We start from the raw sequence: 42,855 nt of genomic DNA, 5'->3' as shown, positions 1-42,855 counted from the left end.
TGTTTGCTGTTCACAACATCGAAAGCCTCAGTGAAACGCTCTAATTCCAGTGCCGTATGGCGTTTTCAATAGAGCAGTCCGCCCAGGAACTGGGATGTGGTACGGGGTGACAGAGGCCCAGCGTGATACGTTGATGCGCGCTGTTCAGGGTGGGTACTATTCGATTCCCCGCCGAATGTCAACGCAGGATCTGGCTAATGACCTTGATATCTCCGATCAGGCCGTCACAGAGCGACTACGGCGGGCGATTGTAACACTCACTGAGAACACGCTCATTGCGATGACAGAAGAACTCGATGAGGAGTTCAAGCAGGTTCAGGACTCCTGAACGCCTTCATTCCCAGCCAGAGGACTACGGTGGCGGGTGCTACTATTTAACAACCTTGTGCACCATGCACTGGAAGGACACGTGTGGCACGCCTGTATAGGAACGTGAGAGTACGCATGGGGTTCGACAACATTGCCGAGGCCCTCGGAGATCAAACGCGCCGGCAGATACTGTTGGAACTGCTTGATCACAATCCAGTGGAGCAACCAGAGGTTGTGACGAAGAAGGATGCGCGAGAGAACGAGAAACGAGAGTTGGAGCTGGTTCACCATCACCTCCCGAAACTCGACGACATGGATTACATCGTGTGGAACAGGGATAAACAGAATATCGTAAAGGGGCCAAACTGGGAAGAGATCGAACCGATAGTTCGATTGCTCAGCGACAATAGGGAACGTCTCCCTGACGATACGTTCTGACGCTCTCAAAGATGACTGCGTGGTTTTATGCTGAACATTTGCTCTGGATGTTGCAGGCTCTTTCTGCCAACTACTGGATAGATTGAGCGAAACATGCTGAACTCAAGGCGCGAATGTTGCCAGAGATTCGGCTGGAATTGCGACAGTGAAAATCGGTCAATGCAGGGTGAGCAGTTATTGCTGGGGACTATCCAATCAGCGACCAAACTCCAGCAATAACGCCAACTACGGCCATAGCTACTGTAAACCACACTAATCGATCATCGGGACCAGTGTCGGTAGAGGGAGATGAGATGAATACTTCGTAGACCACTCCCGCGATCATTCCGATGCCGCCAATTGAGAGAAGCACTGGGACAAGAGCTATACTCCCAGATACGACACTAGAGAGCCCCATTCCTCCAAGAATGGCACCACAGACGGCTAACGATGCATAATACAGACGTGCTTTTGTCATATCCATGACATTCTTCCCGTCGATATATCTTTTTCCCCGGTACAGCGTCGATCCTACAGACGGCGATACATTCGCAAAGCCTCTTTCGGGTATATATGCGTTGGAAGGGTGGAATAAAGCCAACCATCGTGCTGCACTCATGCTCTATATTCAGCAGGCGATTTTTGGCATGCTTCGGACGAATCAATAGCTGCCTCGGTGACTGCTGGTCCTGTGCGTCCCGTTTCTCGAGTAGACGAAGAGTGGTATACGAACTGTTCGAGGGCATCACTGCAAAATCAATGCACACTCGATCGTACCCGGCGGTCTGACGTACCGACACCGCCACATTTCGGATCACCAGTCCAGGAACATCGCGTCCCAAACTGCTTATCGCGATGGGAACTTCGCGTCTCGGAATCGTTCTTTCCCCTTCTCGAACAACCCGGACGGTTTGACCACGTTGTCGTTGAAAAAGTACTCCTCCGCGGATCGGCCGATGGCCCAGGTCGTCCCGGCGGCGACGGCCCCGGAGATCGCCTGTCCGCCGACGGGTGCAAGCTGGACGAGCGACCGCGCGACCTCTCGAGCCCCCAGCCCGCCGACGGCCGAGACGCCGACTGCGCTCGTGTAGTCTTGGACGGTCGCCCACTCGAGTTCCCGACAGGAGAAGGATCCGATGAGTGCAACGAGCCCCGCTTGCAGGGAGCTCAGAACGACGATGTCGGCGACGGGCATCGGCGTCGCGCCGATCCCGGCGGCGATCGAGCTAAACCGATTCGTCGTGCTCCGGGCCATCTTCCGCATCAGCCGTTCCCGGCGCTGGGCCTGATTGAACTGCAATCGCGCGCTGATCGGCAAAAAATCGCCGATCAACCACGACAGGGTCTCGACGTTCCAGTAGGGCTCGTCTTTGACGTACGTCGGGACCACGCCGACGTTCTCCTCGGAATCGAACTCGTAGCCACGCAGTGGCTGGTTCTCCTCGAAGGCCGTCGGCTCCGGTTCCTCGAGCACGCGGGAGACGAAATCCAGGTTCGCCTTGATATCCCCGGCGAGCGAGGGGTTCGTCTCCGGCGGCCAGTCGCCGCCCGGAGAGAGGTGCGTATCGACCTTGTTCAGACAGTAGACGACCGGCGGAAACAGGGCGCCGAGCTCGTCGCGGAGCCGTGCAACGGTCTCGAAGTCCTCCTCGCCGGCCCGGACGTGATCCGGGGTCATCACGTGGATCGCGATATCGGGACGGTGCTCCTCGAGATCCCGCTTCATGAGCGAGACGGTGTCGGCGGGGACGTCCCCGTCCGGCGGGACGCTCTCGAACAGTCCTCGCGAGTCGACGACGTCCCAACTCGCGTACCGATCGGGAAAGGAGATGTGATAGAGTTCGGACTCGACGGTCGTCGGCTCGACGCTTCCCACTTCCGCGGCATCTTTGTTCGCGAGGGCGTTGATCAGCGACGACTTTCCTGCACCCGAGCGCCCGAACAGATAGAGCCGCGGCGGCCTCGAGTCGTCGATCAAATCGTCCATCTCGCTGAACGCCGGACCCAGAACGTTGTTCACGACGAACTCTCGGTTCTCCTCGCGTATCGGAGCCGATTCGACGAGTCGATCTAACTTCTTCCGGAGGGCTTTGAACTTTGCTGGGTCGACTGCCATCGACTGTCCTATCGAGGCCGACGTTTGAAAATCCATCTGCCGACGACGATTCACCGTCCGTCGGCACACAGTCGTCCTCGAGAAACACGGTCGTTAAGCCCCTTGCCACGCAATCGATCCGTATGAGTCTCGAGACGATGAACCCGAACCCGACGTGGGACGCAGCCTCCTACGAGGACGCCGTCGACACGCTCGACGCACACAACGACGAACTCGTCTACCGGGTCTGGGGTGGCGACTGGTGTAAGGACTGTCGCAAACTGCTCCCGGATTTTGGCGCGGCACTCGAGGCGGCCGACGTTCCCGGTGAGCGCATCGAGGAGATTGCGGTCGACCAGGACAAACAGGGTCCCGGCGTCGAAGAGTACGACATCGAGTACATTCCGACTATCGTCGTCGAACGCGCACCCGCCGGCGCAGACGGTGACGGCGAGGAGATCACCCGATTCGTCGAAGAAGAGGAGCTTCCGCCCGCAATCTGGTTGGCTCGAGAGATCGAAGCAGCCCTCGGGGCCTAATGGGGACGGTTACGCCCGACTCGCTCGAACCAGTTCGACGCCGCTGACGTCGAAGCGGGCACCGCCAGTGTCGCTCTCGCCGACCGAAAGCTCCCAGCCGTGGGCGTCGACGACGGAGGTCACGATGTCCAGTCCGAGACCGGTCCCCTCGGCGGACGAGTACCCCCGTTCTAAGACGTCGTCGCGTTTCTCGGGCGGGATTCCGGGCCCGTCGTCGGCGACGTAAAAGCCGTCGGCAGTGGTCCCAACTTCTATCGTCACGTCGCTTCGACCGTGTTCGACGGCGTTTCGAAACAGGTTCTCGAAGACACTCGAGAGTCGGTCGGTGTCGGCGACGACCATCGCGCCCTCGTCGACGGCGACGAGGTCGGCGTCCTGGCTCGCGACGACCGACCAGGCGTTTGCGACGACGGTCGAAAGCTGGACCTCGGTTGGGTTCTCGAGTTCGTTTCCCTCTCGAGCGAGCGCCAGGACGTCGGAGATGAGCGAATCCATCCGGTCGAGGGACTCCTGGGCGTGCTCGACGTGCTCTCGCTCAGAGTCGGCTACCGACGACTCGAGCAGGTCGAGACGGCCCTGTGCGACCTGGAGTGGGTTTCTGAGGTCGTGGCTCACCACGCTCGCGAACCGCTCGAGTTGTTCGTTCTGTTCCTCGAGTCGTTCGAACTGTCGGCGCCGAACGAGGAGGTTCCTGAGCCGGCGGTGGAGGATCGCTTCGCGAACCGGTGCCGTAACGACCTCGTCGACCAGCCGATGGTCGCTGTTCGAATCGAGATCGAGGCGGGTCCCCTCTCGTCGGACGAGAACCACTGGCGAAAACGACGAGGCTGCCTCGAGTGATTGGACCTGATCACGGTAGGTCGGGAGCGAGCGGTCGTCGACCAGGACGACGTCGCCGGTCAACTCGGTGTCGTCCGTACGGACCTCGTAGCGCTCCTCGAGAAGCTCTGCGAGCGCCGTTCGGTTCGCGTCGTCCTCGATCAGAAGCTGGATCGTCCCGTCGTCTTCACTCATGATCGATTCCTCCGTACGTCTGCTGGTCTGTCTCGGAGAAGCCGAAAAACGTCACAGTACGACTCCGGGCGGTTGCTACTTTGCGTTGTCGGCCATCGACCTGCTCGTCGGCGTCCCCTCGAGGATCCCCCGGACGTCGGTCAGCGGTTCCCCGACGACGATCCCGTCCGGAGTGATCTCGAACTCCCGGATCGTCCGCTCGAAGTTCCCGGCTCGCTTTTTCAGGACGCCGATCCCCTTCCGAAGCTCGCCGTCGGTCTCGACGTAGTTGAGAAAGACGACGTTGTCGGCGATGTAGTTGATGTTCGCGCTCGTCGCGCTCGGCATACCTGCCGCCTGGTCGGTTTCGTCGAGCAAGAGCACGGCGACGTCCTCGCTTTTGAGGTAGCGAATCAGCGCGTGGAGTTTTCGTCCGAGTTTGCTCTCCTCGCCCTGGAGGGCGACCTTGTATCCCTCGACGCCGTCGATCATGACGATTTCCGTCTCCGTCGTTTCGACGCGTTCTCTGACGTTCTGGGCGAACTCCTCGGCCGAGAGCGTGAGGGGTTCGACGGCCTCGATCGCGAGCGTCCCTGCAGCCTCCATCTCGTCGATGGGGATGCCGATCGACTCCGAGCGATGGACGAACGTCTTCGGTGACTCCTCGAAGAGGTACGCGACGGGATCGTCGCCGCGACTGGCGGCTTCGCTGAGAAACTGCGTTCCGACCGTGGATTTTCCTACTCCGGTCGGACCGGCGACGAACGTCGCCGTTCCCCGCTCGAGGCCGCCGTCGAGCAACGCGTCGAGTTCGTCGATTCCGAACGGGAGCCGTTCCGGGCCGAACTCCCTCGCGGGGCCCGACGGGATCAGGCTCGGGTAGACTTCGAGTCCGTTCCCCCTGATCTCGAGTCCGTGCGTGCCATCCTGCTGGCCGATCCCGCGGTGTTTCGGCACTGAGATCCGTCGCCCGTCGTCACCGCGCTCGAGTTCGACGATGCCGTCGCTCAGCGAGCGAACCTCGTTGTCGTTTCGCGACGCGGCGGGGGTCATCGTCGCGACCACCGTCGTTCCGCGCCCCTTCAAAAAGCGCATGAACGAGATCAGCCGCTTGCGAAACTGGTACTCCGAGGGCTCGAGGTACTGCAGTTGTGAGATCGGATCCACCAACACCCGGTCAGGGTTGATCTCCTCGATCGCCTCCCGGATCTCCTCGATGAACTGCTCGGATTCGAGATCTCGAGAATCGACCAGATCGTAGGCGTTGTCGGCGTCGAAAAAGTCGGAGTCAGGTCCGAGGTCGAGAAATTTCGCCGGGTCGAGGTCGATGCCGAAACTCGATGCGTTCGCGACGATCTCCGATCGCGACTCCTCGCCGTGGACGAAGAGAACGGTCTCGTCGGCCTGTATCCCGGTCTGAAGGAACTCCATCCCCAGAAGCGTCTTCCCGGTTCCAGGTCTCCCGACGACGAGATAGAGTCTGCCCGTCACCAGTCCGCCGTAGAGAATCTCGTCTAGCCCGGAAACTCCCGTTTCGATCGTCGGTAAATCCGCGTTCATCCGCCGATCGTCCTCGTGTCGATACTCATATCGTGACCGTTCTAGAGGAACGAGTGTCGAATAAACCTACGGGTAGTGGCCCTTCTGATCCGGGTTCCGACGGCGGATCGGTTGTGGAACACCGCCGGTCGGTCGGGTTATATCGGTGCGTCGGATCCCGACTCGGGTTCGCTCTCGAGCCACTCGAGTGCGTCCTCGACGTCGTGGGTTGGCGGCGAACACGTCCGGTCGCGACAGACGTACAGCGTCGGTTCGCCGTCACGAGCCTCACGGCCGGCCCAGATCGGCGGTACGTCCTCGAGACCGAGTTCGTCGAGCCACGCCTCGAGTTCGTCGTCGGTCGAGGGTCGGCGTGCGAACAGCCGGTCGGGCAGATGTCGCGAGGCGAACCGGTCTCGCCACTCCGCGGGGAGTTCGTCCGCGGCGACGGTCACCTCGAGCGCGCCGGACTCGAGGCGGTCGGCTGCGAGACAGAGCGTCGCGTGCTGGAGTGCGTTCGTCTCGAGGCGGTTGGCGTGGGTCTGGAGGGTCTCTGCGGCGATCCTTTCGAAGTCCTCGTCTGCGAATCCGTCGAGTGCGAGCAGGGTCTCGACGGCGACCCCCGCGGCGGAGGGTGTCGACTGGTCGCCCAGTTCCTGCGGTCGCGTGACCAGCGACTGGCCGCTCTCGGGCGTGAAGTACAGCGTCCCGCGGGTTTCGTCCCAGAACTCTTCTTCGATCACGCGGGCGAGGTCGAGTGCGAACGCGAGATGAGAGACGTTGCCGGTGGCCTCGTAACAGCCAAGCGCGCCGCGTGCGAGGAAGGCGTAGTCCTCGAGATAGCCCTGGACTTTGACGTCTCCGTCCTTGAAGCGTCGGGAGAGTCGTTCCGAATCGGCGTCCCAGAGTCGATCGCGGACGAACTCGAGGGCGTCGACCGCTATCTCGGCGTAGTCGTCCTCGCCGAGGACGAGCGCGGCGTCGGCACACGTCGAAATCATCATCCCGTTCCAGCCGGCGAGTACCTTCTCGTCGCGACGGGGTCGCGGTCGCTTCTCGCGGGCCTCGAATAGCCGCGCTCGAGCGGCGTCGAGACGGTCCCGGACCTCGTCCGTGTCGAGGTCGTGACGGTCGGCGAGTTCCGAAACTGACGTTACCCGGTTGGGCTGGTTCGTCCCCTCGAAGTTCCCCGATTCGGTGATATCGTACCGGTCACAGAACAGGTCGGCGTCGGTCTCGTCTTCGAGGACCTCCCGAACCTCCGCGGGCGTCCAGACGTAGAACGCGCCCTCCTCGCGCTCGCCGGTTTCGGGATCCTCACTCTGGGCGTCGAGGGTGCTGAAGAAGCCACCCTCCTCGTTGGTGAGTTCGCGCTCGAGGAAGGTCATCGTCTCCGCGACGACGTCGGCGTACCGGTCTTCGCCCGTCAACTGGTAGCCGGCGAGCAGTGCCCGCGGAATCTCGGCGTTGTCGTAGAGCATCTTCTCGAAGTGGGGAACTGTCCAGTCGCGATCGACGCAGTAGCGGTGGAAGCCGCCGCCGACGTGGTCGTACAGCCCGCCGTCGATCATCGCGTCGAGTGACTCCTCGAGAACGTCGCGGTAGCGCTCCTCGCCGGTTCGATCGGACGCGCGGGCGAGCACCCGGAGCCGAGAGGGCTGGGGGAACTTCGGGCCGCCGTCGCCGAAGCCGCCGTGCTGGCGGTCGGCGCTTCGAACCGCCGCCTCGGCGGCCCGAATCAGGACGTCGCTCGTCGGCGGTTCGTCCGCGCCGATCGAGGCGGGCGTCTCCTCGAGTTGATCCCGGGCCGCTTCGGTCCACTGGTCAGCGCGGTTTTCGACCTCCTCGCGGTCGGTCTCCCAGGAGTCGACGAGGTTCTCGAGGACGTCGAGGAATCCCGGCTGGCCGCGTTTTTCGTCTTTCGGGAAGTACGTCCCGACGTAGAACGGCCGTCCGTCGGGGGTGAGCCAGGCCGACAGCGGCCAGCCACCCCGGCCGGTGACCAGATTACAGACCGTCATGTAGATGCTGTCGACGTCGGGGCGCTCCTCGCGGTCGACTTTGATCGGGACGAACTCCTCGTTGAGGATTTCGGCGACCTCGTCGTCGGCGAAGCTCTCCTCTTCCATCACGTGACACCAGTGGCAGGCGGAGTAGCCGATCGAGAGGAAGATGGGAACGTCTCGCTCGCGGGCGGCCTCGAGTGCGTCGTCGTCCCAGGGTTGCCAGTTGACGGGGTTGTCGGCGTGCTGGCGCAGATACGGACTCTCCTCTTCGTCGAGCCGATTGCGCCGCGTCGGGTCGGTCATAGCCGGGGCTAGGAGCGGGTCATGTAAAAGGACGTGGTAATGGTGGTTGGTAACGATAGTCGTGGTCGTGATCCGTCTCAGGCGACGGTTGACAGACGAACTTCAGGGCCGGTGGTGACCTCGAATTGCTCCGCCGAACCTGGCTGACTGGCTGATTGGCGTTCGGTCACATGCCCGTCCGATTTCGACAGGCTGGACAGTACATCGAGTCGGTTCGCTGAATCATGTAGGCCTCCTCGCAGTGCGGACAGGAACCCCCGATCGAGACGTTCGACTCCCGTGCGAGTCCGGACACCGTCCGCTCGAGTCGTGTCTGTTCGCGCTCGAGGGAGTCGAGGCGGTCCTCGAGGTCGGCTTCGCCCTCGTCATCGTCTTCGTCGCGGCGGATCGTCGGTTCCGCAGTCAGTGGGATCATTGTCCGTGGAAGTGGACGACCGGTCAAAAGGTCGCTTCCAACGTGTGATGGTACGCCGTCGGCCGAGCGCCGACTGCTACTCTCGAATCCCGAGTCGCTGTGTGAGGTCACTGAGACCGTCAGTCGAGTCGGCGAACCTCGCCCAGAGGATGAGCGTGGGTGGTAACGCGACGATCGACGCCACGAACGAGTAGAACACGCTGAGTGCCATCAACAGACCGAAATCGCCCAGGACCGGCGTGATCGCGAACGCGAGGGAACCGGTTCCGATCGATGTCGTGAGCATGCTCCCGGCGAGCGCGCCGCCGGTGCCCGAGAGCGTCGTCGTGAGCGCGGGCACCGGCTCGGCGAGCTGGTTGTACTCGTCGATGAATCGCGCCGTCGTGTGGACGGAGTAGGCGATTCCGATTCCGATCGATATCGAGAGGATCGTCGCCGTGAGCGCGTTCAGCGGCATACCGAGCAGCCGCATCGTCGCGATCAGACACGCGACCGCGATGACGATCGGGAACACGTTGGCCACGCCGAGCCACGGTCGTCCCTCGAGCACTGCGTACGCGATCACGAGAAACACCGCCGTCAGTCCGACCGCGAGCATCATCCCTTGAATCGCCGACGCGAAGATGATGTCGCTGACGGCGTCGAAGACGACGATCTCGCCGGTCGCAGTCGATCCGTACCGGAAGTCCTCGGCGAGCGTGCCGGCGTCGGCTGCGACCTCGCTCTGGCCGGCGTCGGCATCGACCGCGTACTCGAGTTTCGCGCCGCGGCGATCGTCCGTGAGGTATCGTTCGGCCTCCGTGCCGGCTGGTGAGGCGAACAGTTCGTCGTACACCCGATCGAGGTTCCGATCGGGAACCCCGTTTCCGCTTCGGTCGTTTCGATCGACCAGTGCGGCGAACTCGGGATCCTGTTCGGCGTGGGAGTGGATCACCGTGACGATGCTCTGGGCCTCCGCCTGTCCGCCGTCACCGACTGCCAGGCTACTCGGTGGATCGTCGTTCGGCGCCTCGAGCGCTTCCAGCGCGTGATCTTCCTCGAGTGACCCCTCGACGTATATCGTCACTGACTCGTCTTGGTTCGTCGCGAACCGATCCTCGAGCAGATTGATCGTTCCGGTGATCGTGTACTCACCGGGGGCGAACGGTTCCGGCACGTGGTCGACGTAGCCCGGCTGTTCTTCCGGCGGCAGGAAGTCGTCCTCGTCGAACGTGGTGTCGACACCGGCGCCGTACCCCGCCGCGCCGACGCCCACCAGCAGGAGGACGACGACGAAAAAGACCGGCGCGCGCTGGCTGGCGATCGCCGGGACCGACAGCAGTCGGCCGAACGAGGAATCCTCGGAGGCGATCGGCGTCGAGCCGAACTCGGGGACGCCGAAGTGATCGCGGAGCTGGTCGACCTCGAGTTTCGCCGCGGGCAAGAAGAGTCCGAAGATGAGAAACGTAAAGACGATCCCAACGCTCGAGGCGATCCCCATGTCGCGAATCGGGGCGAGATCGGAGACGACGTTCGCTCCGAAGCCAAAGACCGTCGTCGTCGTCACGATGACGAACGCGATCATGAGCTGGTTGTTCGCGGTCCGCATCGCTGCAACCGGTTCGAACCCCTGGACGGTCTCTTCGCGATAGCGGTTGACGATGTGGATGCCGAAGTCGACGCCGACCGCCAGCAACAGGACGGGGACGGCGATCATCATCTGTCCGAACGGAATCCCGGCGTAGCCGAGGAATCCGAACGTCCAGACGACGGTCATCACGAGCGCGAGCAGCCCCAAAACGAGGTCGATCGGATCGCGGTAGGCGACCGCCAGAAACGCGAGCAACAGCAAGACCACGATCGGCATCACGATCGCCATCGAGTCCTCGATGATGTTCTCGAACTCCTCGTCGACGATCCCGGAGCCGAACGCACGCAGATCCGTCGGTTCGTCGTCGGCGATCGATTCGACGGCTCGCTGGGTGTCGGTCAGGTCGTCGTCGCTGAACTCGCCCGGGACGTCGTGGTCGATCACGATGATCGCCGCCGACGCCGAGGCCTCGTTCGGGTTGAAGTCCTCGGAGACGATACTCGCAAACGCCGGATCGTCGGCGAGCGCTCTGATCGTCCGGTCGACCTCGGCGTTCGTTGCCCCCTCGAGAACGCGGCGTTGTTCGGCCGCGGTCTCCGCCTCTGGGTCGATCGCCTGTGCGACGACCGTCGCCGGCCCGTCGGCCGACTCCATTCGGAGGTCGTCGCGCTGTTCGACTCGCTCGAGGACGACGAGGGATCGAACCAGTTCCTCGCGAGTCAGGACGTCGGTGCCGGTGTGGACCAGTTGCGTCGATTCCTCGCCGACGTCGAACGCGCCTTCGAACTCCTCGTCGACCGCGTCGAGGGCATCCTGTTCGGGAATGCCCTCGGTGAACGCATCCATCTCTCCCTCCTCGGATTCGATGGCGGCCATTCCGCCGGCGAAGACGGCGGTGAGAACGAGGAAGACGACGATGATCGTCTTCGATCGGGAGACGATCGTCTCGTTGAGTCGGGCCGTCGCCTCCTCGATCCGCGCTCCGATATCTATCATCGTGTCCTTCTATCTCCGCTGGTAGACGTACGCGCCGGCACCCAGTCCGAGGCCGGTCAGGACGATCGTTCCGATCAGGAATCCGGGTAACCCGCCGCCGCTTTCCGTGACGTCGATCGCGACCCGAATCGTATTCGACAGCTGACTGTTCCCTCGTTCGTCGTCGTACCGGAAGTCGACGGAGACCGGATACGTCTTCGCGGCTGCCGACGAGTCGGCGCTCAGGTGGAAGGTCATCGTCACCGACTCCCCTGGCTCGAGTTCCTCGACGAACCCTTCGTCGTCGTCGCTGTCGAGTGGGTCGTCCGCGAACAGCCGCGCCTCGACGTCGGTCACCGTCTGATCGAGGTTGTTCGTTACCTCGACGGTGACGTGGTGCTCGTCGCCGGCGGCGATCTCCCGCTCGAGGACGTCTACCTCGAACTGGTCGCGTTTCGGTTCGACGTCCGCGACGACCTCGACGTCCTCGTAGAAGCGCTGTTCGAACGCTGTGTTCCGGTACTGGACGCCGAGATCGATCGTCCGGGCGACGGGTTCGGCCTCACCGCTCACTTCGATCGGGAGCCGAAACGAGGTCGATTCGCCGGCCTCGAGCGAGCCGACGCTGACGCCCTGCTCGATCGGGATCACGTTCGGCGACTCGTCGGTGAACTGGACGACGACGTTCTGTGCGTCTGCCGGGCCGTCGTTGGTGACAACGCCGTGGAGATCGCCGTCCTCGCCGACGTGGAGATCGGATTCGACGTCAGTGACCGAGAACTGCTGTTCGGCGTTCGGAGTGACGCCGACCGATGGGCTCTCGTCGACGCGTTGGAGACCGTCGTCGGTCTTGAACTGAACGGTGCCGTCGAGCGTGTAGCCGCGGACGGGCGCGTTCGGCGCGACGGCGACGTCGTACTCGACGGTCGTCGACTCGCCGGGCGACAGTTCGCCGATCCACGCCGAATCCTGTGCGCTCTCGCCGAACGCGAAGCCCGCACTCGAGGACTCGAGGACGACGGTGACGTCGCGTGCGGTCTCGTCACCGACGTTTTCGACGGTCGCTTCCATCGTCCCGGAGTCGCCGACCTGTGCATCGGTCTTCGCGTCAGTGATTGTAAACCGGGCGTCGTCGTCGACTTCGACGTCGATTGACGTCGACCAGGTTCGGGACCGATCGTCGGTGACACCGTTTCCGGAGCGCTGGTAGGTATGCGAGTAGGAGACGTCGAGGTCGATCGTGTACGTCCCCGCGTCGACGTCGTCTGGGACGCTGACCGCGATCGGGGCCTCGTTGGGCTGGTTCTCGGTGACGCTTCCGACCGACACCTCGCCGCTCTCGACGGTGAGCGGGGTCCCGCTCGCGTCGGCGTCGACGCGAACGTTCCGGGCGGTCGTCACGAGTTCGCGCTGATCCGCCGGTCCGAGCCTGAGATGGCCACTGTTCGAGACCTGCAGCGGAACCTCGTTCGTCTGTCCCGACTGGACCTTCGGCTCCGGGGCGTGGACCTCGAGGTCGGGTTCCCCGCGGATGAGCGTCAGCTCACCCGACGGCGGTTGCTGTTGTTGCAACGTCGGTTGACTCTCCGTTCGAACCGATTTCGTCACGGTCTCCCCGGATCCGCCGTCGTCGACACCCTCGTCCGCGACCGACTCGACCGTGCCGTTCTCGCCGAGATCGGCTGCGGTCGATCCGCCCGCCAGAGCGAGACCGGCCGCGCCGCCGATCACCGCGAGCGCGGCGACGACGACGATTCCGGCCGTTCGCCCGTTCATCCACCGACCCTCCACCGACCGTGCCGCCGATCGGGCTGACAATCGTCCGAGAGTCCGTTGGTGTACTCGCCGTACGGACGCTGTCGGCCACGATTACGTTCGATTCCTAACGTGTCCATACTGGATAGAGAAACACAGAAATAAAAAATGTTTTGATTCATGAGTTCGTATACCAACGTATTCCATGGCCGAGACACACCAAAACACGTCCACGACACCGGACGAGGGGTCTCAGAACACGGTAGAACCGAAACACACACGCCGTCGACCGATAATCCGACGACTAGCGCGATGAAGGGGTTCAGCGACGAGGAACGCGACCGCATCAGGGGACATCTCCTTGAGGAGGGGCGAGCGCTGTTCGCGCGGTTCGGACTCGAGCGAACGCGGATCAAAGACATAACCGAGGCGGTCGGTATCGGGACGAGCACGTTCTACCAATTTTTCGACTCGAAAGAACAGCTCTACGCCGAGGTACTGATCCGGGAACGCGACTGCCTCGACGAGACGATCGCCGAATCGATCGCCGACGTCGATTCGCCACGTGAGCAGGTTCGGCTCACCCTCCGAACGTTGCTCGAGGAGGTCGAAACGAACCCGCTCGTTCACCGGTTCGTCGTCGATGGCGAACTCCACTCACTTCAGGATCGGCTTTCGGACGACGAAAAGCGAGCGCTCAGCGAGAACATCCGCGAGCGGGATTTCAAATATGCCGAGGAGTGGACCGACCATCCCACGTTCAGATACGACGATCCGACGGCGATCAGTTCGTTGTTCCGAATGCTGATCTTCGTCAGCCAGTGTAAGGACGCGTTCCCGGTCGACGACTGCTCACCGCAGTACGAAGAGACCCGCGATCTCCTGATCGACGTCGTCGTCGACGGACTTTTCGCCGACTAATCCCGCGTTCACGTCACACAATCGAAATCGATTCGCCGACTCGGTGACCTCATCGCGACGGAGCCGCGTCCGGTGCAAAGTCGTCGACGAGGTGCTCGAGCGTGCGATCCATTCGTTCGATATGTTCGGTCTGGGACTCGACTTCGGTGGCGATCGCGCCGGTGTCCTCGGCGATGCTCTCGGCGCTTTCGACCGTCTGATCGACCATGCTCGCGACCTCCTCGGTGCTCGAGGCCTGCTGGTCGGTTGCGGTGGCGACCTCCGAGATGCCGTCGGAGACGTCCTCGACGGTGTCGTGAATCTCGTCGAAGGTGTCGACCGCTCGATCGATCGACTCGATTCCCGCTTCGATACGTTCGTTGTTTTCGTCTAAACTCTCGACCGCCGTCGCCGTGCTCTGTTCGACCTCGCGGATCATCGCTTCGATCTCGCTTGCCCGCGCCTGGGAATCCTCGGCCAGCGACTTCACTTCCGAAGCGACGACAGCGAAGCCGTCGCCCGCTCTGTCGGCGTGAGCGGCCTCGATCGAGGCGTTGAGCGCGAGCAGATTCGTCTGATCGGCGATGTCGTTGATCACTTCGACGATCTCGTCGATCTCCGCGACGCTCTGTTGGATCGCGGTGACGTCCTGGGTGACCTCGTTTGCCGTCTCCCGGATCTCCTCCATCGCGGTCCCGATCTCGGTCGCCGACTCCTGGCCGTTTTCGGCCAGGTCCCGGGCCGACTCGCCGGCCGCAGCGACCTCCTCCGAGGACGACGCGATCTCCTCGACGGACGCCGAGAGACTCGACATCTCCTCTGCGACCTGCATGACGGCCTCGTACTGCTCGGAGGCCTCGTCGTGTATCTCCTCGAGTCGGTCGCTGATCTCGTCGGTGCTCTCGCCGAGTTCGGCGATCGACTCCTGCATCTCCGCGGCGTCGTCGTTGTCGTAGTCGGCGTTCCCCTCGAGGTTCGTGACGTCCGACGTGTCGACGTCGGTCTCTACGTCGTCGTCGATCTCCTGGCTATCCGCCAGACTCGACGTGTTATCGAACGACACGACCCGATCCCCCTCGAGTGAGTCCACACACCTGTCCGCCGTTACTATTCGAGCCGAAACACATTTCAAAATACTTGAAGTAACGTTTCATCTATGTATTACATCCGGACGTTTCGGAGTAAAAGCTGTCGGCCAACATCGTTGGTTTTGGCCAAATAAACCCATACGAACCCACAACGAGTTTTTGTAGCGTTCGTTCGAGGATCGGCCACTATTGCATTTTGACAATACCTCGTCCCGTGGTGACCGGTCGACTCGTCCGGCGACCAGGGCTGACTCCCTCCCCACGCGTCGATTGCGGGGTCGAACTCGTGGGTGCGTCGGTTCGACCCTGCAGTGCAGCGTTGGACGGCGCTACTGTGCGCTCTCAGCGTCGACGACCCGCCCGAGAAACAGTATCGCGTCGGTTGGCCGATCTCGAACGAAAAACAGGAACGGCCGGTCTGCGGTCACCGTCAGCGGGCCGGACTCGAGTCCACCGGAGAACCCCGTCGCGGCGATCGCCTCGGTTCCCTCCTCGTTGACGGAGACGTACGCCTCGTGGTAGACGTCGAAGAGGAAGAGATCGTCCGATCCGGCCTCCGTCGGCGCGACGCCCTCGAAGTTCGCCCGCTCCGGATCGAACGGGTCGGGCATGCCGAGGTCGCCGAGGACCGCCGCGAGTTCGAACTCGACGTCGAACTCGAACCGTGGGAGCTGGATCATCGCCTCTCGCTTCTCGAGTGCGTCGAAAATTCCAGCGATTCGATCGGCGTCGAGGTCGGCCTCGAACGACTCGAAAGCCTCGCGGGTCCCATCCGCGTCGGGAGCGGCCTCGGACGGCCGGGGAACGACGATCACCATGCTCACGTCCTCGCCGACGTACGGGAGTTCGATCGCTTGGTAGTCCTCACCGTGGGCGTACGGGAAGTCCTCGGTCTGGCTCATCATCTGTACCTCGTCGGTCGAGCCATCAAGCGCCGTGAACGTCCGTTCGCGGGTGTCGTCGGGATCGAACGCCTCGGCCCAGTCCGCAAAGAGTGCGACCGCGTTGGTCACCACGAGCCGCGTGTCTTCGGTCACCGACTCGGCGGGGAGGAGTTCGTCGATCCGGCCGTCGGTCGCCTCCTCGACCCACTCGTTTACCTCGCCTCGAGCGCCGTCGTGATCGCCGACGAAGTCGACGTTGCGGAGGCCCGTGCGGTAGTTCGACTCGAGGGTCTCTAGAAATTCCTCGCGGTAGGGATAGCCGTCCTGGCCCCACAGCGCGGTGGCGACGAAGAGTTCGAACTCGCGACCGCCACGAATTCGGTCGACGACGCCGGGGGTGGCGGCGTTCTCGGCCCGTTCGTTCAGATCGTACAGGAGCGCGCCGACGGCGGGGTGGAGGTCCTCTTCTGGCGGGAACTCGAGCGTCTCGGTCAGCTGGTTGGCAGTCTCCTCGCGGGCGCCCGCTCGAGCCATCGCGAGCGCCGCGGCGATGCTCACCGGCGAGAAGAGGACGTTCGCGTTCGGTTCGTCGTCCGCGAACTGCCGGAGGAGCGAGGTCGCGAAGGCCGTGTTTCCGCGGATCAGTTCCTCGAGGTGTGCGTCGGTCGCCGCGGGCCTCGTCTCGGGACCGAGGTCTCCCTCGGGTCCGGCGCGCGTGTGCCAGAGGAGGCCGCCGCCACCGACGCCGACGCCGAGGAGGGCCAGGGCGTGTCGGCGTGAGAGTGTCACGAATCGTGACATAGTTGCGAGGCGAATAAATCTTGTGAACGTCCCGATACGAACGCGCGGACAACCCTTCGCCGTGGTCGACTGTTCGGAGGGAGTCGACTCGACGCGCTCGTACGGTTTCCTGCCGGTCAGTACCGACACAGCCGCGACCCTGGGGTGGGTGTGTCGGGAACAGCGACCGTCTCAGTTCAGTTCCTCGGTGAGTAGTTTCCGAAGAACCAGGTGGAGGACGCCGCCGTTCTCGACGTACTCGACCGCCATCGGCGTGTCGACCTGTGCGGTCACCGTGAACTCGGTGACGTCACCCTCATCGTCCTCGGCGGTCACCGTCAACTCGGCGTTGGGCTCGAGGCCGTCCTCGAGTCCCTCGATCTGGAAGTACTCGTCGCCCTCGAGGCCGAGTTCCGCCCAGCCCTCGCCGTCGTCGAACTGCAGGGGCAGGACGCCCATGCCGATGAGGTTGTCGCGGTAGATGCGCTCGTAACTCTTGCCGATGGTCGCGCGGATGCCCAGCAGGTCGGTCCCCTTGGCAGCCCAGTCGCGACTCGAGCCAGTGCCGAGTTCCTCGCCGGCCATGACGACCAGCGGCGTCTCATCTTCGCGGTAGCGCTCGGAGGCTTCGAAGACCGTCGTCTCCTCGTCCGTCGGGTGATGGATCGTGTAACCACCTTCCTTCCCATCGAGCAGTTCGTTCTCGATGCGAACGTTGGCGAAGGTTCCGCGCATCATGACCTCGTGGTTGCCCCGGCGTGAGCCGTAGGTGTTGAACTCGTGGGGGGCAACGTCGCGCTCTTTCAGCCACTGGCCCGCTGGCAGATCCTCGCCGAACAGGCCCGCAGGACTGATGTGGTCGGTCGTGACGGTGTCGCCGAGCGTCAACAGCGCGCGGGCGTCCTCGACGTTATCCACGCCGGGGGCCTCGAGCGGGAACTCCTGGAAGAACGGCGGTTCGCGGATGTACGTCGATTCGGGGTCCCAGTCGTAGACGTCGCCAGTTGGCGCGTCCAGCGCTTCCCAGCGCTCGTCGCCCTCGTAGACGCTCGCGTACTTCTCCTCGAACATCTCGGGGGAGACGCTGTCGTGAATCGTCTCGCGGATCTCCTCGGTGTCCGGCCAGACGTCCTCGAGGTAGACCTCCTCGCCGTCGTCGTTCGTACCGATCGGATCCTCCTCGAGGTCGATGTCCATCCGCCCGGCGAGGCCATAAGCGACGACCAGCGGCGGGGACGCGAGGTAGTTCGCCTGGATCTTCGGGTGGATACGCGCCTCGAAGTTGCGATTGCCCGAGAGGACGCTCGTCGTCCAGAGGTCGTGTTCCTCGATCGCGTTCTCGATCGGTTCCGCCAGCGGCCCGGAGTTGCCGATACAGGTCGTACAGCCGTAGCCGACGACGTGGTAGCCCAGTTCTTCGAGATCCTCGAGCAGCCCCGATCGCTCTAAGTACTCCGTGACGACCCGGCTGCCGGGTGCGAGACTCGTCTTGACGTACTCGGGTACCTCGAGTCCGGCTTCGGCGGCGTTGCGCGCGAGCAGACCAGCGCCGACCATCACGGACGGGTTCGACGTGTTCGTACAGGACGTGATCGCGCTGACGAGGACGTCGCCGTGGCCGATCTCGACCTCGGTGCCGTCCTCGAGTTCCACGGGAACTTTCTCCTCGAGTGCGAGGCCGGGGCCGGCGTCGGTCGCGTCCGCCGCAGACGCGCCGCTGCCATCGCTAATGGCGGGCTCCCCGCCCGGACCGAGCACGCCCTGCTCCTCGAGCAAACTCGGGAAGTGCTCGTCTAAGTCGCCCATCGGGATGCGCTGGTGGGGCTTCTTGTGGCCGGCGAGGCTCGGTTCGACCTCACCCAGGTCGAACTCGACGACCTCGGTGAACTCGGGGTTTTGCTCGCCGAAGAGGCCCTGTTCCTCGAGGTACGCCCGAACGAGGTCGATGTGTTCGGGGTCGCGACCCGTCAGTTCGAGGTACTCGAGGGTTTTCTCGTCGACGGGGAACATGCTGATGGTCGAGCCCTGTTCGGGGGCCATGTTCGCGATGGTCGCCCGATCCGCCACCGAAAGCTGGGAGACGCCGGGGCCGTAGAACTCGACGAACTTGTCGACGACGCCGACCTCGCGGAGCTTCTCGGTGATGTGGAGGACGAGGTCAGTCGCCGTCGCACCCTCGGGGAGGTCACCCGAGAGGCGGACGCCGACGACGTCGGGCAGGGACATGTTGATCGGCTGACCAAGCAACGCGGCTTCGGCTTCGATGCCGCCGACACCCCAGCCGACGACGCCGATGCCGCCGATCATGGGGGTGTGGCTGTCCGTGCCGACGAGCGTGTCCGGAACGAGCCAGCGCTCGCCGTCGACCTCGCGGTCGTGGACGACCCGTCCGAGGTGCTCTAAGTTGACCTGGTGGACGATTCCCGTCCCCGGCGGGACGACCTCGAAGTCCTCGAAGGCCTGCTGGGCCCACTTGATCGCACGATATCGCTCTTCGTTGCGCTCGTACTCGATCTCGACGTTCTTCTCGTAGGCGTCGTCGGTGCCGAAGTGGTCGACCTGGACGCTGTGGTCGATTACGAGGTCACAGGGGACTTCGGGTTCGACGACCGTCGGGTCGACGCCCTTGCGGTCTGCAGCCGAGCGAAGCGCTGCGAGGTCCACCACTGCGGGAACGCCCGTGAGATCCTGCAGAACGACCCGCGAAACCGTGAAGGGAACTTCGGCGTCCGGCACGTCTGGCTCCCAGGAGGCTGCGGCGCGAACCGAGTCCGCGTCGATCTGATCGCCGTCAGCGTTTCGCAGTACTGACTCGAGCAGAATGCGGATGCTCACGGGCAGCGAATCCAGATCGCAGAGACCGCGTTCCTCGAGAACCGCCAGATCGGCTATCGTATACGTTTCGCCGGCGTGTTCGAACTCCCGGATCGCATCCGAGAAATCCTCGGTTACCATGAAAGTGAGTTCGAATTAGCCGCATTTGAAACTGCCGAATTCTGCAATAAGAACGATGTGAACCCGTCATTCGTTGGGTTGGTCCCCCATCATAGTCCGACCGTCACGATCCGTTCGGCTACACTCCGGCCGGACGAAGAGCTACCGATCGGCGACTCGAACGTACTCGACGAACGCGAACCCGTCGCGGTCGTCCCGGCTCATCTCTCGCCAGGCCTCCCGGTCTAACTCGGGAAACCGCGTGTCCCCGTCGGGATCGTCGTGAATCTCGGTCACGATCAGCCGCTCGAGTGCCGGCAGGAACTGCCTGTAGACCGTCGCCCCGCCGGCGACGAAGATCCGGTCGGCGTCGTGGCGCTCCCTCGCAGCGCGCTCTGCCGCCTCGAGCGCCTCTCCGAGACTCGCGGCGACGACGGCGTTCTCCGGCGTCTCGAGATCCTGACTCGTCAGCACGATCGTCGTCCGGCCGGGCAACGGCTCGCCGAGCGCCTCGAGGATTCCCTCGTACGTGACCCGACCCATGATCACGGGGTGGCCCATCGTCGTCTCCTTGAAGTGTGCGAGGTCGGCGGGGACGTGCCAGGGCATCTCGCCGTCGCGGCCGATGATCCCGTTGTCGGCGACGGCGACGATACCGACGAGCTCCAGCGGCGTCTCGAGATCTCGCGCCGGATCGATATCGTCGCTCATTCCGCTACCGAGAACGTGAGCGGGGCGTGGGAGTCGTAGCCGTGTAACTCCACGTCCTCGTACGATAGGTCGTCGATCGTGGCGTCGCCGAGCTCGAGGGTCGGCCGCTCGTTTGGCTCGCGCGTGAGCTGTTCGAGTAAGTTCGGCACGTGGTCGTAGCCGTTCTCGCCGTCGGCTTCGGCGGGCGCTTCCGACTCGAGCCACTCGCGGACCGCGCGGTACTCCTCACGGTCGTCGACGTCGGCGAGCCGGCTTTGCAGTGTCTCGAGGTTGTCGGCGTACCACTCGCCGCGGTCGCCACGTCCACAGTAGACGTGGGCGTCGACGACCGTGTGGGCGAACGTGCCGGGTTCGAAGCCGGTCTGGGTCGCGACGACTTTGGTCAGGAGGGCGTAGGCCGCGACGTTGAACGGCACGCCGAGGGCGATATCGCCCGAGCGCTGGGTGAGATGGCAGTTCAGGCGGTCGCCCTGGACGTTGAAGACGAACGAGTAGTGACACGGCGGCAGCGTCGAAATCGTGGCGTTAGCCGGGTGCCACGCGTTGACGACGAGCCGCCTCGAGTTCGGCGAATCCGAGAGCGTGTCGACGACGTACTGCAATTGGTCGAACGTGAGTCGGCCGCCCTCCTCTTCGGTCACCCAGCGGTGGGTCTCGTCGGGCCAGGACTCACCCTCGAGTCGCGCCTCGCCCTCGGGGATCGGGTACCGTCGCCAGAACCGTCCGTAGGCGGTGTCGAGGTGGCCCTCGTCGTCGGCCCAGGCGTCCCAGATCTTCGTCTCCTCGCGCAACTCGCGGATGTGCTCCTCGCCGGAGAGATACCAGCAGACTTCGTGGAGCATCGAGTTCCACCGGTAGCCGTCCATCTGCTTGGTCGTCAACAGGGGATACCCCTCCTGTAAGTCGACTTCGTACTGCTCGCTGAACGAGGAGATGGTGTCGACGCCGGTCCGGTTCGGCTTGTACACACCCCCGGAGAGAGCCGATTCGACGAGCTCGAGGTACTGTCGCATCGTGACGCCGTTTCGCGCGCGGGTTCTTTAGCGTTCCTGAACCACACACGGAGGCCCCCGTCGATTCAATACGATTCGATGTCGAGTCCATCGACCCGTTCGAAGTGCTCGACGTTTCTCGTGAGTACCGGTTCCTCGTGAACGAGCGCCGTCGCGGCGATGATCGTATCACCGATCCCGATCGCCTGATCATCGGCCGCGAGTCGTCCGTCGATACGGCCGGCTTTTTTCATGACTGCGGCGTCGGCCGGGTAGACGTGTCTCGTCTCGAGTACGCTCTCGATGTGTCGTCGCCGCTCACCAGATTGTTTCACTCGCTCGACGCTATGATAGAGTTCGAACTGCGACATCGACGAAACACAGAGCGGAACACGCTGTGCTTCGAGATCCTTCAGCTTCTCCACGGCGCGATCGTTATCCTGCATTATGTCGATGAGAACGTCCGTATCGACGATCACGAGTCCATTCGCTCCGCTAGTCGGTCGAGTTCGTCGCGCGATCGTTTGTCCCGCGCGTGGATCGCCTCGCGCATCGACTCGGCTTCCTCCTCAGTGAGCATTCCCTTGAGATCGAGCAGCGACCGTTCCCCTGCGATTCGTTCGACGGTATCGGAGAACGACTCACCCTCCCGCTTGCGGCGCTTGAGTTGGCGGTATGCGTCCTCGGTAAGTCGGACGTTGCGATACTCGGTATCGCCCATGCACACACATGTGTGCAGAACGTGCTTAACTGTTGTGCAGGGTTTCCGGGACGTGGACTGTTCGTCCCATTATGTGAACCGCAGCGGAACGTAACATCGGGCCGCCATTACTGGGACCAGGTGTCGGGTCAGGTGAGCGCAGGGCGTCGCGTGGACGTAAGTTCCAACACGGTACCACGAGACAGTGAGACACGATGACGATTCGGGAGACGATCGAAACGACGGCGCTGATCGACAACCACGCCCACCCCGTCGAACCGCTGTCGGAGACGGACGTCCGCGAACGCTTCGCGCAGTGGTTCACCGAGGGCGACCTCGAGTACCGCGACGCCAGACACACCTTCAACTACCAGGCGGCGCTTGGCGTCCTCGCCGAACGGTTCGACGTCGACGCCGGCCCCGGTGACGACGCGTTCGAGCGGGAACTGCTCGAGTCCCGCGCCACGGTCGATCGCCATGAGTACACCCGCGACTGCATCGCCTCGACGAACACCGAGGTGATCCTCGCGGACGACGGCTTTCCGGACACGTCGCCGGCCGAGTTTCGCGAGTACACCGACGCGGACGTCTACCCGCTGTTGCGCCTCGAGTCGCTGGCCGAGTCGTTGATCGACGACCACGCCGAGTTCGGGGCGTTCGAAGACGCCCTCGTGGATCGGATGGCGTCGGCTCTCGAGGGCGAGTACGTCGCGCTGAAGACCATCGTCGCTTACCGACGCGGACTGAACGTCGGGACGGTCGACCGTGCGGACGCCCGGGCGGCGTTCGCCGACGTCCGATCGGGCTGGGACGGCCGCCTCGAGCACCCGCGGCTGCTGGATTACGTGATCCATCGCGCGTGCGAGGTCGCCGCCGACTACGACGCGCCGATCCAGTTTCACGCCGGATTCGGCGACCCCGACGCCCACCCGCGGTACGTCGACCCGACCCACCTCGTGGAGTGTATCGAGGCCCATCCAGAGACGTCGGTCGTCGTCCTCCACGGGGCCTACCCCTACGTCGGCCAGGCTGGGTACGTGACCGCGACCTACCCGAACGTCTACCTCGACCTCTCGCTGGCGATCCCGTTCGCCCAGCACGGCTCCGAACGGGTGGTCTCGACCGCGATGGAGCTCGCGCCGACGACCAAACTGCTCTACGGCAGCGACGGCTTCTCCGTCCCCGAACTGTACGTTCTCGCGGCGCGTCGGTTCCGGGACGCGCTCGCGTCGACGCTCGAGGGGGCCGTCGCCGATGGGATCGTCACCGAATCGTACGCCGAGACGGTCGCCGAAAACGTGTTGCGCGAGAACGCGTTGGGGCTGTACGATCTCTAACGATCAGTTTCCCTTTCCGAAAGGCCGAGCCGCCGCACCGCGAACTCGAGCAGCGCCTCCGCCCCTCGAACGACCTGCTCGCGCTCGACGAACTCGAGGGGTTCGTGGGACCACGCGCCCGCGGGGCCGTACTCGACCAGCGTCGGGAGCCTGGTGCCGTGGTAGATGGAGGCCGCGTCCGTGACGCCGGGGGCGACGGTGACGCCGGGGTCGTAGCCGAACGTCCCGCGGGCCGCGTCGATCGCCGTCGCGACGAGCGGGTGGTCGAACGAGTCGGCCTCCGAGGCCGCGACGGCGACCGGCGGGAAGAACTCTTCGGGGTCGATCTCCGCCTCGAACTCGACGTCCGGCGCGCGGTCGGCCGCCTGCGACTCGATCGTCGTCTCGAGGTGGTCACGGACCGACTCGAGGTCGTCGGGGAACGACGCCCAGCGCGGAAAGCGGACGTCGAACGTCGTCTCACACCAGTCCGGAACGGAGTTGACGCCGCCGCGGTCGACGACGCCGTCCTCGACGCGCCGGACGTCGCCGCCGGCGATCGTCGTTCCGGCCGCGACGGTGAGATCGCCCAGCAGTTCGTCCTCGCGGAACGGCTCGACCAGTTCGTTCCGGAACGGCCGATCGCGCACGCCGGCGAGCGCCTCGGCGGTCCCGAGGACGGCGTTGCGCCCGAGGTGGGGCGTGGAGGCGTGGGTCGACTCACCCTCGGCCCGCAGGCTGATCCACGCCAGCCCGCGGTGACCGATCGCCGGGACGAAGCCGTACGATCCCTCGAGGACGACCGCCGCGCCGCTCGGGTCGGGATACCGGTCGCCGAGCCAGTCGGGATACCCCTTGCGACCGACCATCGCCTTTGCGCCCTCCTGGGCGACCTCCTCGCCGACGAGGTGGCCGTGGACGAGCGTCCCGTCGAGTTCGGCGTCGTCCCCGAGAGCAGCCTCGAGTGCGAGCAGCGAGCCGACGAGACAGACGATCGACGCCTTGTTGTCGTAGGCGCCGCGGCCGACAAAGACCTCCCGTTCGTCGGCTGAACTCTCGCCGCCACCGCGGTCGTCGCCCTCGGCTCGACGACGCCAGATCCGATCGTATCGGCCGCGGATCGAGCGCGTCTCGACCCGGTCGCCGACGCGGAGTTCGAGGGTTTCGGGTTCGGGTCGGCGGACGACCCCCCTGGCCAGTTCGTACGGATCGTCGTTCGGCCAGTCGGTCGAGTCGCCGGGCGGAACGGTGTCGGTGTGGCTCGTACAGACGAGCAGTTCGTCGCTTTCCCCCTCGAGGACGGCATAACAGTTGTCCCGCGGCTCGCTCGCGCTCCCGACGTCGGTCAGCCGCTGGGTCGTCAGCTCGGCCCGCTCGATGCGGTCCGCGAGGAACTCGTGGAGGTGGCCGACGGTTGTCTCCGGATCGTCGGCTGTCCCCTCTGCGCCCGTTACGCTCGGTCGGGCGACGAGGGCGACGAGCAGTTCCTCCAGTTCGGTCTCGTGTTCGCGGATCCACTCGCGCCCGCGCTCGACGACCGCGCGCTCCGCCGCGGAGAGTCCGTCGCCCGTTCCGTCGGCGCGCCCCTCGTTCGTCGTCGCTCCGTTCGTCGTCTCGGTCGGTCCGTGTTCGTCGCTCATCTGGTCGTCATCCGTGATGGTGTCCGTTCGGCTGTAGTTCGTTCGATACCGCGGTAACCCGGATCGACCGGGGAGATCGAGCGCTCAGAACGCCCGCAGGAGGTAGTCGGCGGTCCACTCGCCGTCCTCGTCGACGGAGGCCTCCCACTCGCTGCGTTTGACCTCGAGGTACGACTCGTGGAGCGTCTCGCCGAGTGCGTCGCGAAGGACGTCGTCGGCGGCGAGTTCGTCGAGTGCGTCCGCGAGCGTCTCGGGCAGGCGCTCGATGCCGCGGGCGTCTCGCTCGTCCTCGGAGAGCGCCGAGGGGTCCCGGTCGAGCGGTTCGCCGGGGTCCAGACCGCGCTCGACGCCGTCCATCCCGGCGGCGAGCAGACCCAGTTCGACGAGATACGGGTTGGCGGTGTTGTCACAGGACTTGTACTCGATCCGCGTCGATCCGGTCTCGTCGCTCCAGTTCGTCGAGGGGACGCGGACGCAGGCCTCGCGGTTGTCCGGCCCCCAGCAGGTAAACGCCGACGCCCACATGCCCGGCTGGAGGCGGTCGTACGACTGCACCGTCGGCGCGGTGAGCGCGACGAGCGCGGGCGCGTGCTCGAGGACGCCCGCGACGAACTGTCGTCCGAACTCGCTGAGTCCGTACGGCCCGTCGCCGTCGGGGTCGGCGAAGACGTTCTCGTCGTCGCGCCACAGCGAGAGGTGGACGTGACAGCCGCTGCCCGGAAGGCCGTCGAACGGTTGTGGCGCGAACGTGGCCTCGAGGCCGTGCTGGCGGGCGACCGCGTTGACGGTGGCCTTGTAGAGGACGTGGTTGTCCGCCGGTGCGATCCCCTCGTCGTGTTCGATCACGAGCTCTTGCTGGCCCGGGCCGTACTCGGGGTAGTAGTTCGAGAGCCCGAGTCCCTGGGCTTTCAGCGCGTCGACGGTGTCGAGCGTGACGTCGTGGGCCGAATCCATCCCGTCGACTGCGAAGCAGGTGCTGTCGTCGAACGGCTCGAGCCCGTCGCCCTCCTCGGGCTCGCGTGCCAGGTAGTACTCACCCTCGAACGCTGCGGTGGGGACGAGGCCGTCGTCGGTCAGCTCCGCGAGGTACGACTCGAGACGTGAGCGCGGACAGGCGTCCCACGGCGTGCCGTCGAGTTCGTACATGTTACACAGCGCGACCGCGGTCCGGTCGGCGTAGGGGAGCACCCGAAACGTTTCCGGGTCCGGGACCACCCGTATCTCCCCGACCGGGCCGAACGTCCCGTCGGGGACGAGGGCGTCGAGGGCGTTGAACGACTGCATCCCTTTCGTGAGGTTCGCACCGTCCTCGAAGATCGCGTCGACGTCGCCGGCGTCGAGTACGCGCCCGCGAGGCACGCCGCTGTTGTTCACGAAAAGCAGTCGCACGAGCTCTACGTCGTTTGCGTCGATCGTCCGTTCGATGTCGGTTGTGTCAGTCATTACTAACCTCCGGAGTGTCAGCTGGTACCACGAACCCCTCGCTCAAAACTGTTGGTTCGACTGGGTGATGGGGCGATCCCGTTCGCTCCTCCCCGCCACCGCCCGACGGCCCGGGCGAAGACCGGTCCCCGACCCTGTCGGCGCTCGACCGAAATACCGCACGAACGGCTTTTGCCCGTCGAGTTCATACGATTGGCATGGATGACTCGATCCGCGTTCTCTCCGTCGGCGTGGACTCCGCGGATCGAATTGGTGACACGAGCGAGGCGGTCGACAGTCGCCTCGACGTACGGGCCACCGACTCCGTTCCCACCGCACTCGAGGCGCTGGCCGAAACCGACGTCGACTGTCTCGTTTCGGGCCACGATCCGCCCGAGATGGACGGTGTCGCGTTGCTCGAGGCGGTCCGCGAGACGTATCCAGCCCTCCCGTTCGTACTGTGTCCAGAGGACGGATCCGAAGCGCTCGCCAGCGAGGCGATTTCGGCGGGCGTTACCGAGTACGTCCACGCCGGCGACGGAGCCGACCGCTGTGAGTCGATCGCCCGGCGCGTGATTGCCGCCGTCGATTGCGAGGACCGTCGGACGAGACCGTTCGTAGGCAGACTCGAGGACTTCGTCGAACACTCCCCGGACATGATCGATGTCCACGACGCGGAGGGGACGATCCTCGACGTCAACCGTCGCTTCTGTGAGGCGCTCGGCCAGTCGAGGGAGGAACTCGTCGGCCGAAAGATCTGGGAGGTCGATCGATCGCTCGATCCTGACGAGATTCGAGCGACGCTAGCCGAGATGGACGTCGGAGATCGCCGCCACGTCGAAACGCGGTTCGAACGCGACGACGGATCGTCGTTCCCCGCGGAAGTACACGTCGCCAAGCTCCGAGGCGCCGACGACGACCGGTTCGTCGTCATCACGCGCGACATTACGGAACGAAAACGCCGTCAGCGAGAACTGATCGAACTCGAGAACGCCCTGGAGATCGTCCTCGAGCACGTGCCAGTCGTCTTCTTCGCGTTCGACGACGAAGGGGTGTTCACCCGGTCACAGGGGCGGGCGCTCGAACGGGTCGGTCTCGAGCCGGGTGAGGCCGTCGGCGAATCGGTGTTCGACCTGTACGCCGACGTTCCGGCGATACTCGAGCACAGCGAGCGGGCGCTGGCCGGTGAGCCGGTGAGTACGATCGTCGAGGTCCACGAGGTGACCTTCGAGTCGTGGTACCAGCCGATCTTCGATGGCGAAGCGGTCACCGGCGTCGTCGGACTCTCTTACGACGTTACCGAGCGCGAAGAACGGAGGGAGCAACTCCAACGACAGAACGCCAGGCTCGACGAGTTCACGAGCATCGTCTCCCACGATCTTCGCAATCCGCTGAACGTCGCCAGCGGTGCACTCGAGCTCCTACGCGACGGAGACGGCAACGAGGAAGTGACCGGCACGGACGCGCCGACAGACGCCGACAGAGCGATATCGATCGCGTCGGACGCACACGATCGAATGGAGCGACTGATCACGGATCTCCTCTCGCTCGCACGCGAAGGCGAACGCGTCACGGATGACGAGCCGGTCTCGCTCGAGGCCGCCGCGCGACGGTGCTGGCAACACGTCGAAACGTCGAAGGCCACACTCGACATCGAGACGACGCAGACGGTCCGCGCGGACGGCGGCCGTCTCGAGCAACTCCTCGAGAACCTCGTGAGCAACGCCGTCGAACACGGTTCGACGAGCCCTCGGTCACAAACTCCCGAGGACGCCGTGGAGCACGGCTCTACGAGCCATGCAGAACCAGACAGTTCTGCAGACGCGATCGACCACGGCGGCGACGACGTGACGGTCACGATCGGCGACCTCGAGGACGGCTTTTACGTCGCAGATGACGGTCCGGGGATCGACGAAGACGACCGCGAGCGCGTCTTCGAGTGGGGGTATACGAGTTCCCGCGAGGGGACCGGACTGGGACTGAGTATCGTCGAAGAGATCGTCACCGCTCACGGCTGGACGATCGAACTCTGTGAGGGGGTCGACGGCGGCGCGCGGTTCGAGATCACCGGCGTCGAGATCCTCGAGCGGTGACCGACGGCCCCCGTTCTCGGCACACGACTCTCGGCTCTGACACGCGAGTTCCGTCGTCGATGCCCACGTCCGTGCACACATTCTACTCGCCAAAAGGGTAACGCTTACAGGTTCGTGCGTTCCGCTATCGACTATGCGAGAGAACGTGCTTCTGATCGGTGGTGGCGGCCGCGAACACGCTATCGCCCGCGCGCTCGCGGATAGCGAGGCCGACATCTACGCCTGTGCAGGGAACCGAAACCCGGGTATCGCAGAGATCGCGGCCGGATTCGAGACTCTCGAGACGACGAATCCCGAAGCCGTCGTCGAGTACGGGACGGAAGTCGAGGCGACTATCGCCGTCGTCGGCCCCGAGGCACCACTCGAGGCGGGCGTCGCGGACGAACTCGAGGCCGCCGGGATCTACGCCTTCGGCCCGAAGGAAGCCGATGCCCGTATCGAGACGGACAAGGCGTTCCAGCGCCGGTTCATGGCCGAAAACGACGTCCCCGGCTGTCCGGACTTCGAGACCTTCGACGATATGGAAGCCGCCTGTGAGTTTATCGACGAGTACGACGGCGACCTCGCGATCAAGCCGGCCGGGCTGACCGGCGGCAAGGGTGTGAAGGTGATCGGCGATCAGATCACGGCCGAAGAGGGCAAAGCGTACATCCGCGAGTCCGACTACGACCGGATCGTCTTGGAGGAGCGACTGATCGGCGAGGAGTTTACGGTCCAGGCGTTCGTCGCCAACGGGACGTTCGAGACCGCTCCCGCCGTCCAGGATCACAAACGCGCCTACGAGGGCGACGAAGGGCCGAACACGGGCGGCATGGGCAGTTACTCCGACGCGACCCGCGAACTGCCGTTCATGAACGAGGAGGACTACGAGGAGGCCGTCTCGATCATCGAGGCGACCGTCGACGCCTTAGCGGACTATCGGGGCATCCTCTACGGCCAGTACATGCTGACCAGCGAAGGACCGAAGGTGATCGAGTTCAACGCCCGCTTTGGCGACCCCGAAGCCATGAACACGCTGCCAGTCCTCGAGACCGACTTTCTCGACGTACTGACGGCCGCACGAGACGGCGAGGCGGTGCCGGAACTCGAGTTCGCCGACCAGGCCACGGTCTGTAAGTACGCCGTGCCGGAGGGGTATCCGACGGACCCGGACGCGGGTGCGAAGGTGCAGGTCGACGAAGAGAGCGCGGGCGACGCTCTGCTGTTTTACGCGAGCGTCGAAGAGTGGAGCTCTTCGGGCAATCAGAACTCTTCGAGTTCTGATGACGTCGACGATCGCGAGGACGGCATCTACACGACGACCTCGCGATCGTTCGCCCTGGTCGGCGTCGCGGACACGATCACCGACGCCGAAGAGATCGCAGAGGACGCCCTCGCGGTCGCCGGCGACGACGGACTACACGTCCGCCACGACATCGGTAAACCCGACCTCGTCCAGCAGCGTATCGACCACATCGAAGAACTTCGGGGAGACTGAGACGGGTTCCTGTCAGTCAGTTCTTGCGCACTCGCGATCCAGGCGGCGGGTGTGCCGGTCCATCGGGACAGCAATCCGTGCGAGACGGAACACGTGTCGCTCCACAGCAGCGAGTCCGGCCGCCGTCACCCGAGGTCGTACGTCGACTCGAGATCCTCGAGGAGGTCGTCGACGATCTCCGGATCGTACGTCCAGAACCCGTAGTACCGGTCTGGGCCCCGTTGCTCGGCGACCAGCGCACACTTCTGGAGGGCGTTTTCGGCGCCATCGAAGACGAGAAACCAGACGTCGCCGATCTCCCCGTCTGCGTCGGTGACGACGGTGACGTCGTCGAACGGATCGTCCCACTCGTCGTCGATGAAGACGGTGACCGTCACCGACCTGTGGGTCGCGAGCCGTTCGTAGACGTCTTTCTGATCGGCGAGAGCGTCCCGTCGTTGGAATCCCACGTACAGCGTTCCGCCACCGACACGCCAGGCGCGCTCTTCGATCTCGCGAGCCGCTGTGAGCATCTGACGGCGATCGTAGGCGCTGAACACGGTGTTCTCGAGGAAGTCGAACAGTTCGCGCGTCTCGACGGCGGCGTCCGTGAACTCCCACGACGGGTTGATCTCCGGCGAGAGGATCGCATCGAACTGCTCGATCCCGAGTGCACCGCGGAACTCGCCGTCGCCACTACGGACGACCACAAATCCAGTCACGTCCAGCGCACCCAGCGACCGGTGTGAGACGTCGACGTTTCGGGTTTCGAACTGCGTCGCCAGCTCGTCGGCGATCTCGGGATCGTCCGTGTAGACCTCGAGTCGCTTTCGACGTCGTTCGACGGCGTCGATGGCGTCGCGTAGCCCCATCATCACTCCGTTTCGACGTCCATACACGAGTAGATTGCCGGCGGGATCGAGACGTCGTCGACGGTGCCGTCTTCGGGGTGAAACGCGAGGAGGCCGTGGTGGTCCAGTCGAGGAAGCGTCGCGTGATAGAGGGAGATCCGTGCGTTCTCGTAGTCGGCCTCCGTCGCGATCGTTCCCGTCTCGGTCGCGGGCACGGCTGCGAGGACCGCAGCGAGTCGAGGAAGCGTCGTCTCCGAACGACCGCGCAAGAATCGGATGGTCGTTCGCACGTCGTCGTCCGCGATCAGACGGAAGACCTGATCGGCGGAGAGATCGACGGCAGCCGACTCGAGTTCGGCGACGATATCGAAGTACTCGTCCATGCGGGACAGTCGCCCTCCGCCGTTGTAAGGTAAATAGATGACGAACGGTAGGATGGCGAACTCCGCCGTCGAGCGCATCCCCTCGCGCTCGAGGCCGAGAAACAGTTCGAGCGTCCTCGCCAACGCGATTCGGACGATCGCCTCGTCGAGTGGCCATCCGCCCTGCACCAGGGCTCCGTTCACTCGACGTTCTTCCATTCGACTGCCCATGACAACGAGTTACGTGGTTACGGCGGCAATCGACGTCCGACCCGCCAGAACTACACAGACGTAGCGCTCAACGGTAGTCGATCGTTCGAATCCGCCAAAAGTAACACTCGAGTGACTGTAATCAGAGGTCGACGTACTGGGATTCCCACTCACGCCGGGCCTCGAGTTCACGCCGACCGCGACGAGTAAGCGTGTAAAAGTTCGTCCGGCGGTCGCGACGGCCCTTCTCGACCAGGCCCTTGTCGACGAGGGTGTCGAGGTTGGGGTAGAGTCGCCCGTGGTGGATTTCTTTCTCGTAGTACTCCTCGAGTTCTTCTTTGATCGCCAGTCCATGGGGTTCATCCTCGCCAGCGATGACGAACAGCAAGTCACGCTGGAATCCTGTCAGGTCGTACATTGGGAAAGTACCACTCGTACTTACTGTCGAATTTTAATAAGGCTATCGGGTTGCTATGATCGAAACCGGGATATTGCCCGCAACAAAACGCTATCCAGCCCGAGAGAAATGATAACGGCCATGATGAGTAGATCCGCAACCCACACCTAACACGGAGTTCATGTTTACAGTACGTTCATTATCTCTCGGGATAATTATATCGTGTTTGCAACCACTCGATCGCAACACTGTAACGATATCCGGGACTCGAGTCGAGCGTTGACTCACCGGTACAAGATACGCGAGCATCGGCTCACCGGTACAAGATACGGAAACAGGAAAGCAGATCGCGTGACGGAAAAAGTCACGCGATCGCTTGCCGCCCTGAATTGGTCCCCGCTGACGCTTCGGCCCTCCAAGCGAAGCGTCAACAGAAAGATTTCGCTGGTTCCTCTTAAAGGTAACGACACACTCTCGGAACGTGATATGTCTGTGAGGCGTTTGTGGCCACTCGAGGACCTGCGTGATTGCTTCGGTCACCCGCCGTCGCTCCGAGGCGCGATCACATGTGCTCTTCTTCGAGAACCCACCCGAGTGCGCGTTTATAGTGGGTAAACATCGATTCGACGCCGTCGTGGCGCATCTCTTCGCTCTCGAGTTGTTCTTTCAGAAACTCGTATTGCTCGCGGATCTCCGCTTCGTCGCGCATACCGAGAGATGGACGACGAGGGACAAAAGCCCGCGGGAGCAGGTCCTCGGGTATCGGCGTCACGACGGTGGCGACGATAATCCGCGGGGGTGACTCGAGTTGCAAGTCAGTCGCTCTCCTGGGGCTGGCACCCACGAGACGACCTCGAGTTCGCGACCGACGTCTCGCTGTCTTCTGTCCGACAGTGTCGGCCAACGGATGTCAAAAATGCGTGGTTCGAACGTCACCCGTGTCGCTCGAGGCGTGGGTGATCGTCGAGGATGGTTCCGGTCCGAAACGGTGGCGAAACGCGATCGGGTCTGATCGTGAGACGGGACACGGCCGAGTACCATCGGGAAACCGAACCCGATCCGTTAGCGGTGTTCGATCGCTTAGACCCCGTCGTCCTCGTCGTCTTCGCCGTCGTCCATCTCGTCGTCTTCCTCGCCGAGCGTGAGCGTGATCTCCTCGTCGGCGCCGTCGATCTCGACCTCGTCTACGGCCTGCTCGCCTTCGTATTCGGCACCGACCGCGTATTCGCCGTCCTCGAGGTCCTCGAACTCGGCCTGTCCGTCCTCGTCGGTTTCTTCTTCCCACTCTTCGGCGTCTTCGTCGTCGTCCATCTCGTCGTCTTCGTCATCTTCCATCGCATCGTCATCCTCGTCGTCCATCTCGTCGTCTTCGTCGTCCATCTCGTCGTCTTCGTCGTCCTCCATCGCATCGTCGTCCTCGTCGTCTTCGTCGTCTAATCCGTCTTCCTGAAGCTCGACGGTCGCCCCTTCGACGGGTTCGGCCTCGTCGTCCTCGACGGTGACCGTCAGCGTGTACGTCTCGGCTTCGTCTTCTTCTTCGTCCGGATCTTCCTCTTCGTCCTCGTCCATCGGATCTTCTTCTTCGTCCGGATCTTCCTCCTCTGCGGGGTCGTCGTCCATCGCGTCGTCTTCTTCCTCGCCGGGACCTTCGTCGGCACATCCGGCCAGAACGAGCGCACTTGCTGTACCTGCCGCAGCGATGAACTTCCGCCTGTTGAATCTGGGGTGGGACATATTCCTGGATAGAACGTTCCCGCTGGTTTCAGTGCGGCCTGCAGTTGCCGTACGTTAATCACCTGTGGAACGTCGTGTTTCGTCCAGTGACGATCCTCGAATCGGGACAGTTGCAGCAATCCGTATGATTCGCCGGCGGCTCGAGGCTCGTGCGATCAGATCCCGGCTCGACGGTTTCTACGGAACCGTCGACGCGATCTCGAGCGATAGACGAACGCTCGCCGTCGCGACGGTGTACGCTCACTGTAGCATCCGCTTTCTGATGTTCCCCGTCTATCTCGGCGGCGTGGCCGCTGGCGGGCTCACGATCGGCCGCCCGTGATCAGTGGGACTTTCCGCTCGGCCGGCCTAGCGTGGCTCATGAAGATTCGCGGGGAACGCGAGTGCACCGAGTGTGGCACCCGCTGGTCGTACTACGAGACCGGAAGCATCGGCTGTCCCGCCTGTGGAAGCCTCCACAGCGTCGGTCTCGACGAGCGAACCGAACACACGGATCTCCGCGTCGAGTTCGATCTCACTCCGGTCCGCGCCGACATCGACGAGGGGGCGACCGACGAACTCGCCGAGCGGGCTCGAGACCGCTGTCGCGAGTACGTCCGCCGTCGCGGATTCGTCAACGCCGGCGATCTCCGTGACCTCGACGACACCTATCTCGCGGCGACCGAACTGCTCCACGTCGCCGATATCGTCGTCCGCGAACGCGATCTCGAGGAACGCGAAGCGCTGTACTTCCTCTCGCTGTTGCGCGACGCCGACGACGACGAGCGCCCGCCGCCCGACGGGGTTCCGCGGACGCTGCGGGCGGGCCGCGGACTCGCCTACGCCAACGCGGTCAGGGAGTACCGCCGGGAGATCCGAACCTGGGCCGACGACCGCGAGCTTACGGCGGCCGAACGAACCGCCCTCGAGACGCTCGGCGAACACGTCAAACGCGTTCGGATGCTCGACGGCGACGTCAGTCCACGGACGGCAGAACGGCTGGTTCAGGCCACACGCGAGCTCGCGAACGGAGTCCGCGGCGACGAACTGGCCGTCATGAAGGCCCAAGACCGACTCGAGGAGTTGGAAGCCGGCAGCCTCGAGTAACGAAACGGAGACTCGAAAAACGACGGGTTAGGGCAGGTCGACGTCGACTCCTTCCTGTAAACTCGCTGCCTTCACCGTATTATAGAGCAACATCGCACGCGTCATCGGGCCGACGCCGCCGGGAACGGGCGTGATCGCGCTCGCTTTCTCCTTTGTGCTCTCGAACTCGACGTCGCCGACGAGTTCGTACCCCTTCTCGGTGTCGGCGTCGACGCGGTTGACGCCGACGTCGATCACGACCGCGCCGTCGTCGATCATCGAGCCGTCGACGAGTTCGGGGACGCCGACAGCGGCGACGACGACGTCGGCGCTCCGGGTCTTTGCCGCCAGATCCTGGGTTCGAGAGTGACAGACCGTCACCGTGGCGTTGCCGTCCTCGGCTTTCTGGATCAGCAGGTTCGCGAGCGGTTTGCCGACGATGTCCGACCGGCCGACGATCGTCACGTCTGCCCCCTCGAGATCGACTCCGGCGGACTCGAGGAGCTTCTGGACGCCGTGTGGTGTACAGGGACGGAAGCGGGCGTCACCGGCGACGAGCCGACCGACGTTCTCGGGGTGGAAGCCGTCGACGTCCTTCGCGGGATCGACCCGGCGGATGACCTCGCGGTAGTCGACGTGATCCGGGACGGGTGCCTGGACGATATAGCCGTGTACGTCATCGTTTTCGTTCAGCGCGGCGATCTCGTCGAACAGCTCCTCCGCCGGGGCGTCGCCGTCGACATCGACGTGAACGCTCTCGATGCCGACCTCCTCGCAGTCGCGCTGTTTCATGTTCACGTACGTCTCGCTGGCCGGGTCGTCGCCCATCAACACGGTCGCGAGGCCGGGTCGCGACCCGGCGTTCGCGAGCGTCTCGATGGCGTCTGTCAAGTCGTCGCGTATCTCGCTCGCGACGGCGTTGCCGTCGATGATCTCGGTCATTACTCGAGTCCCCGACCGCGAGGCTATTCAACCCTCGGATTCGTGCTCAGATACCTTCCCTTTTCGCGGAAAATGCACACGATCGTGGATAATACCGGGCTGGAACTAGTGGCTCCACTTGCCGCGGAAGGGTACACTTATGCGGCCGACGACCCCCACATCGGACATGGAACACGAGCACGTTCGGGACGTCGATCCCGCCGTCGCCGATGCACTCGAGTCGGAAGTCGACCGCCAGCGATCGTCGCTCCAGATGATCGCGAGCGAGAACCACGCCAGCCGTGCGGTCATCGACGCGCAGGGAAGCGCGCTGACGAACAAGTACGCGGAGGGCTACCCCGGCTCGCGTTACTACGGCGGCTGTGAGTACGCAGACGAGGTCGAACAGCTGGCCATCGACCGCGCCACTGAGCTCTTCGGTGCCGAGCACGTCAACGTCCAGCCTCACTCGGGCACACAGGCCAACCAGGCCGTCTACTTCGCGATGCTCGAGCCAGGCGACAAGATTCTCTCGCTTGACCTAACCCACGGCGGCCACCTCAGCCACGGCCACCCGGCGAACTTCGTCGGCCAGTTCTACGAGGTCGAACAGTACGAGGTCGACCCCGACACGGGTTACGTCGACTACGACGGGCTGGCCGAGCAGGCCGCCGAGTTCGAGCCCGATATCATCGTCTCGGGCTACTCCGCGTACCCGCGTGAGATCGAGTGGGACCGCATCCAGAACGCCGCCGACGATGTCGACGCCTTGCACCTCGCAGACATCGCCCACATCACGGGTCTGGTCGCCGCCGGCGTCCACCCCTCGCCGGTCGGAGTCGCCGACTTCGTCACCGGTTCGACACACAAGACCATCCGCGCCGGTCGAGGCGGTATCGTCATGTGCGACGAGGAGTACGCCGACGACGTCGACTCGGCCGTCTTCCCCGGCGGTCAGGGCGGCCCACTCATGCACAACGTCGCCGGCAAGGCCGTCGGCTTCGAGGAGGCCCTCCAGCCCGCGTTCGAGACCTACGCCGAACAGACCGTCGCGAACGCGAAGGCACTCGGCGAGAGTCTCGCCGAAAACGGCTTCTCGCTCGTCTCCGACGGGACGGACAACCACCTCGTGCTCGTTGACCTCCGCGAGAGCCACCCTGACACTTCCGGCGGTGACGCCGAAGAGGCACTCGAGGAGGCCGGTATCGTCTTGAACGGGAACACGGTGCCCGGCGAGACGCGCTCGGCGTTCGATCCCTCGGGCATCCGCGCGGGCACGCCCGCGTTGACGACTCGCGGCTTCGACGAGGACGACTGTCGCACGGTCGCCGATCTGATCACTCGCGTCGTCGACGCCCCCGAGGACGACGACGTCGTCGCCGAGGTCCGCGAGGAAGTCGAGCAGTTGTGTGCGGCGAACCCGCTCTACGAGTAACGCGAGTCTCGCGAGCATCGTTTTTTCCCGGACTGCCCGTCGTGTCCGTCGCTGAACTCGGGCTCGAGGGCGAGTTCGATTTCGTCCTCACTGCCAGCAGTGTCAGCACGGAGTGGGACGTTTCGGAGCCGGATACTGCTGATCCGTAGCAGCGATCGGTTCGCCTCGAGTTCGCCACCGCTTCCGTCCGAAGCGCCACGGATCGGTAGACGATTCTGTAATCGAACGATTGCAACCCAAGACTAACAGCCGATACTAATTAATCAAGAACGACTCGTCGTTCGATCTAACCCGACAACTGAGGTGACTTTCCGATACAACTAACTTATCGGGGTGACATTCGCCGTATCGAATGATAGAGTGGGAGGTGGGAACCCACGCTCTCCGCGTAACGGACGTGGACAACGCCGAACTGGTCGTCGTCGGTGACGATCTCGGCGTCGATGGCGGTGGTTCCGACGTTCCACGGCCGGTCGACGAGACTGTCGCTGCGACGGCGAGCGAACTTCGATTCCCCCACGCCGTAGTGTACGCGTTTTCGCTCGATTCCGACGAGCGGTACGAACTCGAGGACGCCGGAGGGACGATCTCGCTTTCCTCCGGCGAGTACGTCGTCGACGTCGATACGGACATCAAAACGTATCTCCGGTTTTCGGGCCCTGCACGGATCGAACGTTCCGCGGGCTTCGATTCGATCGTCGTTAGCTTTCCGACTCGAACGCCGATCCAACTCGGCTTTCGGAGCCGCCACGAACTGCCGGCGGCAACGATCACCGTCCCCGACTCCCCCGAGGCCGTCGCCGAAGCACTGACCCATCTGTCCTCCTCACAGAAGACGACCGGCCCGAATCGCACGTATCCGACGCTTCGGGGCCACCCGCCGCTTTTCGAACCGGGTGAATCCCTCGAGATTCCCGACCACGTTCGAGGCGAGACACCGAACTCAGGCGTCGAGTTGCTCGTTCCGCCGACGTACGAGAGCCTGCTCGTCACCGCGCCGCTTGCGTACTATCTGCAGGCGACCGTTCGAACCCTGCCGGATGCCGGCATCGCCCACGAACCCGAGAGCCCCCGCCTTCGACTTCCCGCCGTCGGCGTCGACAGACGCCTCGAGCCGATGCCCGAACTCGAACGCGACGTGGAGCGACTCCTCCGAAAGACGTTTTTCCTCGACTGTCTGGTCCGCAACGCCGGTCCGTACGGGACGAAACTCGCGGCGACCAGCTTGCTGGATGCACTCGAACTCGATCCGACGACGCTGTACGAGGCGTCACCACAGCGTCGCCTCTCGACGTACCTCGAGGTTCCGTACGCAGCGGTCGAACACAGGCTCCCGGACTGGCATCTCTCGACGTACCTCGAGCCCGGCTACGATCGTCTCGAGACGATACCGTTCCTGCTCGACCGTCTGAGCATGATCTATACGCCCCGAACGTCCGAACTCGACGGCAAGGAGCTGGTCGAACGATCGCTCGAGGACTTCTACCGTGGCGACACGGACCCGTCGGTCGACGGACGCGCGAGCACAGGCCAGGTCGCGTCGGTCGATATCGTCAAGCCGGAGCTGAGGAACGGACGAGTTCACGGCTGGCTCGCCGACGGCGTGCCGATCGACGTCTTCAAGTGTGCGTCCGAGGCCTACCAGAACCGACTCGAGTACGTCGAACGGACGAGCGATTCCATCTCGGTTCAGGTCGTCCTGAACGATCCGGAGATGAGTGGCGAACACGACAGCGTCGCCGAAATCTATCGCCAGCGCTCCGAGGTGTTGCCGATGCACGTGACCGTCGAGGAATCGCTTCGAACCGCGGATCTCGCCCGGACCTTCGAGGCGAGCCACGACTTCATCCACTACATCGGCCACTGCGAGACCGACGGACTTCGGTGTTCGGATGGCTATCTTTCGACTTCGAGTCTCGACCGCTGTAACGCCCAGACGTTCTTTCTCAACGCGTGTGGCTCCTTTTTCGAGGGACAGACGCTGATCGAAAAGGGAAGCGTCGCGGGCGCGGTGACGTTCACCAAGGTGTTGAACGACCACGCGGTCAAGGTCGGCTCGACGTTCGCCAAACTCCTCGTTCACGGCTTCAGCATCGAACGAGCGATGTGTCTCGCTCGCAGGCGAATCATGATGGGGAAAGATTACGCCGTCGTCGGCGACGGAACCCACTCGCTCATCCAGGGCGAACACCGGCTGCCGACGACGGTGACAATCGAGGAACTCGAGGACACCGACGATCAGTTCCTGGTTACGTTCGACTGTTACTCGACGGAGGCCACTGGTGCGTACTACTTCCCGCACACGACGGACAACGAGTACGCCTACCTCTGTGGTCGGGAATCGAGCTTTACGCTCTCCCGGTCGGAACTCGCTTGCGTCCTCGAAGAGACGGAGGCGTCCGTGATATACGACGGCGACGTATACTGGTCCGAAGAACTCTCGACCCGGTTCGATTCCTGACGCTACGGGCCGCCGTACGTACTGACTCGCTTCGCCCGCATCGTACGACGACCAACCCGCTGATCGTCCGCCAGAGGTGGCGACCCCTGGCCGTCGACGGTCTCGAGGGAATTCCACTGGAACTGATCGGAGCGAACACCCATACGATACTGTAATAAAATGACACAGACATATAGTTATTGTCAACTATGTGTTTCTTGCCCAACTGGTTTGAACGGTCACGAAATCTGCCCGAACGAGGTCGATCGGTGAGTCGATGTCACGTTTCAGGTCGGGCAGATCTGCCTGGGTTTCGTGGTAACTACCGAGGAACGCGAGAACGACGTTCCGCCAACGCGCAGTCGAACGGTATTCGGCTGCCAACCCCGACGATGTATTGTTACCGCGACGCGAGTGTCGTCGACAAAATAATATGTTATCCCTCAAAAATTACCGGTACAGGCTAAGACGAGAAGTTCTGCTGTGAGAACGGCCAGCAAAATTAAGTGAGACGGGCACATTTACTTGTGCATAGGCATGACCTCGAATTTACTCAACCATCAAATTGACGATATCCTCGAGTCGGTTCTCGAGGATGCCAGTGGGGACGTCTACATGATCAACCCATCCCGGGACGCCATCGAAGAGTTCGTAACCGTCGCCACCGAGTTCGACGGCTCCGCTCCGTCGGTTCGCATGCTCGCCGACGAACGGACGCTGAAAGACGTCATGGACGACTTCATCGTCGCGTCGAACGCTGCCGACCTCATCGCCGACGACACCCTCTCGCTTCGCACCATCGACGAAGCCCCGGAGAACTCGCTTCTGATCACCGACGACCGCGTCGTCGCCGTCGTCCACGCCGGCGACCGTGTCGGCGGACTCGGCACCGACGACGGGGGATTCGTTGAGGATACCGCCGAGACGTACGCCGAACGCTGGGAGGACGCCGCTGCGTTCAACCTCCGGACGCCGCCGATTACGGACGTCCGCGATACCCTCTCCGAAGAGATCAGTCCCGATGCCGAAGACGACTTCACGGCGATCCTCAGCTCCCTCGAGACCGCCCGCGGCGACGGCGATGGTCTCGACGAAGTCACCATCTCGCTGCTCGTCGCGGCGAAAAACGAGGCGCTGCTCTACGACATCAGCAAGTGGGGCGAGGACGTCGGTATCGCCTCCAAGGCCACGTTCTCGCGAACGAAGACCAAACTCGAGGACATGGGCCTGATCGACACCGAGAAGGTCCCGATCGACGTCGGCCGGCCGCGTCTCCGACTCAAGATCGGCGACGACCGCCTCCGAGAGGCGGACAACGGCCAGCTCGCGACGGTCGCACAGTCGATTCTCAACTGAAACCGAACTTTTGCTCTGCGGGCGCGGCTTCGCCGTGCCCCCGGCAACATATCGAAAGACCGCGAGCGCTTTTTCGTACCTCGCGGGATCTTCGATCCCGCTTAGCTCCGATGAAAAGCACCGGAAGACGCTCGCGTCTTCCGAGCTCTCGTTCGCTTCCGCTCACGAGAACACTCCTCCTTCCGGCCGTCGGCTCCGTCGTCCCGAGTCGACAACCGATTTCGTCCCGTCGCGTGACGCAAACCCCAAGTTTCCCCCGCGAGCAGAGTCGGGTATGTACGAGGCCGTCCACGCCCACCCCGACGGACAGAGCACGGTCGAGCGGCTCGCGGAGACGGCGGCCGACTACGGCTTCGAGGGCGTGGTCGTGCGCAACCACTCGAGCGCTCGAGCGGAGTACGACGCCGAAAAGATCGCCGACGAGGCCGGGATCGACGTGGTCTGCGGCGTCGAGGTTCGAGCCGACGATCCACAGCAGGCAAGCGGCGCAGTCGGAAACCACCGGACCGACGAGACGATCGTCGCCCTCGAGGGCGGGACGAACGCGCTGAACCGGTTCGCCGTCGAGAACGACAAGGTCGACGTCCTCGCGGACCCGATGGCCGAAAGCGGTGACGTCAACCACGTGCTGGCGAAGGCGGCCGCAGAGAACGGGGTCCGATTCGAGTTCAACCTCGCCGGCGTCCTCCGAACCCACGGCGGACGGCGGGTTCGAACCATCCAGTCGCTTCGAAAGCTCGGCGAGATCGTCGACTACTACGACGCACCGTACGTCGTCAGCGCCGATCCAGCCTCACACCTCGAGCTTCGAGCGCCCCGCGAACTGCTCGCGGTGGGCGAGGAGATCGGCTTCTCGCGGGAGTTCGTCGAGGAGGGACTCGCGGAGTGGGGACGACTCGCCGAGCGAAACCGACACGTCCAGTCCGAGTCGTTCATTGAGCCGGGGGTCGAACGGGGGCGATATGAAGAAGAGCCGTGAGGAACACGCCGCCCGGTTCGACGAGATCGCGAGCGAGTACGACGACGAGGGTTCGGAGGAGTATCGCGCCTGCGCGAACCTCGTGATCGAACACGCCGCACCCGACGAGGACGACGTCGTTCTCGACCTCGGGACCGGCACGGGAGCGATCGCACTCGCGCTCGCCCCCGACGCCGAGTACGTCGTCGGACGCGACATCAGCGAGGGGATGCTCGAGGAGGCGCGGGCGAAAGCCGACGAGGCCGAACTCGAGAACGTCGAGTTCGGATACGGTAGCTTCCGAGAGCCGGAGTACGACGGCGACGTCGACGCCGAGTCCTCGGAGACGCCTCGATCCCACACTCGCTCCGCCGGCGTGGACGTCGTGACGTCGAACTTCGCGATGCACCACCTCTCGGACGAGGAAAAGCGGGAGGCCATCGCGGTGATCGCCGACGTAGAGCCCCAGAAATTCGTCCTCGGGGACGTGATGTTCTTCGGCGAACCCGATCCGAGCGAGCCGTTTTACTCGCCCGAGGTCGACGATCCGGCGACCGTCGGCGTCCTCGCGGACGCGTTCACCGACGCGGGCTTCTCGCTGACCGCCGTCGAGCGCGTCCACGGCCAGGTCGGCGTCCTCGTCGCCGAGCGAACGCCCTCCGCCGGGGAGAGGCCAGTCGACCGCGTAACCGAACTCGAGACCAGCGACGGCGAGTGAGTCGATGAAACACCTCCCGAAACATCTCCAGCCACGGTGGCGGTATCTCGCCATCGGCCTCGAGACCCGACCCGGGGAGTCGATCGACAGGCGGTCGTTCCAGCGGGAGTGTTGGTACGCGGGCCAGAACTTACTCGGCGATCCGGGGAGCGCTCGAGCGGATCTGCGCGTGATTCGATACGAGTTCGACGACGGGACCGGGGAAGCCATCGTTCGGGTCAGGCGGGGGGAAACCGATCCGGCTCGAGCGGCACTGGCCTGTATCGACGAGGTAGACGGTGTACCGGTCGGGCTCGTCGTCCGCGGTATCAGCGGGACGATCCGTGCGGCCGAAGAGAAGTTTCTCGACGGCTGAGTCAGGATCTCTCTCACCGGTGGTCCGACGTCCGGAACGAACCGACACGGGAGACGTTTCGATGGATTCGAACGCTGCCGTCGGTCAGCCGAACCCATCCGACGATCAACAGGGTCAACAGGATAGCCCGGACGACGAACACCTCGTATGGAACTGGCGCGTTCGCCTCCACGACGAGAATCGTCGGGAGTTCGATCCCCAGAAACGACTCTCGGATCGTG

General features: G+C 63.8%; 37 protein-coding genes and 2 pseudogenes (1 of these 39 only partly in view). 15 read left to right on the top strand and 24 right to left on the bottom strand.

Annotation, left to right across the window (positions count from 1 at the left end; translation table 11 throughout):
• Positions 1 to 73 precede the first annotated feature (73 nt).
• Positions 74 to 328, top strand: a pseudogene (locus FYC77_RS13125) (helix-turn-helix domain-containing protein); the annotation flags it as partial.
• Between the two features lie 116 nt (positions 329 to 444).
• A complete protein-coding gene (locus FYC77_RS13120) occupies positions 445 to 747 on the top strand; it encodes a hypothetical protein (protein WP_149081948.1) in 303 nt (100 codons plus the stop codon).
• A gap of 187 nt (positions 748 to 934) precedes the next feature.
• Here FYC77_RS13120 and FYC77_RS13115 read toward each other — a convergent pair whose 3' ends face one another.
• Together FYC77_RS13115 and FYC77_RS13110 are read right to left on the bottom strand one after the other, a co-directional pair.
• Entirely contained in the window at positions 935 to 1,345 is a 411-nt protein-coding gene (locus FYC77_RS13115; RefSeq protein ID WP_238386943.1) for a hypothetical protein, read from the bottom strand.
• A 228-nt stretch (positions 1,346 to 1,573) separates the two neighbouring features.
• Positions 1,574 to 2,842: a GTPase gene (locus FYC77_RS13110; RefSeq protein ID WP_162354528.1), complete on the bottom strand. Its 1,269-nt coding sequence runs from the start codon at positions 2,840 to 2,842 to the stop codon at positions 1,574 to 1,576.
• 122 nt (positions 2,843 to 2,964) lie between these two features.
• Here FYC77_RS13110 and FYC77_RS13105 point away from each other — a divergent pair, with 122 nt between their 5' ends.
• A complete protein-coding gene (locus tag FYC77_RS13105; protein ID WP_149081946.1) occupies positions 2,965 to 3,360 on the top strand; it encodes a TlpA family protein disulfide reductase in 396 nt (131 codons plus the stop codon).
• A 9-nt stretch (positions 3,361 to 3,369) separates the two neighbouring features.
• Here FYC77_RS13105 and FYC77_RS13100 read toward each other — a convergent pair whose 3' ends face one another.
• The 6 genes from FYC77_RS13100 to FYC77_RS13075 all read right to left on the bottom strand — a co-directional run bounded on the left by FYC77_RS13100 (position 3,370) and on the right by FYC77_RS13075 (position 12,937).
• A complete protein-coding gene (locus FYC77_RS13100) occupies positions 3,370 to 4,374 on the bottom strand; it encodes a sensor histidine kinase (RefSeq protein ID WP_149081945.1) in 1,005 nt (334 codons plus the stop codon).
• Positions 4,375 to 4,449: 75 nt separating this feature from the next.
• Positions 4,450 to 5,913 carry an ATPase domain-containing protein gene (locus tag FYC77_RS13095; protein ID WP_149081944.1) on the bottom strand — a complete coding sequence of 488 codons (1,464 nt, stop codon included), beginning with the start codon at positions 5,911 to 5,913 and terminating at the stop codon, positions 4,450 to 4,452.
• 137 nt (positions 5,914 to 6,050) lie between these two features.
• Entirely contained in the window at positions 6,051 to 8,201 is a 2,151-nt protein-coding gene (locus FYC77_RS13090) for a thioredoxin domain-containing protein (protein ID WP_149081943.1), read from the bottom strand.
• 166 nt (positions 8,202 to 8,367) lie between these two features.
• A complete protein-coding gene (locus FYC77_RS13085; protein WP_149081942.1) occupies positions 8,368 to 8,616 on the bottom strand; it encodes a hypothetical protein in 249 nt (82 codons plus the stop codon).
• 76 nt (positions 8,617 to 8,692) lie between these two features.
• Positions 8,693 to 11,182 carry an efflux RND transporter permease subunit gene (locus FYC77_RS13080; RefSeq protein ID WP_202911836.1) on the bottom strand — a complete coding sequence of 830 codons (2,490 nt, stop codon included), beginning with the start codon at positions 11,180 to 11,182 and terminating at the stop codon, positions 8,693 to 8,695.
• A 9-nt stretch (positions 11,183 to 11,191) separates the two neighbouring features.
• Complete coding sequence (locus tag FYC77_RS13075) at positions 11,192 to 12,937, bottom strand: COG1361 S-layer family protein (RefSeq protein ID WP_202911835.1); 1,746 nt, start codon at positions 12,935 to 12,937, stop codon at positions 11,192 to 11,194.
• Between the two features lie 291 nt (positions 12,938 to 13,228).
• Between FYC77_RS13075 and FYC77_RS13070 the strand changes: the two genes are divergently transcribed.
• A complete protein-coding gene (locus FYC77_RS13070; protein ID WP_149081941.1) occupies positions 13,229 to 13,837 on the top strand; it encodes a TetR/AcrR family transcriptional regulator in 609 nt (202 codons plus the stop codon).
• 49 nt (positions 13,838 to 13,886) lie between these two features.
• On the opposite strand, the gene FYC77_RS13065 is transcribed toward FYC77_RS13070, so the two are convergent.
• The 7 genes from FYC77_RS13065 to FYC77_RS13035 form a co-directional block, all read right to left on the bottom strand.
• A complete protein-coding gene (locus FYC77_RS13065; protein ID WP_394349019.1) occupies positions 13,887 to 14,837 on the bottom strand; it encodes a methyl-accepting chemotaxis protein in 951 nt (316 codons plus the stop codon).
• A gap of 396 nt (positions 14,838 to 15,233) precedes the next feature.
• Positions 15,234 to 16,577, bottom strand: a complete 1,344-nt coding sequence (locus FYC77_RS13060) for a serpin family protein (protein WP_162354527.1) — start codon at positions 16,575 to 16,577, stop codon at positions 15,234 to 15,236.
• Positions 16,578 to 16,760: 183 nt separating this feature from the next.
• Complete coding sequence (acnA, locus tag FYC77_RS13055) at positions 16,761 to 19,523, bottom strand: aconitate hydratase AcnA (protein ID WP_149081939.1); 2,763 nt, start codon at positions 19,521 to 19,523, stop codon at positions 16,761 to 16,763.
• A 141-nt stretch (positions 19,524 to 19,664) separates the two neighbouring features.
• Positions 19,665 to 20,213: a dihydrofolate reductase gene (locus tag FYC77_RS13050; RefSeq protein WP_149081938.1), complete on the bottom strand. Its 549-nt coding sequence runs from the start codon at positions 20,211 to 20,213 to the stop codon at positions 19,665 to 19,667.
• Positions 20,210 to 21,226 carry a thymidylate synthase gene (gene thyA / locus FYC77_RS13045; RefSeq protein ID WP_149081937.1) on the bottom strand — a complete coding sequence of 339 codons (1,017 nt, stop codon included), beginning with the start codon at positions 21,224 to 21,226 and terminating at the stop codon, positions 20,210 to 20,212. The genes FYC77_RS13050 and thyA overlap by 4 nt, the downstream gene beginning before the upstream one ends.
• A 65-nt stretch (positions 21,227 to 21,291) precedes the next feature.
• The gene (locus FYC77_RS13040; RefSeq protein WP_149081936.1) at positions 21,292 to 21,684 is read right to left on the bottom strand and encodes a type II toxin-antitoxin system VapC family toxin; all 393 of its coding nucleotides are present in this window, start codon (positions 21,682 to 21,684) and stop codon (positions 21,292 to 21,294) included.
• Positions 21,681 to 21,926 carry an antitoxin VapB family protein gene (locus tag FYC77_RS13035; protein ID WP_149081935.1) on the bottom strand — a complete coding sequence of 82 codons (246 nt, stop codon included), beginning with the start codon at positions 21,924 to 21,926 and terminating at the stop codon, positions 21,681 to 21,683. The genes FYC77_RS13040 and FYC77_RS13035 overlap by 4 nt, the downstream gene beginning before the upstream one ends.
• 194 nt (positions 21,927 to 22,120) lie before the next feature.
• Here FYC77_RS13035 and FYC77_RS13030 point away from each other — a divergent pair, with 194 nt between their 5' ends.
• Positions 22,121 to 23,242, top strand: a complete 1,122-nt coding sequence (locus FYC77_RS13030) for an amidohydrolase family protein (protein WP_149081934.1) — start codon at positions 22,121 to 22,123, stop codon at positions 23,240 to 23,242.
• Here the strand turns inward: FYC77_RS13030 and FYC77_RS13025 are convergent.
• Positions 23,239 to 24,861 (bottom strand): M20 family metallopeptidase, encoded by a 1,623-nt coding sequence (locus FYC77_RS13025; protein ID WP_149081933.1) that lies wholly within the window; start codon positions 24,859 to 24,861, stop codon positions 23,239 to 23,241. The two genes, FYC77_RS13030 and FYC77_RS13025, sit on opposite strands and share 4 nt — an antisense overlap.
• Before the next feature lie 84 nt (positions 24,862 to 24,945).
• Positions 24,946 to 26,304 (bottom strand): gamma-glutamylputrescine synthetase, encoded by a 1,359-nt coding sequence (gene glnA2, locus FYC77_RS13020; RefSeq protein WP_149081932.1) that lies wholly within the window; start codon positions 26,302 to 26,304, stop codon positions 24,946 to 24,948.
• 197 nt (positions 26,305 to 26,501) lie between these two features.
• Between glnA2 and FYC77_RS13015 the strand changes: the two genes are divergently transcribed.
• Positions 26,502 to 28,376 (top strand): sensor histidine kinase, encoded by a 1,875-nt coding sequence (locus FYC77_RS13015; protein WP_149081931.1) that lies wholly within the window; start codon positions 26,502 to 26,504, stop codon positions 28,374 to 28,376.
• Between the two features lie 133 nt (positions 28,377 to 28,509).
• Positions 28,510 to 29,853 carry a phosphoribosylamine--glycine ligase gene (gene purD, locus FYC77_RS13010; protein ID WP_149081930.1) on the top strand — a complete coding sequence of 448 codons (1,344 nt, stop codon included), beginning with the start codon at positions 28,510 to 28,512 and terminating at the stop codon, positions 29,851 to 29,853.
• Positions 29,854 to 29,978: 125 nt separating this feature from the next.
• On the opposite strand, the gene FYC77_RS13005 is transcribed toward purD, so the two are convergent.
• The 5 genes from FYC77_RS13005 to FYC77_RS12990 form a co-directional block, all read right to left on the bottom strand.
• Positions 29,979 to 30,707 (bottom strand): DICT sensory domain-containing protein, encoded by a 729-nt coding sequence (locus tag FYC77_RS13005; protein ID WP_149081929.1) that lies wholly within the window; start codon positions 30,705 to 30,707, stop codon positions 29,979 to 29,981.
• On the bottom strand, positions 30,707 to 31,249 hold the full coding sequence (locus FYC77_RS13000; protein WP_149081928.1) for a DUF7344 domain-containing protein: 543 nt from the start codon (positions 31,247 to 31,249) through the stop codon (positions 30,707 to 30,709). Before FYC77_RS13000 ends, FYC77_RS13005 begins: the two co-directional genes overlap by 1 nt.
• Before the next feature lie 148 nt (positions 31,250 to 31,397).
• Positions 31,398 to 31,673: a PadR family transcriptional regulator gene (locus tag FYC77_RS12995; protein ID WP_149081927.1), complete on the bottom strand. Its 276-nt coding sequence runs from the start codon at positions 31,671 to 31,673 to the stop codon at positions 31,398 to 31,400.
• Between the two features lie 541 nt (positions 31,674 to 32,214).
• Positions 32,215 to 32,361, bottom strand: coding sequence for a hypothetical protein (locus tag FYC77_RS20495; RefSeq protein ID WP_200840386.1), 147 nt, complete (start codon positions 32,359 to 32,361; stop codon positions 32,215 to 32,217).
• A gap of 371 nt (positions 32,362 to 32,732) precedes the next feature.
• Positions 32,733 to 33,386, bottom strand: coding sequence for a hypothetical protein (locus FYC77_RS12990; RefSeq protein WP_149081926.1), 654 nt, complete (start codon positions 33,384 to 33,386; stop codon positions 32,733 to 32,735).
• Positions 33,387 to 33,510: 124 nt separating this feature from the next.
• Here FYC77_RS12990 and FYC77_RS12985 point away from each other — a divergent pair, with 124 nt between their 5' ends.
• Complete coding sequence (locus FYC77_RS12985; RefSeq protein WP_149081925.1) at positions 33,511 to 33,708, top strand: hypothetical protein; 198 nt, start codon at positions 33,511 to 33,513, stop codon at positions 33,706 to 33,708.
• 38 nt (positions 33,709 to 33,746) lie between these two features.
• Positions 33,747 to 34,472, top strand: a complete 726-nt coding sequence (locus FYC77_RS12980) for a DUF7117 family protein (RefSeq protein ID WP_149081924.1) — start codon at positions 33,747 to 33,749, stop codon at positions 34,470 to 34,472.
• A gap of 27 nt (positions 34,473 to 34,499) precedes the next feature.
• Here FYC77_RS12980 and FYC77_RS12975 read toward each other — a convergent pair whose 3' ends face one another.
• On the bottom strand, positions 34,500 to 35,393 hold the full coding sequence (locus FYC77_RS12975) for a bifunctional methylenetetrahydrofolate dehydrogenase/methenyltetrahydrofolate cyclohydrolase (RefSeq protein WP_149081923.1): 894 nt from the start codon (positions 35,391 to 35,393) through the stop codon (positions 34,500 to 34,502).
• Between the two features lie 166 nt (positions 35,394 to 35,559).
• On the opposite strand from FYC77_RS12975, the gene glyA reads away from it, so the two are divergent.
• The 6 genes and pseudogenes from glyA to FYC77_RS12945 form a co-directional block, all read left to right on the top strand.
• Positions 35,560 to 36,807: a serine hydroxymethyltransferase gene (gene glyA, locus FYC77_RS12970; protein WP_149081922.1), complete on the top strand. Its 1,248-nt coding sequence runs from the start codon at positions 35,560 to 35,562 to the stop codon at positions 36,805 to 36,807.
• Between the two features lie 352 nt (positions 36,808 to 37,159).
• Complete coding sequence (locus FYC77_RS12965) at positions 37,160 to 39,268, top strand: hypothetical protein (RefSeq protein ID WP_149081921.1); 2,109 nt, start codon at positions 37,160 to 37,162, stop codon at positions 39,266 to 39,268.
• A 516-nt stretch (positions 39,269 to 39,784) separates the two neighbouring features.
• On the top strand, positions 39,785 to 40,603 hold the full coding sequence (gene tbsP, locus FYC77_RS12960) for a transcriptional regulator TbsP (protein ID WP_149081920.1): 819 nt from the start codon (positions 39,785 to 39,787) through the stop codon (positions 40,601 to 40,603).
• Between the two features lie 274 nt (positions 40,604 to 40,877).
• Positions 40,878 to 41,582: an RNase P subunit p30 family protein gene (locus tag FYC77_RS12955; RefSeq protein WP_149081919.1), complete on the top strand. Its 705-nt coding sequence runs from the start codon at positions 40,878 to 40,880 to the stop codon at positions 41,580 to 41,582.
• On the top strand, positions 41,566 to 42,279 hold the full coding sequence (locus FYC77_RS12950) for a class I SAM-dependent methyltransferase (protein ID WP_149081918.1): 714 nt from the start codon (positions 41,566 to 41,568) through the stop codon (positions 42,277 to 42,279). Before FYC77_RS12955 ends, FYC77_RS12950 begins: the two co-directional genes overlap by 17 nt.
• Before the next feature lie 4 nt (positions 42,280 to 42,283).
• Positions 42,284 to 42,625 (top strand): annotated as a pseudogene (locus FYC77_RS12945) (Rpp14/Pop5 family protein); the annotation flags it as partial.
• Positions 42,626 to 42,647: 22 nt separating this feature from the next.
• Here FYC77_RS12945 and FYC77_RS12940 read toward each other — a convergent pair.
• On the bottom strand, positions 42,648 to 42,855 hold the end of the coding sequence (locus tag FYC77_RS12940) for a CPBP family intramembrane glutamic endopeptidase (RefSeq protein ID WP_149081916.1). It continues 371 nt past the right edge of the window; only the last 208 of its 579 coding nucleotides appear in the window; its start codon lies beyond the right edge, outside the window; it ends in the stop codon at positions 42,648 to 42,650.

Source organism: Natrialba swarupiae, assembly GCF_008245225.1.
GTDB lineage: Archaea > Halobacteriota > Halobacteria > Halobacteriales > Natrialbaceae > Natrarchaeobius > Natrarchaeobius swarupiae.
This window is presented reverse-complemented; position numbering and strand designations above follow the sequence as displayed.

Coding starts and splice junctions, on each gene's coding strand:
- FYC77_RS13085 (WP_149081942.1), bottom strand. CDS start 8,616: ATGATCCCACTGACTGCGGAACCGACGATCCGCCGCGACGAAGACGAT.
- purD (WP_149081930.1), top strand. CDS start 28,510: ATGCGAGAGAACGTGCTTCTGATCGGTGGTGGCGGCCGCGAACACGCT.
- FYC77_RS12965 (WP_149081921.1), top strand. CDS start 37,160: ATGATAGAGTGGGAGGTGGGAACCCACGCTCTCCGCGTAACGGACGTG.
- FYC77_RS13110 (WP_162354528.1), bottom strand. CDS start 2,842: ATGGCAGTCGACCCAGCAAAGTTCAAAGCCCTCCGGAAGAAGTTAGAT.
- FYC77_RS13100 (WP_149081945.1), bottom strand. CDS start 4,374: ATGAGTGAAGACGACGGGACGATCCAGCTTCTGATCGAGGACGACGCG.
- FYC77_RS13050 (WP_149081938.1), bottom strand. CDS start 20,213: ATGAGCGACGATATCGATCCGGCGCGAGATCTCGAGACGCCGCTGGAG.
- FYC77_RS12990 (WP_149081926.1), bottom strand. CDS start 33,386: ATGTCCCACCCCAGATTCAACAGGCGGAAGTTCATCGCTGCGGCAGGT.
- thyA (WP_149081937.1), bottom strand. CDS start 21,226: ATGCGACAGTACCTCGAGCTCGTCGAATCGGCTCTCTCCGGGGGTGTG.
- FYC77_RS13105 (WP_149081946.1), top strand. CDS start 2,965: ATGAGTCTCGAGACGATGAACCCGAACCCGACGTGGGACGCAGCCTCC.
- FYC77_RS13030 (WP_149081934.1), top strand. CDS start 22,121: ATGACGATTCGGGAGACGATCGAAACGACGGCGCTGATCGACAACCAC.
- FYC77_RS13070 (WP_149081941.1), top strand. CDS start 13,229: ATGAAGGGGTTCAGCGACGAGGAACGCGACCGCATCAGGGGACATCTC.
- FYC77_RS13035 (WP_149081935.1), bottom strand. CDS start 21,926: ATGGGCGATACCGAGTATCGCAACGTCCGACTTACCGAGGACGCATAC.
- FYC77_RS13025 (WP_149081933.1), bottom strand. CDS start 24,861: ATGAGCGACGAACACGGACCGACCGAGACGACGAACGGAGCGACGACG.
- glnA2 (WP_149081932.1), bottom strand. CDS start 26,304: ATGACTGACACAACCGACATCGAACGGACGATCGACGCAAACGACGTA.
- FYC77_RS13095 (WP_149081944.1), bottom strand. CDS start 5,913: ATGAACGCGGATTTACCGACGATCGAAACGGGAGTTTCCGGGCTAGAC.
- FYC77_RS12980 (WP_149081924.1), top strand. CDS start 33,747: ATGAAGATTCGCGGGGAACGCGAGTGCACCGAGTGTGGCACCCGCTGG.
- glyA (WP_149081922.1), top strand. CDS start 35,560: ATGGAACACGAGCACGTTCGGGACGTCGATCCCGCCGTCGCCGATGCA.
- FYC77_RS20495 (WP_200840386.1), bottom strand. CDS start 32,361: ATGCGCGACGAAGCGGAGATCCGCGAGCAATACGAGTTTCTGAAAGAA.
- FYC77_RS13080 (WP_202911836.1), bottom strand. CDS start 11,182: ATGATAGATATCGGAGCGCGGATCGAGGAGGCGACGGCCCGACTCAAC.
- acnA (WP_149081939.1), bottom strand. CDS start 19,523: ATGGTAACCGAGGATTTCTCGGATGCGATCCGGGAGTTCGAACACGCC.
- FYC77_RS12985 (WP_149081925.1), top strand. CDS start 33,511: ATGATTCGCCGGCGGCTCGAGGCTCGTGCGATCAGATCCCGGCTCGAC.
- FYC77_RS12995 (WP_149081927.1), bottom strand. CDS start 31,673: ATGTACGACCTGACAGGATTCCAGCGTGACTTGCTGTTCGTCATCGCT.
- FYC77_RS13015 (WP_149081931.1), top strand. CDS start 26,502: ATGGATGACTCGATCCGCGTTCTCTCCGTCGGCGTGGACTCCGCGGAT.
- FYC77_RS13075 (WP_202911835.1), bottom strand. CDS start 12,937: ATGAACGGGCGAACGGCCGGAATCGTCGTCGTCGCCGCGCTCGCGGTG.
- FYC77_RS12975 (WP_149081923.1), bottom strand. CDS start 35,393: ATGACCGAGATCATCGACGGCAACGCCGTCGCGAGCGAGATACGCGAC.
- tbsP (WP_149081920.1), top strand. CDS start 39,785: ATGACCTCGAATTTACTCAACCATCAAATTGACGATATCCTCGAGTCG.
- FYC77_RS13090 (WP_149081943.1), bottom strand. CDS start 8,201: ATGACCGACCCGACGCGGCGCAATCGGCTCGACGAAGAGGAGAGTCCG.
- FYC77_RS12950 (WP_149081918.1), top strand. CDS start 41,566: ATGAAGAAGAGCCGTGAGGAACACGCCGCCCGGTTCGACGAGATCGCG.
- FYC77_RS13005 (WP_149081929.1), bottom strand. CDS start 30,707: ATGATGGGGCTACGCGACGCCATCGACGCCGTCGAACGACGTCGAAAG.
- FYC77_RS13120 (WP_149081948.1), top strand. CDS start 445: ATGGGGTTCGACAACATTGCCGAGGCCCTCGGAGATCAAACGCGCCGG.
- FYC77_RS13115 (WP_238386943.1), bottom strand. CDS start 1,345: ATGAGTGCAGCACGATGGTTGGCTTTATTCCACCCTTCCAACGCATAT.
- FYC77_RS12955 (WP_149081919.1), top strand. CDS start 40,878: ATGTACGAGGCCGTCCACGCCCACCCCGACGGACAGAGCACGGTCGAG.